Here is a 57,219-nt window from a genome sequence, read left to right as displayed (position 1 = left end):
TGGGCGGTGTGCCGTGCATAGGTGGCCACGGCCCTCCAGTATGCGGCCATCGGCCCTTTGCGGCGACGCCAAGCATTTTCTGCTTCTGCGTTCGCCTGGTCGCGCAGCTCGCGCAACACCGCCTCCAACGCCGCGCGCTGTTCGGCGGGAAGATTCAACAGCGCCTTTCCTGCCGGCAGCTTCAGAAGAGGATTCAGGTAGCCCATCCGTCGTTTTCCTATGATCGGATCTTGAGGTTATTTGGTCGCGCCCACCGACTTCGCGGGTATCACCTGGAACGGCACACCGTGAGAAGCAGCCTCCTTGATGACCGTCGCGATCATCGCGTCGGTCATTCCCGGCTGCAAGCTCACCACACCTCGCCCGGCCGCAAACTGCTCCCCAACCACTTGAAGCATGTCAACCTCCGGCCACTCGTCAACACGATCGGCCTGCAACGAGACGATCTCCGCTTCGACCTCGCGCACCAACTCTTCGAGGAAGACCTGTGGCGTCGCACGATTGCCAAGCAAAACGATGACGCCATTGCCACAAGGGATCGATTCAAATGTGAGCACGACATCCGAGCCATCCACCGCTCGATGGAGCACTGACGATTGGCGGACAGATGGGTCAAACATTGCGTGCGACGACATGCCATTCATCGACAGCATGTTGTACGCGTAACGCCACATCGACTTCGCATCTACCGCAGAGAGGGATATCGACGGCCGCCCGTCGTCCATGCGCTCGCGTCCGAAAACCACCTTCGTCATCACGATACCGTCACGCATATCGCATCGGGCGAGATTCGCACCGTCAAGGAACGCACGGGCGACCGCCCCGAATGCGCTGCTGTCGTCCACCGCTGTCTGTTTCATGATTGCTTCACATATTGAGGTTATTTGGTCGCGCCCCTGCCTGCCAAGCGAGTCGCGCTTCTAGCTGAGCACCGTCTCAGTCCCACCCACCGGAACCACACCGATGCGTTGCCATGAGAACTGGTCTTCCGAGGCAAGTTCGCGCACACGCTCTTCGAAATCCTGGCCGGATTCGAACTCCTCACTCGCCGCGATAATCCGCACGACCTGGCGGGAGTCGTCCAGCGGCGTCTCCGTTACGAACTCGTGCCCTTCGACCTCAAAGTCGCCATTCAATGCTTCTTGCAACCGGTCGAGCGCGGCTCGCTTGTCCGCGCTCGGTTGATGAAAAAACAGCACTTCCAGAATGTCGTACATACGGTAACTCGCACGGTTAGTTATCAATCAGGGCTTTCGGGCACTTCGGCAAGCCGCGGAGCGCGTCGTCGTCGCGACGCTTGCGATCAACGTTGTTGATCGTGCGGCTGATGTACTCCTCCGAGAACCCCCACCACAACGCAAGGGCCTTGTTCGACCACCCCTTGCGTCGCAAAAGCTCTTTCGCCTCTTCAGGCGTCAGAACTGGATACGTCGTTGCCTGTTTCATTGGCTCCTATCGAATCGTCAATCAGTGAGTGGAGCGCGATGACGCTCTGGCTATAGTCCCGCAATCCCTCGCCCGCTGCGCCGAAGAGAACGGGCAACCTCGCGCCCGTCAACGTGTACACAACGGTCTCATCTCCCGGAAAGCGATGCCGAACGACTCCGACCAACTCGTCGCCCGAAAAGATGCCGACCGTCGTCCGCTTCGTCAGCATCCGCATCGTGCGGTCGTCAAAGCCTTCGAGTCCCGCCACATTTACCGCGCCCACGCGATAGCGCATAACGATGGCTCGCTCCGCTTCAGAAAGCTCGCGAGGGACCGGCCAGTAAATCGGCTCGTTTCGACCGAACATCGTCACGTGGTGTCGATTTCCCATCGCAATCAAGCGTCACCATCTGCACCGCAGTACGCGCAGTAACAGCGGCCTTCGCCCATATAGCTCGAATCATCGCCTCCGTATGCCGTGCCCGTGAAGCTCCACGAATGGCCGCGCTCCGTCTCACACTCGAACTGTTCGAGCGTGAGACCTTGGTCGTCGCGCAACCACCGGAAGATCGTCAGCGCACGCATGCAAGGATGCGCAGCGCGCTCGCGCGCATACATGCCAGCGATCATGCCAAACTCGGCAGCTTGGAGGAGCGTCCGCATGTCAGCACCCCATGCGACGTTCAGCAGCAACTTCCGCTGCGATTTCGCGGGCAGCGCGTGCGTCCGCAGCGCGCTCGCGCAGATACAGCACATACTCGCGCTTTTCTCCGAACGCCATGCGCGACACGTCGGCCATCTGCACCTTGCCCGTGCCGGCGCACTGCGCACACGCCACGTCGTAGCCGCCGCTCATGTACGTGCCCTGCTCATCAGGCGACATTTCCGCCCACTCGCTCGACGTAATGCCGTTCGAAAATGCCGGATGCTCGACACGACCGTTGCCGGCGCAGCATCCGCAGATTTCCCACTTCAGGTGACGCGTGCGAAACATGATTGGCTCCAAACGTAGATGATCAATGATGGCCCGCCTACGCGGGCGCCCTTGTTCAGTCAGCCGCGCAGTTCCGGCGGCACCTCGTTGAACTTGTAGTGCGACCGTGCCGCAGCGGCCTTGTGAGCTTCGCGCGGGGCATCCAGCGGGCAGATGGCGAGGGGGCCGGCTGCATACTTGCGCTCGACCGCGCGCATGGCCGCGACATGGCCCGCGCCTTGTACGTGGTCAATCAACTGGCCCATGCTGTACACGCTGAAGTCTTTCATCGTCCTTCTCCAGTAGTGGGAGCGGTTGTTATTCAACTTCGTGTGCTTTGAACCACACCCGGCGCGCGCAGGTGTGACCGTCATCGTCGGCCAAGCTGCGCGCCCGCTTGTTTGCTTCCGACTTGGAGCGGGCGACAACGTCGTCGTACCAGTAGCCGTTGACTTCATCCCATGCCGGGAATTCGAACGTCATGTGAACGTTGTACCGCTTGAACGGCTGCACCTTGCGGATCGGTGCAGCGCAGCGCAGCCCGAGCGCCGTCTCGACCTCCTCAAGCGTGCCGATGGTTTCCGGCTTGTCGTAGCCGTTGACGAATGCATAGAACTTCCCGCTATTCAGCATCCCGATGCGCGGGTCGAGCTTCGCTGCGTTCATCGCCGTTCCCCTCTTGTTCAAATTTCGATGATTCAATTATTGATCTATAGATCAATTTCAGTCAAGCATTTTATTGATCTATATATCAACCACACCAACATGAATCAAACCATCAAGTCGGGCGCCCCCGCTATTGCAAGCGATAGGTCCGACTCTCGCTGACGCGGACGTTAAACGCAGACCACTCCGTCTCGGCAAGAAGGGTGCGCAGCTCGGCTTCGGTACCGTCGAAGTACACACTGACGATCGCCGACGCAGCGCGATCAAGCTGCACACCGGGCAGTAAGCACAACTGACAAAGCAAATTGTCGGGAAGAGCGGTCCGGAGACCGGGGCACAGCAGGCAGAACTTTTTCATCGTCATCTCCAGTGAGCACCATGCCCACCATCAGAGATAGCGATGAGATCGGAAAACCGGCAACGTCGTTACAAATTTCTTTGTGCCAGGCACAAAAAGAAAAGCCCCGCACATCGATCGATGCCGGGGCTTGTTGAAGCACTGCCGCGCTGCTCTACGCGACGACTTCGATATCCGGGTGAAAACGCGCGGACGCCTGTTCGATGTGGTCGTAGCCCACTCGGAATGACGTTGCAGTCAGCGGCCGGTCACTGAATGCGGTTAGCACAGGGTGCGTTACCACATTGATGTGCGAGAACTGTTTCAGCTTCAACAGCCGCGGCAACAAATCGGGCCGCCGAGCAACGAAGTCCGTAGGACGAGACCAGTCGTACTGATTCTCGGCAGACGCCCCCTCTTCGTCCTTGACCCACTTCTTCCAGTGTTCAGCGATCTCGGCGATCAGGCTCTTGGAAACCCGGAACAGATTGAGCACGTCGTGTTCTGCCACAAGCTCGGGCGGAAGCACTTTGGTATAAATCGGTTGCGTGAAGCCAACCAGAAGATCGATGACGATCATTTCAAGCCGTTTGGCATCCGCGTGCTGGCGAGCGTACATCAAGCCATCGAGGCGTTGATGCCCAGACAGGCCAGTCGTATAGCCCCGTATCGACCGGGACAGCGGCAATGTGATGTCCTTAACGCTGATGCGTGCAGGAACACTGCCGGACTTGTAGAAGAGCACCACCGTCACATCGATACCAGGGCGCTTCGTTTTTATCATCACCCTTCCCCTAACCTTCTTTAGCTCTCACGACGCCATGACCCCCGCGACAGCGGATCGCGAATACCTGCTCGTTCCGCGACCTCCATCGCCACGCTTTCAAGCACGTTTCGCTTCTTCTTGCCCGACTCGGTAGGCAGGCGATCCAGCGCCTCCAAAAGGCGCTCCACCGGCTTGCTCACGTTACCTTGCCCATTCACCCACCGGTACACCGCTGCCGCCTCACGGCCAGTGGCTCCGGCAAAGCTCTTTTTGTCCTTTGGGTTATCCGGATCGTAGCCAAGATTGACCATGCGCTCCCGAATATTGATAACGCGCGTGATGGGCATCGTTTCCTTGGGATACCGCTCGTAGAGAGTGAGAAGCGCACACACGGTCGCATCTTCAACTTCTTTGTCCGGTCGCTTCTGAAGCTCAGCCCATGTTGCACGCTGCAAACCGAGCAGTTCGCATGCTGCGCTGATGGTGAGGCCATACTTTGTCCGCCACTTTTCCAGATCAAGTGACCGGATCGGTCCTTCCTTCAATTTTTGACTCATAGTTTCGGCGCAGGCTTGGAAGCACTGTCTTTCTTGAAGAAGTCGCCCAGGTCATCCCCATGCGCATCCGCTTCTAACTCGAACTCCGCCTCGTCACTCAACACAGCGTCAACGACGACAGACTGCGCGATCTCCTGCGCCTGCTCCGGTTCGATCACGCCCTGCTCAACGAGCAAATCCACTGCCCCGATAACGGCTGGTGACAAAGGTTCGCCTTCAATCGGAGTGTAGTCCGCAGGCACCTTCGCATCCGTCGACTGACGGTAGTCGGCCATCGAAACGACGTTTGCCGACGCGTCCGGCGACACGCGTTCAGGCATTGCATCGGCCGGCTGCGCCGCCACCGCTTCCGCCTTGAACAGGAATTCCGTGTCGAGACCTTGCGCTGCAACCACAGCAGCAAGTTCCTCGCGGGTATAAGCCCCGGACTCGATTGCATGAGCGCAGATCGTGCCACGCGCTTTCGCGAGCGCGGCAAGCGCCGATTCCAACCGCTTCAACTCGGCGACATGCCCACGGATTTCAGAGTTGGGATCTACGCGATCTGCGATTGCCCCACCACCGCTCTCGAGATCGGCGCGGAACAGCGTCAACGCCGTTTCCTTGTCGATGCCGTATTCATTGGCAAACGGCTCGATCATTTCCTCAATCTGTCTGCGAAGCTCGACGCGGACCTCTCGCATCTGGCGGGTGTCGCCAAAGTTCTGCTGCAAGAACACGCGAAATGCCTGGCGACGACCAAGCTCGGGCATTGCGAGAGCCGACTTCAGAGAGTTCGGAAGCGTATCGCCGACCGCCACATTGACCATCTCATCGATGGTCTGCCGGACACGTTCCAGACTGGATTCTGGCAATCCGTCGATCACGAGTTCCTGTTCGGTCTCGGACATGGCCGGCAACGGGCCGCCCTGGGACGGCACTGAGAAGCCATCCTGACGACTATTGTCTTCAACCGAGGAAGCGAAAAACTTGGAGGGGAGGATGGCCCGGCAGAGGCGGGCAAAGAACTGCCTGATTGCGGCAATCAGGCGCAGAAACAGACCATCATCGTCAGATGCCACACCAGGCGCGGCTTGCGCCCGTGCTGACAGTGCCGCCTTGTTGACATGAAGCGCCCCGCCAACTAGGGTTGCGATCGGTTTCTGGCTGAAAAATGACGGTGCCGAGGTTGCGCCGCCAGGAATTGGACCTTGTCCCGCAACACTGGAAACCATGCGGTACTCCGTTGTGGATTATGTATCGCATTGATTATACGCATCTAAGAGTGCATTGCACACAACCAGTAGACCATCCGTAAGTGGGTAATTTCCCGCAACATTTTGTATGACCTGAGTGTGCGTTACCGCACCGACCGGTCGGAAACCGTTTGCGCACCCCCGCTGCCTTACTTCGTGCGCCAGAAGACGACCCGTCCCCGCACGTCGGTATGGGTGAAATTTCGCGTGTAAAAGCCGACGCCGCCTTGCTGAGACAGGTAGGCGAGCCGCCCCATGTACTCGCTTGAAACGGAAGGTGAACTGAAGTCGCCCGCGCGGAACACCATGTTGGCGTCAGGAAGGTGATAGGAGGCAAGCGCCCCTTCATAGTGGTCGTTTGTCGCCTTGGTCCTGAGTCCGGAGTGGATATCGAAACGGGCATGCGTCCCATAGGCCGCAAGCCACGCCTGCATCCACGACCACTGTTGCAGAAGCGACCAAGCGGGCGTCCCAACCACACCCGCCCTCACATCGCGAAGCATCCAGCAGATGGTCCGGAATCCTTCATCGGTCGAGTAGTCGATCTTCGCCTCGTCTGCGCCTCGGCGAACCCACAGCAGCGTAGGCACGGCCTGGCCGGCCTGGTTACTCGCCTGCACGGGCTTGACCAAAGGTGCCAGTGCCGCGGAGGCAACGAACGCCTTGCAAAACTCTCTTCGCGTGATCATCAATTCACCCTGCTTGCCGACCGGCTGATCGTTGCCTCGATGTTGCTGAACATGCTGTCCAGATCCGCTTCCGACATCTCGTCCACCGGCTTCGTCCATTTCAGTTGAGCGGAGATCTCGGCCTCCGTGGTCTTCATGGATTCAACCGGGTTTTCGCTACCGAGCGCCTCTTCGATCTTCACCAAGGTTTCGGCCGTCTTCTCCGTGAAGCCGATCACAACCTCTTTCGCTTGCCGTTCGCCGATGTTCGCCGCGAGCACTGCGTCAAGATCTTCAACCACCTCCTCTGCAAATGCAGCGGTTGGCGGCTGCTCGACCTTGTTCGTCACTGGATCGTCCTCCGCCTTAGCGACAGCGGCAACACCATCCACTACACCCTCGGCGTCAGGCGCCTGGAACCGCCGCAGGAAAGCATCCAGATCATCGTCCGCAGCCGGCACGCCATCCATCGGATCGGGAACCGGTTCAGCCCTCTTCGAAGCAGCCGACGCGCCAGCGCTCGCCGGCGGGCCGGCCTCGGCCGCATCGTAGTCGGACGGCACGAACGCGGCAGGATCAGCCTTCGTCGCGTCGGATGGTGCCTCGGTAAATTGACGAACCAAATCCTCGAAGGATTCGCCTCCCTTCGCTTTCTCCTGCAACGGCGGATCGTGATAGACCGGATTCCGCGTCCCATCCTGCACAGCGGGATCTCCGCTCGCTGGACGTGCGAAAGCCATTGGTGCATCTTCCTCGCCCGGTGCTTCCATGGGCGGCGCATCATCAAGCGTCGACGGATCGACCTCAATTGGCTCCCAATACCGGCCGGCCTCATCGGCCTTGTGCTTACGCATCGCCGCGACGGCCGCGACGTAATATGCAATGCCGCGGTTGATCGCCGTCTCGTTCGGATTGTGAGTTTCGATCGCGCGGTAGGTGTCGAGCAAAGCATCCGCAATCGGATCGATCGTTCCAATGTAGGTCGGCGCGCGACCGAGCCGGATCTTCTTCATGATCCGATCGATCGTGGTGAATCGGGCGTCCGCCTGGTCGATCGGCTTCAGCTTTTCGTTCAGATCTTCCCGCTTGGGCCGATCGACCTGCAGGAAGCGGTTGAGCCTGAACGGCAGATCGGAAAATTTGGTCGAGAAGAACCACGTGAAGCTGCGCGCGCGCGTCACCTGATCCTTGAAGACCAGGACGCCCTGCATTTCCTTGAGCGCCTTCAACTCCTGCAATTCGATGCGATCACGCCGCTGGATAGAACCGGTAAGGTTCTGCCTGTAATTCGTGGAGGTGAAGTTGTTCACCGACCCCTCATAGGAGCCAGTTTCAACGGTAATCGCCTGACCCGCGACCTTCTTGAAGACATCGAGTGTCTTGTCGGGATCTTCGAGTGCCAACGTGTACTTGATCTTCGTGTTGGCGATCATCGAATCGACTTCTTCCTTGTTCTCTCCTTTTGCCATTGCGGCAATGTCCTGCCCCGCTGCGATCATCATGAAGCCCAGGCTTCGAGCCTGCGCGAACATGAGCGCGATACCTTCGGCAAAGTAGTAGCCGAGTTCGTCCATCGTGATGATGTACGGTGCCGGAGACTTCGTGGCCTTCGTATCGATGATGTCCTTGTACGTCCCTTCGAGCTTATGCCCGAGGTTCATCGCCATCATCAATCGAATGCTCGACACAACGAGCTTACCGAGGTTCGCCGCCTCCTGAGACGACTTCTCCAGCGTCGGAATCATGACCACGAGAATGCGCCGGTTCAGCAGCACATCCATCATGTCCACTTCGGAATACTTGTCCTTGAAAATGTACCCGTAGGTGTCCATCAGCATGGACAGCGTGCGGGCATACTGGCCGGTCAAGTAACCGTGCTGATCCCATACGGTTTGATCCCACTTGTCCGGCTTGTCCGCCTGATCCGGCTTGAAGCCCGGCAGACCAGTTTCCAGGTATGCCTTGATCGGTAGGAACGCGAACTCAGGAATCTCTCCTTTCTTGCCCTTCAGGTACAGCTTCACGAGGTTCGGCAGCGCCAGGTATTCCCGGATCACCCCGATCGAAAGCGTGATGTTGCCAACCGCGCGCTCGTAGCAAAGCGTCCGAATGAGCGCGTCCATCATGTTGACGGCCTTCTGCTGCCACTGCGCGCCATCGCCGCTTGCCTTCGGTAGAAGGGACGACGAGAGTTGAGACAGGAAGTCCGGACCACCCTCGAACCATGGGTTCGTACCGTTTGAAGTCTTTTCGGTGGACTTCTTTTTCTTGTACGGGTCCGCTCCGCCCGTCATGAAGTTCAAGACGAGGTAATCGTCCTCGCGCCCGACGCGGCGGCACAACGACCACACTGCGGCGTGCAGGCTCGAATCGGCCTTGCCATCCGAATAGAAGAATCCAGAACCCCACGCAAGAGCGTTGAAACACAGACTCAGCAAGGTCACCGTCTTACCGGAGCCCGTGGTTCCCATCAAAAGCATATGGGTCCGGGCATCGGAATCGGTCACCCATAGCTCTTTGAGGTGCTCCGCTCTATCGATCGAGCGCTGGTTCCCGAGATACAGGATGCCGGCAGCCTCGTTCCGCTCGACAATTTCGCCCTTTCCCTTTGGATTCGGTTTCTCGACATCGAGTGAAGGATCGATACCACCCAAGTCCTTCGGATAGCGCATCGGCATTTCGTGCCGCTGCCACGAGAACCAGATTTGCAGCAACACCATGACAATGGTGATCGGCAACCAGACGAAGGCCAGAACGCACGCCAACACCGCCATCGAGATCTGGAAGCGCGCATAGGTGCGCGGGTGCGTCAACGATCCGCCGACACGTTCGAGGAACGTGCGCGGATCTAGCGTGATACGCCGTTGCGATAACTCCTGGCGTTGCGAGGTGCCGTATTGTTGTGCCATGCGCCGGTCGATTCGTGTCGGTTGCTCGCGCGGGTTTTACTTCTCGGCAGCTTGCAGCCGAATCATCTTGGCCGGGGCCCCTTCCGGGAAGATGAATCCCGTCCCGCTAACGACGCGCGGCGTCGAATTGAAGCCGAGACGCTCGAACTGCTGCATATTCGCCTTCACGCCCGTGTAGCCAGCAAGACAATCGCTGCCCGCCGGGAACATCACCCCACCGACTGCGCCGCCCCACGCTTCCTGTTGATCCTTGGCACAGAGTGCATTGGCCGCGGCCTTGCCGTGGTCGTCCCCCTGATAGGCAACCGGCAACACGTATACGGAAAAGTCCTTTGCCAGATCGTTGATGTGTGCTTCGAACTGCTTGCAGGCCGGACAGTTCGGGTCCGAGTACACATAAAGGGTCTTCTCGGGCGGCTGGTTGTCCAGCCCGAAGTGAATCGACGCCATCTGCGAGGCGGTTGACACTACGGCAGCATTCGCCGCATCAGAAATGGGCGCGGTAGCGCTCGCGGCCGGCTGCGCCCCTTGCTGTTGCGAAGTGTTCTGTCCGGCCTGCGGGCCGCCCATCGTCCCCGCTGCGCGCATGATTGCATTCAGTGCTTCGAGAGATCCGTTATGAGAGTCGAGATAGCGCACCATCGCCATCCCCACGGCCAGCACGATAAACGGCACACCGACATATCGCAGGAAGGTTCGCCAGGCACGCTTGCGCCGCTCATTGACCACGTACCGACGAAGCGATCGATGTACCATCGACCATGCCGCGTCGGCTTCGTCCTTCGTATGAAAGCGCTCCAGAATCACGATCTTCTCGTCACCGGCAACCTCGCTGACGAACGTCAGCGCATGCATCGCATCGCCCTCGTCCCCTTCCTTCTGTTGCGCCGACGACACCACGAACGCTCCCGTAGCCGCCGCGTCGCCACTCGCGTACTTGGTGCGTGAAATTGCCTTGATGAAGCCGGTCTGCATGAACGACATAAACACCGTTCCGTCCGGTTCTATCAGCACACAATCTTTCGGCATCGGGGCGTTTCTTTCAAGGCTGAGTCTCATTTGGATTCCTTAGCGTAAATTCGTTTTTCGTCGGTGCATCAAGGATGCCGGTCTCTTCAAGGTATTGCTGGATACCCCTGACCGCATCGTCAACGTGTGGATCAGTAAGCACGCAGTTGTTGTCCCACGCTACTTCCTCCGCTTGCATTTGGTTGAAGACGCCGGCCGACTCCATGAACGGCACCTTCCGACCTGCGGTATTCAGCGGATACCAAAGAGCGCGATCCAGTGGCTTGAGCCAAATGAAGTTTGACGACGGCAGCACCCCCATCTGCCTGGACTCTATAAGCAGCGCCATCAGAAGCGTCCTCGGATACGGATGCTTCATCAGCCACTTCTTCGCCGGCTTCGCGCTCGCGCACCGCTCGAACGCTTCGCGCGCCAACGAAAAATCTGGCCTCGATCTGACGTTGATCGCGCTGTAGTTAAGTGCGTCAATCAACGCCTGCGAAGCCTTCGTGTCCTTGAAGAACACGCGCAGTCCGAAAATCGCGAACAGAGCTTTCTCGTGTGCTTTCAGTTTCGATAGCGACTTAACTGGCTTGCCTAACTGCCCCACCAGCAGATCTCTCGTCCGCTCGACCTCCAGCCGCTCATTAACGATCAACCCATTCTCGGCAACCCACTCTTCGGGATGCATGGATGAGGCCCATTCAGGCGAAGGATCGTCAATAAGGTCGCGCTTAAGGATGGGCGCGACCGCAGAGAAGGACTTGCTCTGTACCTCAAGCAGCGATTGCACGGTATGGACGCGCGTTGCGAGAACGATCGGATGCCTCGAAGCTTTCCACGCGATCCAAACGCTCAATCCAATGGGGATCACGACATAGAACGCGCCGATTTGCCATCCAAGAATGAATACTTCCTTGAATGTCATCACTCGCGCGTAGCGAAAATAGAGAACCAGCCGCCCCTTTAGCTCGTCGGCCGTGTCCGAAAGGTACGAAATCGGCAAGACTTCATAAGCCTTCCAGATCAGCAGCTTTTGAGTGATCACCTCGTGCTTGAGGTGCCACATCAGCACCATCGCGACACCGATAATGATGAACGACAGGATGATGAGCGGAGCCGAGCTACGATTGCTTACCTGATCTGGCATCCGAACCTCTCTGCTTCAGTGGCAACCTTTCTGACGTACCTGTCATGTTCTCCGGGGGTCCGGCTGTGGTAACGCCCAACGCCAGTCCAGAAGTCACCGGACGCGTTGATCTCGTATCGGATGATGTAGGCCGCACCATTCACCGCTAAACATGCGTTGTTGGAAAACTGCGTCGCAGAAATGCCGAAGTTCCGCTGGAAATAGTTGATCCACACCGTGTTGATCTGCGTGACGCCATAGTCTTTCGTGCCGTTACGGTTGGCGCGCACGAGGCCGGGGTTCAGATTTCCCGACGACTCGACTTCGTGGACCGCACGCAGGATGCAGGACGGAACCGAGTATTTCTGTTCGGCCTGTACTACGCACGCCTGAAATGACTGCTCCTGAACAGGGAACGGCATATATGGCATCGCTATTGCCTCGCTTCGATTTCGGCGATGCAAGCGAGCACGTTTTCGATCTTCTCAGGACTGAAAATCATGGCGTACTCCCCGCCCTTGCGAATCAGATCGAGCCGTTGATTTGCTTCCGGCAACGTCTCGATGTGATGCGGCCACTTCAGTTCGATCTCTATTGCTACCGGAATCGCTTCGCTGAACGGGACCAGCCGGAAAAACGCGTTCAGTTCTGCGTGACACGCCTCCATCTGGTCGCGATCCATCGCCCTGACGATCTCGACCATACGAACGGCCGCCGACCGTACAGCCTTGCTCGGCTTTGCCGTGTCGTATCCATGTGCATCATCAATTCGGCGCGCAACCATTCGACCGACTTCGGAAGTGATCAGATCGATCAGGTCGCTGCGCGGGTTTCCAAGGCCACGGACCATTGTGCTAGGATCGGTTTACGGATTGCGTATGGTATCGATGATACGCAATTCAGTCAATTTTTTGCCTACCAGTCAAGGAGGTGCCAGTGAATGCCCCGATCAAACCCAAGCTGAAGCCTCGTCCCGAGCGGCCCGCCAATACCCAATCGACGCCGATCATCAAGCCGTCCGCGATTGCCCGCGTGGCCGTTTCTGAACTGGAACGCGGCGAGACCGAAGGACTGAATCACCTGGCCACGCTTGGCGGTCTCGGACTCCTCGCCGAGATTGCCCACGTCGGCGAGCACATCGCCGGCTCGTCCCAAACCGTCGTGTCTGACAACACCGCCAAAGCGATCGACCCGCGAGACCAGATCGACCCCCGCAAGCGCTTCATCCCCCGATAAGTCGCGAAACTCTGCCTCGCTCCCTCGTTCCCGGAAAAACAACACGCAATAAAATGGCTGCGCTCCATGGCGCGGCCCCATCACCGCGGGCATTCGCGCCGTCGTCTAGCGCGGCCTCCTAGACTCGGGCCCGCGACTCGCCCCTTCGCCACTTGGCGATTCACAATCGTTTGACGTATGATCTACCTTGACATAATGAATCGGATTTTGTAGATTACGTATCGTTGTATCTATACAGAATCTTTTGAGCCGCCTCGGGAGCATTGCTCATGTCCGAAACCACTTCACTAGCACGTAAAAGCGTCCATCGCAGCGCCAAGATCATCGACACGTCCACGGAGATCCTCTCCGCAGAACCGCGGGACGACGAAAAGGCTTTCGGCGCAAAGTGCCTGGTCTCGGCTTCGCTCCCGTACCGCAATCCCAAGCCCGAGCAGCTCACAAATGGTGCCTGGGTTCGGAAGAACGGCGACTACACCCTGTGGATTCAGGGCGATCCGCTCAAGGGCATTCCCTTCGGCACATACCCACGCCTGTTCGTTATCTGGCTGACGTCGGAAGCCGTTCGAACGGGCAGCCGGCGTATCAGCACCGGTGGCAACTTCGCCGAGTTCTGCCGCAAACTGAATATCGACCGCAGTAGGGGAAAGAACGGCGCCGGCCGCCGCCTCATCGATCAGGCAGATCGTCTTCTCAACGCGCGGGCAGCCTTCATCACCGGCGACCTGGACACGGCGAAGATGAAGAGGACAGACCTCTTGCAATTCGCCGAAGATTTCACGCTGTTTTTTGATCAAAACGAAAACGAGCGTCAGGATTCGCTGTTCCAAAGCGAGATCACCCTGACTGAGAAGTTTTTCAACGAGATCACCGCGCATTGCATACCGCTGGACCTCCGGGCAGTCCTCGCACTACAGCAATCGCCGCTTGAACTGGACATCTACCAGTGGCTCGCCTACCGGATGTTCTCGCTGAAAACCTCCTCGCGCCCGACATGGCAGCAGCTTTATAACCAGTTCGGCTCGAGCTACGGGCGTCTGCGCGACTTCCGCGCTGACTTCCTCAAGGCCCTGAACTCGGTCAAGGCTGTCTACCCACGGCTCAACGTGGACTACAGCGACAGTGGCCTCGTTCTCCTGCCCTCTCCCACCCCGGTCGCCCCCCGCCTCGAAGTCGTCAACCGCTGACTCACTGAGTTCCTGAGGTTATTTAGTCGCGCCCCCCGCGCGACTCGTTCCCTATTGTGCGCCCGCTCCGCAGCGTCCCTGCGCGAGAGTGGGCGCTCACCCTCCGTCCTTCCAGTCGAAAGCAAGCACTCACGCAGTTTCGGTGAGGTTATTTGGTCGCGCCTACCCTTCCGAAGACGGGTGACGCAGAATCGACGCACTTTCGACGCACCCAAGCTTACGGTCCGTGCCGACAATTTGAGGTTATTTGGTCGCGCCTTTCCACGAAAGGCGAGGTTATTTGGTCGCGCTTGGCCCCTTGGGGTTATTTGGTCGCGCCCTGCTTGAGGTTATTTGGTCGCGCAACGGGGACTTGAGGTTACTTGGTCGCGCCGGGGTTATCTGGTCGCGCCCTTGCCTGAGGCTGGTTGAGGTTATCTGGTCGCGCCTCCCTCTGTGGATAAACCCTGTGGACAGGCCGATTTATTCAGGGTTAATTGGTCGCGCCGTTACGAGTTATCCGAGGTGAATTGGTCGCACTCTTGAGGTGAATTGGTCGCGGGCATGGGGTGAATTGGTCGCGCTCTTGAGGTGAATTGGTCGCGCCGATCACCCGCAAACCCTTGCCAGTATTGGGTTTGCAGCGGCCTCAAGTAGTTTACGCCTATAGGTTTACCCTATTGGTTTACAAGTATTTATCTCTATGCAACTAGTAAGGCCAAGTTTTCAGTGCATAAGTCGGTGGTCTGCTGGCCTATGGATATGTGGACAGCCCTGCTTCGCAGGGTTCCCGCCTAACCGCTTCGCGGTTCCCTGTTGACAAGGCTGGACAACCCTCCGGGTTGCCCATCCCTTGCCAACAGGTCGGCGGCTGTCGCACAGATCCACAGGCTTCGACCACGAATGAGATAGAAAACCTTGACCCCGATCGCAAAGTGACACGAGGGCGCGACTTGAGAGAGCCTCCAAAATGGCCGGCAGGCCGATCCTAGCGGTGTCTGAAGGGGAAGGGATGGATGAAGCGCTCCGAAGCCCGCCTAGAACGTTCTACGCAGCGTATGGACGATACAGAACTACGCGAATTGCTGTGATTTGCTAAATTGGATGTTGCGAGGTCCGAAAACCTTGCGCTATAGTTCAAACAAAGCCGATCGTTCGGCACATCGCAGGAGCGAAAAATGGACGCAGTGATCTTCGGTCGGGCGCAAGCGGCAGCACAGACAGCGCAGCAATGGAAGGCATACGCCGAGGATCTCGAGCGGCAGCTTCAGAACGCCTTGGCTAACAAGGCGGGCATGGAAGCCGTCAAGGACGCGGCAATCAAGGAACTGGCGCGCGTTGACTCGCGAAACTACCTGCTCGTGCAGCAAAACCGCCAGCGGATCTTCAGCACAGCGTTCAACTCGGCCGCGAGCGGCCGGCGCGCTGCCTAAGCAATTCGGCACGAAATGAAAAAGCCCGGCGAGCCGGGCTTTTGTTTTTTGGACGGACGAATTTAGGCTTGGTCTTGGCCGAGCGCACTCGGTGCGCGAGGCGTGGGACCGTTCGGTGTCCCGAGGCTCGTTCCCAGGCCGCGGGCATTGCTGCCACCGTGATTCACGCCGGTGCCGAAGAGACGGTTCACTCGATCTTCCAGTTCCGGCATCCTCGATGCCATCTGACCGCCCACCCAGGAGAACACCTGGTCAGGAACAATGTGGATCAGGCTGAACGTGCTGTTGCACAGCGTCTGGCACATACCGACATAGAGCACGATGTAGCCGATGATGCTCACGAGGCCCGTGACGGAATCGTACTGCGCATTTTGCATGGCGACGCCGAACATCGTGTTCAGCAGTGTTCCAAGTACCACGATGCCGGCTCCCGCGAGGACGAAGCCGATCTCCATGAATACCGGCCGGAACATGACGTTGAGCAAAAAGACGTAGCCATGTGTCGGCCGCTGGCCCATACCCTCCCCTTCGCCGTCGAGGTGCGTCATCGCCCATAGGGGCGACGCAACCATCGACTCGCCAACGACGGCGTACCACGACAAGACGCCGCTGAACCAGATGATGAACGGAAGCATCGGAATGTAGATCGACAGCATCGCGCCAAAGAAGAACAGCGTGATGCACATGATCACGATAAACGGTGCCAATGCATTAAGGACTCCTTTTGCCGCGCCCTTGGCTGCCCCGAGCATGCCACCAGTCGCCACGTCACCGACAACGCCAAGAACAGTGCCTACATTGGACTCCGAAGCACCCTCCAATCCCTTCACTACGGCATACGCACCAAGCGCGAACCAGCCAGCATCAAGAATGTAGTCGCCGAGATTCTTCATGCCTATGAGCGGATTGGTCGCCCCCCCCGGCCCTTGGCCCGTGTTCAGATTGATAGCCATCTTTACAAGCTGCTGGCCTGGAAAGATTTTCGTGATCAAATTCTTCGGGTCCGTTGTACCTGTGGTCAGGTCACTGACCATGCTTTGCGTGGTCGATGTCGATGCGCCCTGTTGGTTTTGCTGCTCGTATGCTGCGCTTACCTTGCGGTATAGCTGCGGGTACGGCATGTTGTGGGGATCAGTGCCGGGTACGGCTGCGGCCGTCGCGTTTGCAAGTGCAGTTACTTGCGAGTTCGCCTGGGCGAAAGTTTGATACCAAGCGCCCATCATGATCCAGCCGTCGCGTTTCAGGTTCGACTGGATTACGCTCGACAATCCGCTGATCGCATTCGAGGAATTCGATATCGCATCCGAAATCGTCTTCTCGTACTGGAGCGCGGCTTGGTTGATCGTGTTCTGAGGATCGGCCGGCTGGCTTTGCCCATTCACGGCCGACACGTAAGCTTGCGCCGCGGATGATAACGTGGACTGGAGCGTGGTCAGCGCGCTCTGATGAGCGCTCAGCATCTGCGAGTTGATCGAGCCGGGGTCGAGCGAATAGACGGCCATACCATCTGACGACGGTAGCGTGGACGGCTTCGCAATTCTGATCTCAGCACCGCCGCACGAGAGTCCTCGCTGGTTCATGAGCACGACCTTGTTGCTCGTCGTGATCGCGTTGAAATTTTCAGCCGCATCGACAGACACACCGCTGTCGTTCGGCATGTTGGCGATTGCCGTGTTCGCAGCTTGCGCGCAAAGGTTCGCTTCAAAGAGAGCCTTCGCGAGTGTGGTCGCCTGCGGCGAAGCTGGCGCTGCGATCATCGATCCGCCACTGTTGAGCACGGAGACCGCGGCGTCGAGCGACAGATTCGCGATCCCAACGCCAATCATGGTCCCCCACAACATCACCATCTGCGCGCCGCAATAACCACCGAAGATCGGCACCAGGCCCGTGAACCCGACGCCCATGCGGATGATGAACCAAGGGGACGATTTCTTCTGCCCCATGAACTCGCCATCCTGTCCGGTCGCGATCATTGCGGAGCCGAAGTGATACATGGCCCAAACCGCGCCGACCGCGAGCATGCATGCGTTCAGCACGAGGAACAGTTGAGCAATCATGCCGCCCGATCCACCGCCGGCCGCAAGCGGGTTGTGTACCACCGACCCGTAGACCAGTTCCAGCAGCGACATGGACTTGTCGCCGCCACGGTTCGCCGCGTTCTGAATGTCGCCCATGGAAACGGACGATTGAGCAGACGCGGCCATGGAGACCGCGAACAAGCTGAACGCTGTCGCTCTTGCTCCCCACCTTCTTCGTAATGGCTTCATTGGTCTTCCTCTTGTGTATCGATATAACGATACGAATATATCAGGGCATGAGATCGCCTAGAAAAGGCGGGGATTCAGAATCTGCTTCAGCACGCCGCGCGTGGCGAAGAACTTGCGGAAACCGCCAAGCGGTTCGTCGGGTGCCGCCTTTCCGGTTTCCAACTGCCACAGACGGTGCTCGTACTTGACGGCGAGCATCAGGCAAAACAGTACGAACAGCCCGCCGAGGAATGTGCCGAAGTAGTTCCCCCCCAACGTGCTGCCGAACAGGAATGCCGCCGAAACGGTGGCGATAGCAAGGAAGAAGCGTTTGTGTCTCACGCAGGACAGTTCGATCGCCTCGAGCGGCAGGGACTCGGGCGTCCGTTTCGCAAGGGCCTCCCTGTACGTGACGACGTGCGGGTCTTTGCGCTGCTCCGCTAGTTGCCGGTTCCGGTCCGCAAGGGTCTTGGCCCCCAACTGGATGGTCTGCTTCAGCGATGCTGCTGCCTTGTAGATTGGGTAACCAGGGACAAGCGAAAGCAGTCCGAAACGGACTACCTTTCCTGCCCGGCTACGTTGCTTTCGATCGCTCATGCCGCGCGCTCCGTTTGCGTGTCGAGGTGGTACTTCACGATGAGTTCGTTGGCAACCGTATCAATGATGTTGTCATCATCCTTCGCGCCCTGTTCAGCCTGGCGCGCTTCCATGTACCCCGCTGCGCTTCCACTCGGAAATTCCTTGGCGAGGATCTTTCGTGCTAGCGCGGGCGGCATGCGCTTATAGAGCCGTCGCCGCAGGCCAACGTCCTTCGCAGTGGTCGAGAAGGCCCACAACTCGATTGCACCTGGTGCATTGTGAAGCACCTGCGTAACCACTCCGGTCTTCGTTTGATGCCACACGAGGAACTTGCCAGCGCCGCGGACATCACGCTGCAAAGCTGCGATCGCCGAATCCGATAGACCAAACATCTCCTTCGCCTCTTTGCGCGATTTCTGGCTGCCGGCGTTCATGATGTAGACCGAGAAAGCCGATTCGGTAATCGATTCACCGTCCGTCTCGAAGTCGGTCATGAACTGAGACGCGAGCGACACTCGGATGCCGTGCTTGCGGCCTTCGCGGCGATCGAGCGAGAGCAGACGCCGAATGGATTTCTTCCCCGCTGTCCGGTGAAGTTCGTCCATGCACATCGCTTTCATCTCGTCCTTGATGTCCTCGTACTTTTGCTTGTGCGTCTCGTGGTAGATCGAGGGGGCAAGCTCGGAAATGTCTTCCGGCAGGTAGTATTGCCGTGCCGCGATCTGACGCGCGAAGACGAACATGATCTCTGCCCGCCGCTCGCCCGTCTCGCCGGAACCCCGTGTGACCTCTTCCAGGTCGAGCGCCACCACACGCGACTGATCGCTCAATTCGAAACGCGTGTGCGAGGCGATGATCGGGAAGTCGCGGAGCGCAGACGTAATGACCATGCCCATGGCGTCCAGCAGATCCATCCCGTTCTCAACCTTTGCCTTCGAGTCTTCCTTCGGCGAAAAGATCGAGCGAACGCTCTCCGCGCCGAGCGCTTCGATAACGTCCGAGAGGACCGGGACGGCGAACCGTTGGGCCAGTCGCGCCTCACGCGTTTTGCCTGCGACGGTCAGTGCGTCGGTCACGTTCCACCAGGAGGTGTATTCGTCGTGGTGGAAGCCGATCGCGTCCAGCGCAACATCGACCTCTGCATCGATCGTCGGCTCGTAACGCTTCTCCGAGCCGGGCGAGGCATACTTCTGATACACCTCGTCCACGAGCATGCCGGACAGTTCCGGTGCATTTGCGTAGGGTTCCTTCTTACCGACCGGAGTCGCGAGCGCGGTCAACAACGACACCAGATACTCGCGATCCATTTCGGTCGGATGCCGGCAACCAGGCAACGTATCAAACGGATTGATCGCGAATTCAGCATTGTTCTTGAGTCGAATGTAGATGGCTTCATGCTTCCGGTCGTCCGGCAACGCATTTTGCAGAAGCTCGATGAGACCACTCGAACTCACACCCACGTCGATGATGGTGATCAGCGGCAGGCGGCGAAGGCCGGGAGAAAGGATCGCGCCCAGATTGAGCGTGTTGAGCCACACTGACTTGCCCGACCCCATGATTGCCCAAATCAGGTCAATCCAGGCGGTCTGCAACGAAGAGTTCGGCTGGAAGGGATACACCTTTCCGTCCAGGGTCCGAAGCAGAATCGAGCCACCGGCATACCACGGTGACGCCGCGCGTTGAATTGGCAACAGGCGAACGATATCCGACAAAGGGGGAATCAGCTTAGGCGCGATTGACCTGTCGGAAAACCCCGGAATGGTCGATGCAAGACCTTCGATAGGATCGCCAGTGTCGGTGCTGATCTGTGCGACACCCCAACCCTGCATGGCGCTCACCAGTGCCGATAGCCGGTCCTCGCACGTCTTCTTGTCCGGTCCCCAGGTCGAAGCAGTGATTCGAACCGTGACGATGCATTCATTGTTTTGTCGAGCCTGCTCGATCGCGTCGAATGAGCGCTTGATGGCCTTGTTCGTGCTGCCCAAGAACCCGATAACGCTGACCATCACGTTCTTGAATTTGTTCGCTTCGAGCCCGCCCGGCTCGATCGAGAATTTGATCCGCCAGGGAATGTCTTTCCCAACGCGGTTGAACAGCATCATGAAATCGTGGATCTCCTGCGGACCGACCTCCATGTATGCCGAGCCGTGATACTCGCCGTTGACGTATACGAAGTCGCCATCGGTGTGAATCTTCCCGGAGCACATCTGTTCCTGAAGCTTCGGCAGGTAGTAGCTACTTGGGGAACCGTTGCGGATATCGCGAGGAGTGAACTTGTCGCCAGGCAGTACAGGCTTCCACTTGTGATCCGTGCGGCGGCGATCGAATGACTGACGGATCGCTCTCGCCGCTTGATGCGTTGAGAGTCTTTCCACGTGAAGCTTCGCGTGCAAGAAGTCACGTTCCATCGCGTCGAGAAACGTCTCGTGCCGATGCAACAGCCCCTTCAAAATAGCGGTAACGGACTGTGCCTCAAGCATCGGCTGCACCTTGTTTTCCTTGATGCGCAGCTTGTGTGTCTCCATCTCCCGGTTAAGCTCATCGGGAGCCATCGAAGACAAGTGTGTGTAAAGCATCACATAGCACGATTCATGCGAGCACAGATCGGCCACGCGATCGCACCGATCATCGAGCATGTCCTTCAGGTCGAGTCCGATGCGATCGCACGTGTCGTAGGCCGGCTGCATCAGATTCTTGACCTTCGACCGGATCATGTCCGGATCGCGCTCAAACGAGATCTCCACCGAATGGCCGGCTTTCTGGAAGTATGAGGTCATTGCACGACGCAGATCGTCAGTGATCTGCTCGAACTCGGCGTCACCTACTACGTCCATCGAACCCGTCAGTTCGAAGACCGTCAGCATCGCGCATTGCCGTGTGATGAGGATGTACGGTCGCGCTCCTTTCGGGTCCATCGCTGCCATCTGCTTCGCACGCGGATCGTCGGGATCAAGGCCAATGGCCGTCTCAAGCTGGCAGTACGACGGAAGATCTGCACCGAGGGCGTGGCTCGATACCCACGCAATAAGCGACTCAACGTTGTCCAGAATGGTTGATACGATGGTCATGTATTCGATCTCCGACGCATGATTTCGTGACGCATGGTTTGAACTGCTTTCGTTTCTGTTAGGACTCTTGCTATATCGGGATCGGCGGTTGCTGACTTGCTGATCACCATCGTCGCGTGCATCGCTCGGTCGGACATAGGCAATTCTGCGATCTTGTCCAACCTGAGCAAATCTCCCGAGCGAATCGCCGCGGCGCACATCACCTCGGCCAGCATGGCGAAGTCGAGAGGTTCGTTATCCGGTGGCTGCATGGACGTCGTCCTCCTGGATGATGCGGTTGAAGTTCGGACAGACCAATTGGTTTTCGACTGCGAACTCAAGCGCGTGCAAAAGCTCCGAGCGAAGCAAACGAACCCGCACTGCGCCGGCAGAGTAACCAGTGACGGTAAAGCCCTGATCGAGGGCCTTCCTCGCGAGCGAAAAGCACAACGCGCGATCAGCCGCTCGAAGCCACACGGCCCGCGGAGTCAGCGACTTCTTCTTCGTGAGGTTGTTGTATTGATCGGTCGCCAGGGAGACCCAATGGTTTTCCGCGAGCAGACCAGCCGAGTAAGACAATTCCATCAGCGGGTCTTCCACCAACGTCTTCGGAAGCTGCATCCGCTCGTGGAGTGCCTTGTACTCAGCAGAGCGGAATACAGACTTGATCTCGATCGGCGCGAAGCGAGACAGCCAGATAAGTTCGGGATGCGACACCCATTCGCGAAGAACCATCCGAGACGCGACCTTCTGCCCGAATGCAGCCAATGCCGCGTATTCGGAATCCGCGCGTGTCATGTCCATCACGACTTCGGCAAGAATAGGCGTGTCATGCTTCAGGCAGAAGGCTAGGCGTTCACGCTGACTGACCGGCAGCTTCACCTCCGGTATGTGTTCCCACGCATCGTCCGGTATCGGACAGGAAAGCACCTTTTTGGCGTGAGCCAACCGGTTCATTCGCAGCGTCAGGAAGACCGAATTGGGTACGAAGTCTGCACGTGTGATTGCCGAGTCGGTTTGATACGCCGCGCGCAGCGCGCGTTCGAGCGCAGGATTGTTCGACGGATACACGTCGCGCGGAAAACGCGACTTGATGTTCTCATGCAGAGAATCAGCGTTCGCAATCTCGCCGGCCTTCCATTCGTAGCATGCTGCCGTGAGTTTGAACACGCGTGAGGCGACCTCAGACAGAACGGGAGCCGCATCGACGGCGTGCGCTCCTATCAGTTCGTACCCAAGGTCGGCCGCAATCTGATGGACCTGCGTGCGAAGAAAGGTGTTTCCGCGCAGATTGTGGACGTTCCGATGCCCGAGCGTTATGAATTGCCCGTAGTCGGCGTTCGTAATCCAGATGACGTTGTTCGCAAGGTCGGACGGTTGCCGCACGTGCGTGGGCGTCGAACCATTGACTGATGCATGCCCCGAGGTGCATTCCTTCGGGTTGTCGTACAGCATGATGCCGATTTCAGGGCAGGCGACAGCATTGTCTTTTGGGTCCGAAGTCGCGAGAGCACTACCTTGTTGCTCGTGCGCGCTCATAAATTTGACCCCACATCTTTAGAGGAAGCGACTTGTAGCTCTCTTCGATCCACTGACCGATGTACTCCATAAAACGGACAGGGCGATACAGCAATGCCATTCCACTGAAGGCGCTCACACGCTTGTCGAAATCCTCGTCGTGGAGACGCAGCAGCGCGTTCGCGAAGTCTGAAGGATTCGCGCTTCCCCACTCCGAGGCGATCAGTTCGGCGCGGCTGGCCAGGTGTTGCAACAGCGCGCGAGCGTCGGACTTCTCTTGCTCGCTTCCCATCTCCAGCACGACGGCGATCGTGCGCTGGAGGTGGTTGACCTCAGATTGAGGCATGCCTTCAAGGTTGATGAAGACCCCCTGTCGCTGGCTTCCCACTTGGCCGATGTGCTGTGTGCCGTGGCAAAGCGGATCGGCGATCGCGAGGTTCTCGTCGCGGTTGTCTGCGTGGTTGTCGTTGCAGTGGTGGACTTCGGTGTGTTTCGAGCGAAAGCCACAGAAGACGCATTTGTTGCCGCCTTTCACCAGAACGGTGGGGCGCTTTTTCTTGTACTCGGCATTTGCCGACTCCATGCCTTCGTCGTCCTGTCGCCAGATCTTCCGCTTGACGGAAAATACGATGTCCCTGTAGCGACGGGCGACGAAGTTTGCCCCGAGATTCGGATCGGGAGCGGCCATGCCCTGCGTGGCTTCCTCCCACGAGACCCCGGCATTGCGCACCGCATCCTCGTCAAGCGTGACGTACTTGCGCGAGTCGATCGGTGTGTTCATGGCGTGGGTCTCGTGCTCGAATTGCGCTATTACAGGCCGCCCGGCAGCTTGTTCATGCTGCTTGCGCCACCGCCCATGGATTCGCCTGCCGAATCCATGATGTAGCCAACCATGCCGAGCGCAGGGCCACCGAGACCGTAACCGAAGATGGAACCAGTAGTGACCTGCTGATCGCCCTTGCTCTTTTTGATGCCGTTGTTGATCCCGACGCCGGTCGCGGTAATGCCGCAGCCGTAGCATGCATAGATGAGCGCGTCGAAGGCCGAACCCATATCGTTCTTCAGCGACTTCGCGATGCCGCCGAGGCTGATTGCTTCGGCAGGAGCCGCGAACAGCAGACTCGTACCGATCAACGATCCGAAGACCGTTACGGCAAGCCGGAAATTCGAGAGCCGAAGGTTCGCCGGAAGGAAAGCGTGCCAGGTAGCCGCGATAGCCAGAACGATGATCGAAATACCGAGCGCGGGATTCGTGAAGGCGAGTCGGCCGAAGAAGGCGATTGCGAAGACTGCCGAGAGAACGACGTTTCGATGCGTCAGTGCATACAGGTGAAGCCGGGCGATGTGGTGTTTCATTGGTGTTGCTCCATAGCGGTTAAGAGGTTAAGCCGATCGTTGCTTTAAAAGCATCCAGTGTGGCGGTGATGTTCACGAGAGCCGCACCACCTAGGATGTGAATGAAACCCTTCCATGCGTAGTCTTCGTACCCTCCTCCTCCACCGCCGTTGGATGCCTTTCGCAACATCGTCCATCCCTTCAGTCCATACCACCAACCAAAGGTAGAGATAATTGTCAGCACGGCGTTGATGGCTGGCGCGAATGCTCCGGCCGCGGAAGCGCCCGAGTAGGCGACGAGACCATAGGTCGCTTCACTCTCGCCCATCGATGCAAGCGTGCTATTTACGGCGCCCGAAAAATGGACGATCAGCGCACCGATAAAGAACGCAGCGAAAATGCTTTGGCCCGATATGTCGGCACCGGGCGATGCCGACTTGCGCATCGCGTCCGAGATAGCCTTGCTGCAATAGAAGATGCCGATGCCGACAGCGACCGTCTGCGCAAGAGCCTGGAACGCAATGATGTCCTGAGCAATGTTGACGACGATCGTTGTCAGGTCCATTACTGAATTACTCCCGCGGTCGTATAGATCTTGTAGTTGTCCGCATCGATTCGGGTGACTTCCGATGTTCCGATCTTGTCGCCGACCGCTACGACGATCTGTTTGCCGCTATCCTCGTCAACAATCCAGCCTTGGCCGGGGATCACCTGTTTGATGTGATAGCCAAGCTGGACTTCGACGCCGCGGCGCTTGTGCTTGCTCGTATGACGTGCATGCGCCGTTGCCTTCTTCGCCGGGGTTTCGGTGGCCGAGTCGGCATCGTCAGTTGCGCTCGAGTCGGATTGCGCGACGGTCGCGGCGGCCGTGCCTTTGGTGCCGTGCGAGCCGCGATGTGCCAATGCGCTACGTGCGGTCTTCAGTTCTCGTTTGAGCTTGCGGATCTCGGCATCCTTCGCATCCGTTGCTTGTGCATCGGGTGCTGCGGCGACAGCCGGTGCCGTGGTCGTAGCGGAACTTGCACCGGTGAGAATGCCGCCAGCGGCTCCGGTCAATGTGCCAGACGCGGGAGTCGCCGCGGCCGGCACCGTCGATGCGGCCGCTGCCGTGGCCGTAGCATTCGCGCCTGCCGCCGGCGAAGACGCGCCCAAATCGAGCGGCAAGCCGTTGACCTTGGGGCCTGCCGCGTCGGTTGCCATGGAACTGGACGCGACGGTCGGAACGGGGCCGGTGGGCATGCCCGGATTTGCTTGTGCCGGCAGCGTGGTTACGCCCCCTTGCGTCGCATCCGTCGCGCCGGCTTGCGGCGGCAAGGGCGAGGGTGTTGCCGTATTGGGAATCATCCCGCCGGTGTCGGACGGCAGTGCACTGACCGGCGCATTCGTGAACTGTGCGTTCGGTTTCGACTTGAACTGCTTGTAGCCGAACATGGCCGCTATCACGAGCACTGTGCCGCCTGCCAGCAAGACGGGCGTCGGGATCGAGCGCTTTTTCTTCGGCTCGGTGTCAAAGGTCGCGATGTCGGCAGCGTCGTCAGCAGGGTGGCCCGTGGCATTCGGATGCTCATCGACCAAATGCGCATCCAGGTTCGCCGTGAAGTGATCGTGTTGGCTCATATGGTCGCTCGTTGTGAAATACGTATCGAGGTAATTATACGTAAATTATCAGGCATGGAAATGACGACTATTGGATGATTACGTCCTGCTTAAATAGGATCAGGACCGGCGTGTTCATTTCCACGCGGCCGGTGATCGCCGGGATGGCGGAAACCTCTTGTTGAATGACGCCTTGCATCCCTTGAATGCCGCCCGAAACACCCGCGCCGATCAGTTGCTTGCCGCTCGGGTTGGGGTTGTTGACTTGGGTGACACCGCCGATCGCGTTTTGAGTCACGGTTGATCCGGCGTTGCTGTACACGCTCCCGGCTGCGCCGAGTGCGCCAAGAATGCCCGGAATTAGCACGCGCTCCGGTATGTGATGGTCAATGTCCGCGGGAAGCGCATTGCTGAGCGTTTGGTCATTCAAAGCGACTGCATTAATCGCTACGGTCCTGCCTTGGCACGTCATCGTTGTGAACGATGCACTGACGCTCTGGTTTGTGAGCTTGCCAGTGCCGCGTAGTTCAGAACCCTTGCAAGGGCCTTGGTCGAGCACTGCGAGAACGTCTGAAGGCACGCTCGTGTCAATACCGTTTTCGAGGTGCGCGTAATACTTCGCGCTGTCTTTGATGATTGCCGGTCGCGCTTGTGCCGCTGCCGTGGGCGCGCCAGTCACGTCGCGTTGTGCCACTGCCGCTGCCGCAGCCTGCTCGCCCTGCCGCTGCAAGCCGAGCACTTCTTGTGACTGCGGGGGGTTGTCCCATTGGGTCGCGAGACTCTGGATTTGCTGACCCACACCCGGAGACGGCGCGGGCAACGGGGGTAGCTGCTGCGTTTGCGCTTGCTGCGACTGCGGCGACCCGCCCGGATGCTGATAGTCGATCCGCTCAGGAGTTGCGTTGTTGTCTCGCTGCTGAAGCTGTTTCTCCAGTTGGCTATTGTCGGAAAGCGCGGGTACGAAGGTGCTGCCTGTCTTTTGAGCCGTCGCCAACTCCTCCTGATTCTGGCGATTGAGCGCCTGCGTATAGTGCGGCGATTCCTGCGAGGGGGTGCCGCCCTGCGAATCAACGGTAGGAATGTCGAATTGCGCCGCCTGATCCTTGCGGTGTTTCATGGCGGCAATTGCCACGCCTGCGCAGACGACTGCCAGGACGACGACTCCACCAATGACCTTTGCATTGCGCATAAAGCCGGGGTGCAGCTTTCGAGAACCATTGCCGGCCATCGTTACTCCAGATCAAGAATGATGTTGCGGGTTGCGCCGTTGGCGCTGACTGTGACGACAGGCGTCTGCGGGATCTCGTAGACGTGGGTGCCGTCAGCCGCCGTCAGAATTCCGTAGTAGGCGGGGTTGTGCAGCGAAAGGCTGGTGCGCAGAACAATGCGATCTCCGATTGCCCAAGCCTTCATGTCCGAAGAGGCGTTTTCGATACGAATGGGCTTCGCGCCCGGCGTGTCCACTCCGTCCAGCAGGGACTGCATATAGTCCTTGGGGAGGTCGATCGCAGTCGTTCCGCGAACGGGTGCGATCGCGTTTGGGCCGCGGCGCGGGATGCGCACGTCGAGGCGGTAATCCGTTTCCTTTTGGCCTGCGATCATCTTGACGACTATCGGAAAAGGAAGCTCTTTCAGGAAAACCGCAACATCGCCTTCAACATAGTCGCCGTCCGCAGTGATCGTGATCGATGGAATCGACGGAACAGGTTTCAGCACATCGAACCGGCCCTTCGCCATGTTGTTCACTTCGATGATGTCCCACGGTGCGCCAGTGCTGTCGATGAAGTTGACCGTTGCCCCAAGGTGGCTCACGCGCACGATCGGCGGTGGTGCGCCCGGCGAGAGATCCACGGTAATCGATGACGAGACAGGCTTCGAAGGCGTTCTCGCGCTCGTGGATGCCGCGCGTTTTGCTTGATCGATACGCTTTCGCAGGGCTTTGATCTGGTCGCCGGTCAGCGGCGACATCGTGCTGACGGCCGCGTCGTAGTTGACAGTCGCCTGGTCCACCAACGGGGGGAGCGGTTTCGGAGCGTTGGGGGCCGAATATACGTTGCCAGCCGTGTTCGGCATCGAACCTGCTGCGCCTGCCGCATAGGATGTCTGACCGGCGGGGGGCTGCCCTGCTGCGCCGGAATTGTAGGGTGTCTGCCCTGCTGCGCCTGCCCCATTCGTCTGCGTCATTTGCGCGCTTGCAACTTGCGCTGCGCCGACAAGCGCGAGCAAGCACATCGACTTCGTGAATGCGCTCGTCATCGATTTCGCCTCAGAACGGATTGCCGGTCACCACCGCGTACATCTTGCGCGTGTCCATGATGCCGGTGAGCCAGTCCTGCGCACGGCGGTTTGGTGCCGTGCGCCACAGTTCCTCCAGTTCATCGCGGGTGGCAATGAACGGGTCGACCAGTTCGAACACTTGATGCCAGTCGGTGCCCTCAACGCTTGCCAGCGGGTGAGTGCCCTCCTTTTCCTGCGAATCCTGAGCAATGTCGATTGCCGTGGGAAGGGGTTTGAAGCCGTCAGTCATGCCGTCACCTAGTTGTTTACGCCGTTGCCGAGGAATCGGGTTGCACTCGTTGAGATGCCATCCGGGCTGTCGACAGTCGGGACTCTTTCAATATTGGTCTCGATAATGAACGAGTACGATCGCTTCTCCGTCTGGCTGACCAGCGTGATCGAAATGGGTTGCTGCACGGTCCATTTGAAAATTGGGTCACCGCGTTTTGACGTGGCTGTCACGACGCCAGCACCGGTTGCAACGACAGAGGAGATTTGATGGCGGTCGCGGATCTTCGCGATGAGATCGGAGTACCCCTGATCTGCCATTAGCGCCTGGTACCCCTGATCGGTGTAGCACCCTTTGGTGCCACGGAGCGAATTCAGATGCTCTCTGAGATCCTTGTCCACGAACGTCAGCGTGAACGATCGCGAGATGCAGTCTTGCGCGAACTGCACTACCTTTTCCTGCGAAACGAGCGGCTCATTCAGCGGGACCAGTCGGATAAGGCGGCCATCCGGCGTAACAGCAAAATAAACGGGCGGCACATCACGATTGATGAGCACCGCATTCAGGATGATCGAAACGAGCAGCGCGATCGCGAGGATCATGTTGCTGCCGAGCAGTTTCGGCCAACTGAACTTATAGAGAAAGGTCTCTGCGAGCAGTCGCACGGCCGGATGTACTCCCATCCAGCCTGGTGCAGGCGCGCGTGCCTTCTGATTCGGCGTGGCCATTAGAGCCCTCCTGCCTGGAAGCGAGCCGGGTACAGCAAATGTATTTCCCGGATGCCCTCGCGCTCAAATTCGGGGTGCCGAGCCACAACGGTCGTGATGAGCCGGCGAGCACATTCGAGCATCTCGATTTTGGCCGACTGCGCAGACGGCAGAGTGGCGCGTGCGCAGTCTTGATCCTTCAACACCTTCACGAGACGTTCGGCAATGTCCGGGCTCGGAATCGCGCCTTGCTCCAGCCGGGTCAGATACGGACGCGAAATATCTGCCTTCGTGCAGATCTTGTTCGTGTCGAGGTTGTTGACGATCCGATACGCCTTCAAAAGCGTAAGAGGCTTCGAGTCGGTGGCCATGTTGAAAGTGTGTGTATTCTATATCGTTATAACGGTACGCAAATTATTCTCGCCGCGTTTTTGCTTGTCAAGCAATTTTAGGTAACGTCAAGCGAGGTTGCACTTTGTTACGTATAACGCCAAGCGCGCCACGCATTCATTTATGCGTAGCGCGTGGCGAGGGTGGAGCGTTGTGGCGTCTTGCGGCGCTGAGATCGACGCAGGAGATTTGCCGCCGATCAGATGCGTCGAAATCGACGCATCTTTGCGTCAGTGGCGTGCGGCGAACGAGGCCAGCTTTCCCGAGCCGGCCTCGTTCTGCTCATCATCAGAAGTAGCGGACGCTGCGTTCTTGTTGGCGTCGGACATGCGCTGCACCGCACGAAGCAAACCGCGGATGCTTTCGTTGAGTTGAATCGCGCGCTCGGCGCGGGTGGCAGCAACGTACAGCAGATTCAGTTCCTCTTCAGGTACTTTATCGGCAGGCAGCAGGATTTCTTTATCGTCAGTTAACTCGAAATAGTCCTCGGTCAGCACAACCTGGTCAAATTCCAAACCTTTCGAACTGTGTGCTGTCGTGAATACGATGCCGCCCATAAGCGTCTTCGGGCTCGCAGTGGGGACGTGGCGGCTCTTGAGTTCCTCGATCAGTTCCGGGATGCGTTCGCCGTAGGTTTCCGCGATCTTGGCGAGGAATTTCAGTTCGCGATCGTCGGTGTCCTCCGCGGCCAACTTCAGGTGTGCCAGCGTGGTGAACTGCTTGATCGCTGCATCCTTGATGAGATGGTGTTCACCCGTCGTCAGGTAGTACGCGTCCATCATCATGTCGAACCGGTACTTTTCGGTGCCGCCAATGAAGTGGTACGGCTTGCCCGACTCCAAGCTGGAAACGGCCGCGTCGAACAGGGCGGCGTTCGTGCGCGCGATCGTGCAATAGGTTTGCGCGCGGTCGATCTCGAACTGCGTCGTTCGATGCTTGCCCAGGCCGGTGATCGGACGAGGGATCTTGCGGAAGGTGCCGAGAAGTGCAGTGGCGACAGCCGCGACGCCGGACCCAAATCGGAAGCTCGTCGTAAGGAAATGTCTCTCGTCAACCGGGATCTGCCGCATCGCGTTCGTGGCACCGCGAAACTGATAGATGGCCTGGTTTTCATCGCCGATGACGAGCAGACCTGTTTTCTGGTTCTTGAGGATATCCAGCACGGTCGGATTCAGATCCTGCGCTTCGTCGCAGATGATCGAGGTGTACTTGCGCGACAGATCCGGATTGGTGAGCTGCCAGAGCTTGAGGTAGCCATCGTGCGGAAGAGTGATATCCGCACACTTCGGGTCGCACATCTTCGCGAACAGATCCTTTGCGCTCTGGACGACGATTGCACGCTGGCCCGCCGGCACCTTCAGATCCTTGGGGATGCTCTGGTCGGTGACGGTTTTGTCGGCCGAGCAGAACCATGACTCGAGAGTGGACTTGACCAGTCGCGCCATGCGCGGATTCACCTGCATTGCCTTCGCGATCGCCATCGGCCGCATGTCGCCGAGCTTGGCCCCCCACCCTGCATTCCCGAGATCAGCGAAGAGCCGCGGCACGATTGCAGCGTAAGCCAGCGAATGCATGGTGCGGCACTCGACCCATGCAGGGAACTTCGTCTTCGCTTCCTTCGCGATGCTCGTGTTGTATGCCATGTACAGGAACTTCTCCTGCGGGCGAGCTTCCGCGAACTTCACTGCGGTTGTCGTCTTCCCTGTGCCTGCATAAGCATTTACGCCGACGCGCCGGGCCGTCGTACCAATCACCTTCGCCTGCTCGGGAGTCGGCGGTGACGCCGGCTTGGTTTCAACGCTCATGGATGCCTCCTGTTACGTATCGTATCAATGATACGTGCGAAGTCGGGCGCGGGCAATCCGGATGGGAACGTGTTCGGTCAGTTGGGCTTCGGCGTTGGATCGTTGGAGACCACCGGCTTCGCACTCTGCTTGAATTGGAGCCAGGCGGACCGGCGCGGCGCATAGTGACGGCGTGCGGTTCTTGTTGAGCGGTGGCCGAGAAGTGCGGCGACCTCCTCCGGCGACGCGACCGCTTTGGTGTTGGCGGCGAACTGGTGCCGTGCCGAGTACAGCGCATACCGCTTTGACGAGTCCCTGCCCCAGATGGACTTGCACGCGCGATTCAATGCCTCACCGCAGCGGTTGTGTATCTGATTGAACGTCATGCCCTTGCCGCGTAGCTCGCGCAATGCATCGAGGTGCGCGCGAATGACCGGCAGGTCATCCGCGCGCACGGGAACGGTACGGCTTACGCCTGTCGCACGCCCGTTGGTGGCCTTGGCGTTCTGGACGACGAGCGCTGACTCGTCCTCAGACAGTTGTGCATTCTGCCATTCGCACGGACGCAGGCCCGTGGCGAGCGCGGCCATCAGCCAGAGGGCGGTCCGTTTCGCGTAGTCCCCTCCCTGTTTCGGATTCGCCAGGTTGGCTACGAGCACATCGTAGTCGCGCTTCGGGATGCCCTTCCTTTTTCGCGATGACGTTTGGCCTGGTTCGCGTTCCGGTTTGCAATCCGAATAAGGCAGGGCCCGGATCTCGTTCGCGGTGGTCTCGAATATCTGGTCGCCACTGCGTTCGAATTCGATCTGGTAGCGGCATACGAGGCTTGCTTGGTACTGCCTGAAGGTGGACCACTTCCACTCTTGCGCGTGCCTCTTCATGTAGGCGACTACATCGCTCGGGGCCGGATACGCGTCCTCGGGCAACTGCATCTCGTCCGCGATCCTGCTTAGCAGGCTGTCCGCCCGCTTCAGGTAGCGGGCCACTGTGTCGTCGGTCCTGGTTTGATACCGGGCGCGGTTGGTATTCATTCTTGTTCGCTTCCTTCTTGGTGCGGTCCCGCTTGTGGTTGTCGGCTGCGATGGTATCCCGTCCGCTCGATTTCGCCCTGCCCGCCTGCTGCTCTGTCCGCTTCCCGATTGTGGTGGTGTCCTGCCTTGCAGACCGGTGACGGTCGATCGTGTGCAGGCGGTTCGGTCTCTGCTCGTGCGGTGTCCTGGCGATGTCGTGTCCTATCGTGGTGAGTTTTCGTTACACGGTGAGGTATCACGTAGCGGCTATATTACATATAGCCGCGTTACACACGCATCTTCGCTGCGGTGTAACCGCCACATAGGGTTCTGTTTCACGCATGATACCTGCACCGGATCGAAAACGGGCGGCATTAGTGACCGGGTGTTGTTGGGACACGTGCGAAGAAGTTCGCGCGGTCAGCCGAAGGCGAATGTGCGGTGTGTGCCTGGCGAAGCGGCGACCTTGTTGGATTGGGCGCGACTGGTGGTCTGAGTGACCGGGCGGGGTTTGGAAGCGGACTGAGTGGGGAGTGCCGGGAGCGGACAGTGAGGTGAATTGGTCGCGGGTGGCGGTGAGTGGTGACGCTACAGGAGGGTCGGTTGTTACCACGCATACTGCGATGCGTGGTAACAACCGACAGGTTACCTCATGATGTTGAGATTCATTTTGTCCATCAAGGACAGATCCACCTTGCGTGCGGGCGTCTTCGTGTCGTGAACAAGTTCCGGCGTGTTGCGCTTTTCGGCTGTTACCACGCGTGAAATCTCGTCGGTGGTCGTGGCCTTTGCGGGGGCCGGAGGGGGATCTTTCGGCGCGGGAACTGGTGCTTGCGGAGGCTCGGCGGCGACGACCGGGCGCTGCGTGGTAACAGGCAGCGCGCCCTGCTCCAACATCAGCCCGAGTGCTGCAAGCTGCCGCAGCCTGGCCATGCGCTTGTACAGGCTGACTTCCGACAGAGCGTTGTACAGCGCTCTGTCGGTGGCGTCGTTCACCGTGCCGTTGATCCTCAGCGGCTTGCGTTCGACTTCAGCCATTGTTCACCCAGCATTTGGAAGCCGCGGACGTTGGCGAAAACGGGATCGGTGCCCACGTGCACCTCCAGATTCGCGAATCGGGCCTTCACGGCGTCAAGGTACAGATGCGTCGCCCCGCCCACGAGGATCACGTTCTCAATATCGACCACGCCCTTTGCGCCGCTGATGAGCTTGTTGACCGCGCCATCGGCCTGCTGACGGATCAGAGGACGGTACTTTTCGAGGTCGACCTGTTTGCCGTAGACCCGCAGCGGGCGGCCCGTGCGCAGCGATTCGTCAATGCGCATGATGTCGCCCGGATCGCACTTGAGATCGGCCTCGATGGCTTCTCGCACCGAGGCAAGGATCGTGGACGCGCCGGCGTCGTTGACCGCCGCCGAACGCGAATCGATCGGGCGATCACCCTCCGACGTTACCCAATCCAGCGTGTAGAAGCCGGGATCGATGATGAGGTTTCGTTCATCGAAAGCGTGGCTCATGCCGTTCTGGACGACATAATCGTAGAAGCCGCCCATCGGTTGGGGAACCACCGTAACCTTTTGAATCGTTACGGTTTTGTCTCCGAACGTGTGCTCGCCGCACACGAACTCTTCGAGTTGTCGGCGCTTTGCTTCGTAGGTGGTCAGGGGCAGGCCGAGAACGAGGCACGCGATATCGGCCACCTTCATGTAGGCCAGCGACGCGCGGACCAAAGCCAGGTAGCGGTTCGAGAGGCAGAAGTTCTCATCGAGCACGCGGTCATGGCTGCCGCCGCCGAGCGCCAAGCGCACCTCCTTGCCCACCTCGTAGGTCTCGCCGTCGAGCGAAATCTTCACGGTGTCCCGTTCCTGGCCGATCGCGTGCGAGAAGTTGTTCTGCAACGCGGTCGGCGTCAACGACGGAAACATATCGCAGATCTCGTTGAGACCTTGGTCCAGCGAGCCAACCGTGAATTTCGTGTTGCCGTAACCGACATCGACTGCACGAACTGCCAATTCCTTACTCATTGTCATAGCCCTCTCAAAGGAAACGACGCACCGCTGCGTCATTGCTAGCCATATTACGTATCGTTGCAATGATACGCAATAAAAATTTGCGTCGTTTGCATGCGCGCGCCCTACCCGAGACGCAGAAACGACGCATGTATACGTCGTTGAATCGGGTGGTGCGTTGGGGTGGCCGGCGGCACGTGAAATGAAACGACGCATACATGCGTCGTTTCTGCGTCGATTCCTATCGGGGAGTCGAGGTGAGAGGCGAGTAGGGCGCGTTGGAAAAATGCGTATGATTTAACCGGTACGCAACAAATCGTTGATCGTGACTTTTACGTATGCTACGCTTGATACGTAATTTTTCGGCCGGCCGGCCGGCTACAGATAAGAGCAAATCTATGCAACTGACACGCGTAGCACTATTCATCGCAGTCAGCGGGGTCGCGGGCTGTGCGCAGCCGCCTGTTGCGGTTGACCCAACGGGTCGAATGCTGGACGCGCAATTGAATGAGTCCGCTAAGAAGATTGATCACCTCCTCGGTGATATCTCGCGCGCGGGAGGTTTGTCGTCTGTTGCGCCCAAGACCGGAACCGTGGTCGTGAACGGTGATCTCGTGACTGTCGATTGGCAGGGTGATGCGCCTGAAGTGCTGCGCAAGCTTGCTGAAGCGAAGGGGCTTAAGTTCTCGGCCCTCGGTCGAGCGGTGCCGGTGCCGGTCTCCATCGATACCACGAATGAAAGCTTCATCGACGTCCTGCAGAACATCGGCACGCAACTGGGCGGCCGAGCCGACGTGGTGCTGAAAACCGACGCTCTGGAGATCCACTACCGTGCGATTTAAGCGGACGGTCCTCATATCCGCGTGCGCAGCACTATGGTGTGGCCTGTCGGCCGAGCCTGCGTGCGCGGATATGTCTCTGGATGACCTCGCAAACCTCTCGGTGGATTCGCTTCCCGCTGTTGCTGCCATCTCGCCCGCACGGGCGAACATGCTGAACGAGGTGGCGTTGCCCCTTGGAAGTCACAAGGGCCTCGCGGACCGCTCCGCCGTTCTGATCGCGGAACTTGAGGCGCGGGCGACGCGGCTCGATACGCTGTACCGGTTCAGCGCGCTCGTGATGAAGAACGGGATGCTTCCGCCTGTCATCAGCGAGGCGCGAGATGCGGTTGAGGCGACGGCGGACCAGATTCGCGCAGCCGATCGTATGTACAAGATCGTCGCGCCTGCGAGGTTTGTGACGATCGCGCCATCGTGGCGGGACTATCTGTTTGTCGGTCTGCGCATCAAGCAAACGCAGGATCTCCCGTTTGCTGCTGTTTTGCCGAAGACCTCGGCCGAGCGCGCTTACTGGAAGGAACAAATCACGATCGGTTACGCGCAAGGCCAAAAGCTCGCGGACCAGATTCTAGAGACAAACCGGGCGCGGCTCGACCGCGACTATATGGGCATGCTGCGCTATTCCGAACTGCTCAACAAGGGCATGGTTTCCGAGCCGACAGTTGCCGTGGCACCGAGCATCGTTTCCGGCGACAGAAACCAAATCAATGTTGGCGACACCCTGTATCGGGTAACGGACCACGGTGGCTTCGTGATCGACCCTAACAAGTGGCAGGCGACCATCGCGCCAGGCGATGCAGCGGCAGCGAAGCGAGGGGCCAAGTGATTAGTCGCCCCGAGCCGTTCAACCTCCAGCCGAATTTCGGACTGGACAGCCTTCAGTCCTTTCTCTCCTACTGCAACGACGTGGGCTCTTCGGACATTCTGTTCCAGACGGGCGACGTGGTGTGGGGAGAAATCAAGGGTCGTCAGCTTCCGCTTACTACACGGACCATCAAGGACGGCGAGATCAAGACGCTGCTCTCTATCGCGTTCGGAAGCGAGGTGATCGGCGTCATCAAGGGCGGAAACGACGCAGACCGGCCTTACCGGTTTGTGGTCGAGCGTGACACGCGTCGCTATCGCGTCAACATTGCTGGCGCGCAGGTCGGGGATGCTGAAGATGGGTTGTCCATCACGATGCGAACGATTCCCGAAGTTCCGCCCACTTTGGACTCGCTCAAGCTCCCTTTGGGAATTCGCGAAAACCTGTTTCAGCCGCGCGGTCTCGTTCTCGTGTGCGGGCCTACCGGTTCGGGAAAGACGACGCTTCAGTCGTCGTTCTATGCCCACACCTCGGAGACGGATGGTGACGTGAAGATCCTGCTCTATGAAGACCCGATTGAATTTCTGTTCACGAAGGTAAAGAACGCGGGACCGAAGATCCGACAAATGCAGATCGGCCGTCATATCCCGAGCTTCGCGCGCGGCATCCGCAATGCAATGCGATGCAAGCCGACATTGATCGGAATCGGCGAGGCTCGCGACGCGGAAACAATCAGTGCGTTGGTCGAGGCGGCACTTACCGGCCATGGTGCTTACGGGACGATGCACACGGAAAGCGTGCCGGAGACAATCAGCCGCGCTATTCAAGTGTTCCCCGCTGATCAGCACTCCGCGATCGCTTCCAAGATTCTCGGTTCGCTGCGACTGATCGTCGTGCAGATTCTGGTGCCGACGCTTGACGGCAATCGTCATGCCGTCCGGGAGTATCTCTATTTCGATCGCGACATCAAGCGGGAAATGAGTGATATGCCCTACACGCAATGGGGCGCGTTTCTCCGAAAGGTCGTTGGAGAGAAGAAGCAGGACATGGCGACCGGCCTTCGAACACTGCTCGATGATGGTCTGATTGACCAGAAGGCGTTCCGGCGCTACGCGGGTGAGGCGATCGCATGAAGATGCGTCGTTCGTTCTGGAGGGACGCTGCCTTGATTCCGCGCGTCGGGCCGATCGATGCGCGCGCATTCTTCCCGCTCCTTGGCGCGTTGTTCTATCCGCGCAAGTGGTCGTTTGCGTTGGCGGTGCTCGCGATTGTCGGGTTTTTCATTATGGAGAAGCGGGGATACACCCTTCCGGTGCTCCTTCGCGCAATTCGCCACAAATTGCGCGGGGCCGTGGTCCATGCGCGTGCTTGGTGGCATCACCGGAGATATTAGGAATGAGAGGGTGCGAGATGCACAACACCAAGATCGTCATCGCCATGGCGGCATTCAGTGTCGGTATCGCCTGCGCGCCAGGCGCGCAGGCCGGTTTCGTGAACGAAGCTGCGCAGCAGCAACAACAGCTTGCCGCGGTCGGTCCGGCTCCTGAAGTCGCATCCAGTCCGCTGACTGATGTGCCTGCCGTGCCCTCGTCCGGACGGAAGGTCACCCAAGTTGGCATGCGCCCATCCAACGTCAGTGTTCCGCGTGGGAAAGGAGTCGACATCGCATTGGGCGACATGGCTCCGGTAGTCGTCCCGCGCGAGTTCCGTCTCGATTTCGGTAACGTGAACACGCAGCAATTTGTCGCGTGGAGTGGCGGGAAGCCTTGGGATGCTGTTTTGACCGACGCTATCACGCCGCTTGGAAACGTCGAGGCCACGATCGACTGGAAGCAACGTGTCGTCACGTTCCGACGCGTCGCATCGACGGTATCGATGATCGCCGCGAATGGCAATGCAAATGACGTTTCTGCAAAGTCAGCGGTCCCGCAGGCAGTCGCGATGCGGTGGGAAGTGAAGGCGAGCGACGTGACCTTGCGTCAGACGCTGATTCGTTGGGCGAAAGACGCCGGCTGGCAAGTCTCATGGGAGATCGGATACGACTACCCCGTGCAACTGGAGGGTTCGTTCACCGGCGGTTTCGAGAGTGCGGTGGATCAGTTCATGGGTTCGCTTCGATATAGCGACTATCCGGCGCTCGCGTGCATGTACGAGGCCAATCACGTGGTTCGTGTGCTTCACTACGGGGACAAAAAAGAATGCGACAAGTAAACCAACGCGCCATCGCGGCGGCCGTTCTCGTATTCGCGCTGTCGGCGTGCAACACCATGCAGCGCGATGTCGACCATCAATCTGCCCAGGTTGCGGATCAGGTGGGCGCCTACAATCGTATGGCAACCATTCAGAATGCGACTTCGAACGTTCGCGTAGTACAGCGTGTCAATGGCGCCTGGTTGGGTGGTCGAGCGGTGCCGATGACATCGGACGCGACGCTGCCCGAGATCTTCAAGCGGAACGATTTCCAGTTTCAGTTCAAGGACGGTCCCGGTGATCTTCAGCTTCTGGCTGAGCGACTGACGAAGCTGACGGGAATTCCAGTTCGAGTGCAGCCGGATGCGTTGATGCCGCTCTCGGCTTTTATGGACAGATCGGGGGGCGGCGGAGGTTCGGCATCTGCTACCGCGGGCGGTGTTGCATCGGCCCCCGCGACTGCATCGTTGCCACCGTTGCCGAGTCCTGCGGCCGGCGGTTCTCTTGCTGCGGGTCTTTCCTCGGCATCGTATGGCGGCCGATCGGACGAGACCAAGTACAACATGAACTACGTGGGAACCCTGCAAGGGTTCCTTGAGTTGACCTGTGCGAAAGGTGGGTTGTCTTGGGATTACCACGATGGCGTCATCACCATTCGCCGGTTCGTCACGAAAGTTCTGTCTCTGAAGGCGTTGCCCGGTTCGTCGGGCTTCGACGCTTCGCTCGGTCGCGAGGGGCAGACGCAGACAGGCACCCAAGGCGGAGCGCAGGGCGGCACATCGCAGAACAGCGGTGGCTATTCATCGAACACAAAGATCAAGATGGATTCCACCTATAGCGTCTGGACGTCGATGGAAGGGCAAATCAAGGCGGTTAAGACTCCGCCTGGCCGCTACTGGATCTCCGAAGCAACAGGGACAATCACCGTCACCGACACGAAGGCCGCCGTTGACGAGATTTCGCGAATCATCGACCACGAGAACGGGCTGCTGACGCGTCAGATCGTGATGCGCGTGGAAGTGCTCTCGGTGAAGCTGACGAGCGGTCAGCAATACGGCATCGACTGGAACGTCGTCTTCAACAAGGTCACCAATATGGTTCCTTGGGCGCTTTCCTTCACGTCGCCAACGTCGCTCGTTTCCACGGCAGCAGGTAGCTTGGGCGCGTCGGTCCTGACGCCGACGAGTGGGTCGCCGTCTGCGTGGTCGGGATCGAAAGCGATGTTCAATGCGCTGCAAGACTACGGTCGCGTCAAGGTCGTAACGACGGCTAATGCGATGACCGTGAACCGTCAGCCGGTCCCGGTGGCCATCACGCAACAAACCGGGTATCTGGCGGAGGTTACTCCTGCGCCGGCTGGCGCGACCGGTAATGTCGGCGGCACGCCTGGCCTCACACCGGGTACCGTGACGACCGGCTTCATGCTCAATCTTCTGCCGACTATCCTCGACAGCAACAGCATCCTGCTCCAGTTTTCGATGGGCATTTCGTCGCTCGATTCGCTGGACAAGCAAACGTCTGGCAGCGGTAGCAACCAGAATAGTATCCAGACGCCGACGATCTCGAGCACCGACTTTTTGCAGAAGGTTGCATTGCGACCAGGCGACACGCTGGTGCTCTCTGGCTACGAGCGCGAACAGGGGCAGTATGACAAACGGACGCTGACGGACAAGGCTCCGGTTGGTCTCGGCGGCTCGTTCAACGGCTCCACGAACCGCGAGGCAGTCGTGATCCTTGTGACGCCGGTTGTGGCCGAAGGCGCAATTTAAGGCAGGACGCTATGTCAGTGCGACTCGTTGCCGTTGACGGCCATCACGTTGTATTCGGTCTCGATTGGGTGCCGTTGACCGGGGAGACTTCCGAGAAGAAGGAAGTGCAGGCGCTCGTCTCAGACATGGACGCTGCGTTCGAGGTCCGTTACTCGAACGATCAGGCAATCATGTTCGGCTTCCTGGCCGATAGTGAGGTACCTGAAAGTCTTCCAAAAGCAGCCAGGTCGAAGATGCTCTCCGCATCCGTCTTGTTGGCGACCTTCCCGCAAGTCACGCCTAACGCGATCTGGATCGAGATTGAGGGGCAGACAGCTCGCATGGCCGTTCTCAAGGATGGCCTGCCGATGTCATCCGGTGACTTTTGCGGAGATATCGGTGACGCGGAAGAGCGCATCCGGCAAATCGAAGCGGACAGCGGGGGCGTGACGTTCACATTCTTCGGAAACTACGAAGCTGTCTACAGCAGTACGATCCCGATCACGCTGCATGAACTTGTCAGCGAAGGCGGCGTCGTGGCGGCGACGCTCAAAAAGGCGAGCAAGGGTGTCAATGTCAAGCAAATTGCCGTGCTCGCCGCACTTGTGGGGGTTGGGATCTATTTGGCATTGCCGAATTTCCAAACGAAGCCTCACAAGACTGCCGCGAAACAGGAAGATCCGAACGTCACGTATCAGAGGACTATTGCTGGAAAGCTTGCGTCGGCCGGCACACCCATCACAGCGGCAGCGCCTGCGCTCCTCGGGAGTTGGCAGATCGATCCGTTTCAAGGTGGGTGGGTTCTATCGAAGATCTCCTGTCAGGTGGCGGCATGCATTTACACGTGGACTATCCAAGGCGGGAACTTCGAGACGTTGGTTGCTGCACTTGGGCCGCACGATTATGACCTTTCCCTGGACGGGAAGACCGCCTCCTACACCGTTCCAAATGCACCGGTGAAGGCTGCGTATCTGGACAGAAGCACCTTCTCGACGTTTTCGCAGTTCAAGTTGCGAGTGGGCTCCTTGGCGCAGGATCTCGCGCTCGCTGGTGTAACGCTTACGTTAGATCAACCAACGGTCTTCGGGGCCGATCCGCAGTGGAATGCCGCGGCTCTTCACGACGTTGTGAGAGCGGGTTCAGTGACCGGAGCAGGTCCGGCCGCGCTCTTGAAGGAAACCATCGCGCGCCTGCCGGATTCCATGTCCATCGATGAGATCGACGTGAGTACCGGCGGAGCCGATCCGAAATTCACGTTTCAGGGGAAATACTATGTCAAAGACTAGCGGACTCGTGCTCGTTCTCACACTGGCTACGATCGCCCAAGGGGCCATGGCGGACACGCTCGATATGCTCGTGGACAAACAACGCCAGGCATTGGTGCATGAAATGGACAAGAAGTTGCAGGAAGACAGCGGCGCGAAACTGGCACAAGCGCCAGCGACTTCGCCGAGCCCGTTGCCACCCGCGACTGCATCTGCGGATACCGACGCGAAGAAGGAAGCTCGAAAGCCGGCAGACGATCTCCGTGTGAATGCAATTTATGGCGTGAACGGCATGACGACCGTTGACGTTTCGATCGGCGATGGCCCGTCATACCCAATCACGAAAGATCGCTCGATCAAGGGGTGGGCGATCGCAAAAGTCTCGCCGTCGTCGGTGACCTTCAGGAACGTGCGAACGAAGGCGCTCAAAACCATCTATCTGGCCGAGCCGACGACTTCGCAGGCATCTGCCTCGCAGACCACGATGGCCGCAGGGGTGATGCCTCCAGTCGGCCTGCCGGTCGGCATGCCGATGCCGAATTTCCCGCGTATGGGCGCTCAATAAACCCGCCGGCACGCCAAGGGCATCAGATATGTTGACGTCGTCACCCCTGGGGAAATGGTTTAGTCGCCTTTTTGTAGATGGCGCGAACAGCGCGCGTCCGCAGAAGGCGGTAACGCCGCGTGCTACGGCCGGGCGATCCGCGCCAGTCCGTATCGCGGCGCACGGCCAGGGAACGACGTTGCCGAATTGGGCTCGTGTTCAGTCAGTGGCAGAACTGCCGGTCATTCATCGTATCTACACTGCTGCAAAAGCAGACTTCGAGGTGCCAGAGTCACTGAGGGCAGTGCTCGTCGTGACCGGACATGAGGGCGGGACAGCCAGCATCCTGATTGATTCGAATTCGTACACGCTGGCTGCCAGGCATGTGGACAGCCTGCGTGAGCGGCTGCGCAAGGCGCAGGTGCGCGTCGTGAAGGCCGCGTTCGCAGACCGAGACCTGATCGCTGCTATCTACAAGACCGAGCACCACGAGGCGCTCGCAGATGACATCGCCACGAGTTCGTCCGAAGAAAGTCGCTTGTTCGACTCATTTATTCGGTACGGGATCGAAAACGGTGCAACTGACCTTCACGTCATCGTCAAGGGTCAGCACGGTGTAGTTAAGTACCGCATCGACGGCGAGATGGAAGTCATGAAGGGGCCGACGAAGGGCGTCTACACGCGTGAGCAGTTGCATGGTGCGTTCGGCTATGCGTACAACAAGCTGATGGCAGATCGCACTGGTTCGCATTCTTCGTTCACGAGCGAGGATTTCCAGTCGTGCATGATCCCTTATCGCGTCGGCGAGAAGGCGATGAACCTCCGCTGGCAATCGTCGCGAGGCTTCGAGGGCTTCACGGTCTATATCCGCTTTCTGATGAAGGACAAGACCTTCAAAGCGGACAGCTTCCAAGACTTCGGATACGAAGACGACCAGGCGGAGATGTTTGCCCGCGTCGCCCGCACGCGCAAGGGAATGATCCTGATCGTCGGCGAGACCAACTCGGGAAAGTCGACGGCGCTCACGCACTACATCGAGACGCTCCCCGAGCGCGACAAACTCAACATCATCATGGTCGAAGATCCGACCGAAAAATCTGTTGACGGAACGTCGCTGCAGATTTCGTTGCAACGTACCCTATCGGTCGAGTCGGACAAGACGCCGTTCAGGGAAGTGCAGGGCGTGTTGATGCGTAGCGACCCCTGCATCATCGCGCAGGGCGAGATCCGCGATATCGACTCGGGAACGTGCGCGAAGACGCTGCTGGAATCCGGCCACCAAGTGCTTGCGACCTCACACGCGCCCGGCGTGATGGACGCTTTTGTACGGCTCACGAGCAGCGAAATCGGCTTCTCAATGGAGACGCTGACTCGCCCGCGTTTCTGGTCCCTTGTCGTTGCTCAGTCGCTCGCGCCCAAGCTCTGCTCTTGTTCGAGCGACCAGTACGCGGACGACACGATACCGCATATCACCGCGTTCATCCGTGAGCGATTCCAGATCGATACGTCCAACATGCGCACGAAAAAGGAAGGCGGTTGCCCCTTGTGTGGTGGGCGTGGCACGAAGGGGCTGACGGTTGTCGCGGAGATGTATCAGCCGACTCGAAACTTCCTTCAGGCCATGCGGCGCAACGACGATTACGAGGCTGAGCGCATCTGGAGGTCCGAGGGCGACAAGCGGTTCGACTCCCCTAACATGCGCGGCAAAACTATGTTCGAACACGCGCTATACAAGGCATACACAGGTTTGATCGATCCACGCCAAGTCGAGACGTTCGAACTCTTCGACCAATACGAAATCATGTTTGAGGCCGCCTAATGAGCACCGCTCAGAAACGTAAAGCACGCGAACATCTCGATAGCGTGACACTCGCTTTCACAATACGTCGCTTCCGCGGCGGGCGGGAGAAGTTTTACATCGATCTGGCGGAGGCCATCAAGGATAAGGAGCCGACCGCGAGGTTTCTGTCCATTCGACTCGCCCGTGCCATCAAACAGAAAGATCCGTACAGACGTCTGTACCAGATCTTCCTCGAGCGGCTGGATCAGAAAGGGGGTTCGTTGTCGCACATGTTGGGCGGAATCGTGCCTGACAGTGACCTTCTGGTGATTGCGTCGATCGAGACGCGAGGCGATGTCGATGAGGGTCTCCGCTTCTTGGCAGCGACGATCAAGAGCCAACGTGCGATGACGGCAGAGATGGCCGCAGCCATGCTCGTGCCGGCTCTCGTGACGACCGTGTGCTTGGGATTTATCGCTATGCTGAGTTTTTTCGTGATCCCTGTATATGCGACGATCGTGCCGCCAGAAAGGTGGAATCCGATGGGAAAGTCGATCTATGCCGTCTCGTATGTCGCGCGGCATTACGGGCTTTTACTGCTTATCGCGGCCGCTTCGCTTATGTGGTGGTTCAAATGGTCGATACCGAACTGGCGCGGACGCAGGCGTACCAAGGTGGACAACTACATTCCTTATCGCGTCTTCCGTGACTACCACGGCTCAATTTTCATGGTTGCGCTGGCGTCCTTGTTGGTGTCAGGCGAAACGCTGGTTCGGTCTCTGGAGAAACTGAAGCGGCGCGGCCAACCGTGGCTGAAATGGCACATCAACGCGATCCTGAATCGACTGCTTACGAAGAACCTCAGCTATGGCGAGGCGTTCGCCACGGGGATCTTCGGACAGGAACTATCTAACCGGCTGATCGACCAGAGTCGCCGCAGTTCCGACTTCAATCTGGTCATCAAGAAGATGGGCGTCGAAGGGATCGAGGAGGCGCGCGAACAGGTCAGAAAGTCGGCGAAGAGCCTTAACATCACGTTAATTTTCATTCTTGGCGCTGTTGTCGCCTATCTCTTGCTCGGAACACTCTACACGGCGCAGGGCCTCAGTGCAGGTCTGCGCGACTCCATTCGTCATCAACAGGTGGCCAAAAAGTGACCGTCGTAAAACGCGATACTCGTGCCCGCAATGGTGCGTATAATTGCATCGATACGCAACTAATCAACCGCTGTACACTTCTAGGGGGTTCCATGTCCGTTCACTCGAATCGCAATTTCAATCGTCTGCACAAGCAGAAGGGTTACACGTTGATCGAACTCTCGATCGCCGGGGCGATTATCGCCCTGCTGATCTATGGGACCGTCAAGGTGGTCAACGGTGTCATCGCGGACAATCGCGCGAACGCGGAATTGAAGGAGTTGCCGACGGTCATTTCGAAGGTTCAGAAAGTCTACGGCAACCGGCCGAACTTCTCGGGGGCTACGCAAGCAATTCTCGTCAACAACGGGGCGTTCCCGACCGATTGGGTGGTTCCGGCATCTACCAACCTGGTCAATCGATGGAGCGGCACTGTGACCGCGGCAGTTACGACGATCGGTGGTGTCGCTAACAATGCAATTAGCCTTACTACGACAGGCGTGCCGAATTCGGAGTGTGAGTCCATCGTTCCCGGCATGGATAACTCCGTGCGCACGACGACAGTCAACGGCACGCTGGTCAAGCAGGATGGCCAAGCGAGCGATCCGGCGTTGACGGGGGCAAACTGCACGGCAAGCCAGAACACCATCGTTTACGTCTTCAGCAAGTGACCGGGACTCGTCATGCAAAGCGAACTTGACGAGATGCTTCTGTTGGAGGCCGCTTCGTACTCCGATTGGCACGTGGACATTGCGAAGCCGGAGACCTCGGTGGTGTTTCGCGAGTTGAACGACGACGGGGAGCGGCTGGCCGAGGCGAAGCCTTCGAAGGTGCCGGAGCGCATGCGCCCCGTGCTTTTCCATATGACGACGTGGCTCAAGGCGCATCGTGACAATGGAGACGCGGATGCGCTCGCGTTCGACATCGGCGATTTGCGCTTTCGCGGGCAGCGCATGCGCGTCAATCGCTACGCGCTGCGACGTAGCCGGAAGGAAGTGGCAGGGATCAAGGAATTGAACCTTGGGCGGGCGGCGGAAGATCTGTTGCTGGACCCGGAATTCCGTGCGGGCGGCTTGATCCTCGTGTGTGGTGAAACCGGTGCGGGCAAGTCCACGACGATCCGGTCTGCTGTCAAAGCACGACTGGAAGCTTACGGAGGGTATGCGCTTGGCGTAGAGTCGCCGGTTGAAGTCGAATTCGAGGGCTTTCACGGCGATGGTTACTTCGAGCAGGTGGATGCGACCTCGATGGGGTACAAGTACGAGGTCGAGACCGCAATGCGGAAGTTTCCCGCTGCCACGCGAAGCATGTTCATGTTCGGCGAGGTGCTTGGTCAGGACGCTGCTGCTGAGCTTGTGCGCCTCGCGCCTCGCGGACACCTTGTGCTCACGACCATCCACGCCGATTCGCCTGAGACAGGCATCAAGATGCTCTTGACGCTCGCGGAGCGAGGTGGCGAGTCTTACGCTCGGCAGTTGTTGGGCTCGTCGCTGCGTGCCGTCGTGCATCAGAAGTTGCAACGCGGCAAACCGGTTGTCCAGTGCTTGAAGGTTGATGAGCAGATCAGAAACATCCTTTCCAACCCCGAAGCTTCGCTTTCCAACCTTACCTCCGCGATTGACCAAGCCAAGCGTCAGATCGCAGCGCAAGCGCTTCGCACTGGAGCCGCGGCGCAGCCGCGCATGCAACTCTAAGGGACGTACTATGGCTTTCCGTCTTCGTCCGATTCTCGTTGGATCGCGCGCACGGCAGCGCGGCTTCTATGATCTGGTTTCGATCGGCATTGGTGCGACGATCGCGATTGCTTTCGCTACCGTTGGCCTATGGGTAAAGCGGCAGGAGATGTTGTCGGATCAGATGGCCGCGCAGGGTGGTGTCATGCTGGATATCGGGAACCTGATCAACAGCAAATACCTCGCGCTGAACTACTCGAATCTGGTGAACGGCACCGCGGTCCCAGGCGTAGCGAATGAGTATGCGCCGACGGTGGCGGAGCTTCAGGCGATCAACGTTATACCTGCAGGGTTCTCGACGACGAGCGCCTACGGTCTGCCGTACCAGGTTTCTCTCGCGAAGGTTCCGGCCGGCTGCGTTGCGCCTGCATGCGATATCGCTGGAAACGTGTACATCGGCGGGGCGATCACCGATCCTTCGACCGGTAAGCCGTTGATCCTCGCGGATGGGGCGGCTGCTATCGGCGGTGACGGCGGCTACTCTGACACCGTAACGCCCGGCACGCTTACTGGCATGAATGGCTCCTGGACGGATGCCAATCCGGTGGGCAGCGTGGCCGGCGTGCTTGCGATGCGGGTGGGATACGGATCGAGCGGATGGTCAGCATTTGTCCGCCGTGATGGTTCGCTTCCCATGGAAGGTGACCTGAATTTCAAGGGCACGACCGGAACGCTGCACAACATCATCAACGGGAACGCGATTACATCGCAAAGCTTGCAGACTCTTGCGAACGGTTCGCTCGGTGCGCCCTCCGTGACCTTGGCCAATGGCAAGGTAGTCGCCTTCAACCAGGTGCCGGAGGGCGGGGTGCTCGGCCTGGTCGGTGCCAATGGTCAAGCTGTCTACCTTGAGAGCTTGAACGGCACTTTCCGTCTGGTCAACAGCGCTTGGAACGCGCAGCTATTTTCCGTTGACCAGGGAGGCAACGTCGTTGCCGGCGGAAACATGCAGGTCAACGGCAACATGCAGATCAACGGCAACACCACGATGGGTGCCAACACCCAAATCTACAACCCTGGCACTCAGTACATCGAGACGGGTGGCGGAAACCTGTACCTGAAGCCGTGGAACGGCTCGGGAGTGACGATCGTTGGCGGCGGTGGTGGTAGCGGCCAACTGATCACGACGGGGCGTCTTACCTCAAACGAATATATTCAACCGAACGGTTGGGCGGCACAGGGTGCAGGATGTGGGCCGAATGGTTTGATCGCCACTTCCGGCTCTGGCCCGTTGTTTTGCCAAAACGGCGTCTGGACGGCCCCCGGCGGCGGTGGGAGCGCGGTGGCGTATTGCAAGGCGAACTCCTGCGGAATCACGCTTCCAAGCGCTGGAACGTGGGATATTTTCGGGATCGCCTATTCGCAGCAAGCCGCTTGGTCGGGCGCGACGTTCTGGATCAACGGTGCAGTGGTCGATACCAATGCCAATTGGGGCGATCAAGACGGCACGGGCTATGGGGTGATGTCCGGTGCGTACCGAATTGCGGTGGGTGGCCCAACCTACATCCCCGCATCGACGTCTTGGGGTAGCGCATGGGGCGATTTCACGATCAACCTTCACGCCACCAAAGAGTGACGCCTTAGTGCTTATGCGCGGTCGATCATCGAGTTGCGGAAATTCGGTGACTCGGCCGCCATCAGCTAGAACTCTGGATATTCCGCCTCGTCTAGGCGAGCCATGGTTGGCGCGCAATGATTCTTTCGATTTCCGTGTCGCTCGGGGATAATTGCGGGCGCTTGCTCTGTCACGGGCGTCCCCACCGAACACACCGCAGTGAACATGGAAATTTTACGGAATGGCCCTGGCGCTCAGTCGCCAAATCTCGCATCGAGCGATGTAGCTGCTACCCACGATCGCATCCCTGGATACCGTCCTGACATCGACGGCCTACGTGCGATGTCGGTGCTGGCCGTGCTGATTTTCCATGGGTTTCCGGAACTCCTGACAGGTGGGTTCGTCGGTGTCGATGTGTTTTTCGTGATCTCCGGCTATGTCATCACGAAACACATGCTGCGCGAGATCAATGCCGATACCTTCAGTTTCTTCGCTTTCTACGGGCGACGTATTCGGCGGATATTTCCGGCGCTGCTGCCAGTCCTTGTTTGCATTTATGCGTTCGGCTGGTTCGAAATGCTACCCGAGGAATTCAAGCAATTAGGGCTCGACATCGCGGGTGGCGCTGGTTCCATTGCTAACCTGGTGCTATGGCACGAGGCGGGGTATTTCGACGTTTCCTCCGCGCTGAAGCCACTGCTTCACCTTTGGTCCCTCGGCGTCGAGGAGCAGTTCTATTTGGCATGGCCAATCTTGCTTCTTGCGACCGTGCGAGCGCGCAAGGACGCGTTCTGGCCTATCGTGCTTGTGGGGCTTGGCTCGTTTCTGCTGAATGTTTATGTGGTGCGCCACGATACGGTTGAGGCGTTCTACTCACCGTGGACGCGTGCTTGGGAGCCGATGCTCGGCGCGTTGCTGGCGTATCGACACGCCAATGACAGGAGCACCTCTGCGAGCCAGGCCAATATCAAGGGCAGCCTTGGACTATTGGCCCTGATTGTGTCGTTCGTGTTTCTCAAGGAGTCTTTGACGTTTCCGGGCTGGTGGGCGCTCATGCCAACCGTGGGGGCCTATCTCGTGATCGACGCCGGCGCGAGTCGGACGTTTGCTTCCCGCGTACTTGGCTGGCGACCGCTCGTCATGATCGGGCTGATCAGTTACCCACTCTATCTGTATCACTGGCCGCTTCTCTCTGCGCTGAAAATCTCGAGCGGCAGTGTCGTGCCGGCCGTATGGCGCGTCGTTGCTCTGTTGATTTGCTTCCCGCTGGCCCTGTTGACATACCGATATATCGAGACGCCCATCAGGAAGTCGCGGCATCCGAGATTGGTGGTGGGTATTCTCGCTCTTCTGATGGGCGGATGCGGCTTCGCGGGCTACAACGCGTACCAGCGCGGTGGATTGGAATTCCGAATGTCCCACATGGTCGGCGCATTCGCGGACGGTGTGAACTTCGACCGCGACAAGATTTGGCGTCGTGGCGAGTGCTATCTCGAAGGCTCCGACAAGTCTTTCCGTGATTCGTGCGTGGATGCTGGCACTGGCCCACTGGTTATGTTGTGGGGCGACTCTCGGTCCGCTGCTCTGTATCCCGGTCTGCGCAGTGTCAGCAGCGCGCGCGGTGTGCGACTGGCGCAATTCAGCACCTCCGGATGCCCGCCTGTCTTCGGTGGAGATCCGCGGTGCGCACAAGCGAATGCACGTGTGATCGAGATAGTGAAGACGACGAAACCGGCGATCGTCTTGCTGACCGCAAATTGGACAACCGATCGGCTTCAGGCACTTTCGGCAACCGTTGATGCGTTGCGTGCAGCCGGCGTCGGGCGCATTGTCCTGATTGGGCAGGTTGCCACCTGGCAAAGTTCGTTGCCCAAGCTCTACTGGCTTTTCTGGCGCGAGCACCACGAGAAGATGCCTGCGCGCTCCTTTTTCGGATTAGATCCCGCATCAAGGCAATATGACCGGGATGGGGCCGCGACCGCGAAGCAGCTAGGTATCGAGTACGTTTCTGCATTCGACGCGATGTGCAATACCGCGGGCTGCATCACCCGCACGGGCACGGGGCGGGGAAACATCGTCACGTTCGATGATTCGCACCTGACTCCGGCTGGCGCTGAAGCGGTGGCGGAGGGCATCGCGGCAAGGGTATTCGGCGACTAGCTGGTGAGCAGCGCTGTTTCCACCGCAGCCGCTATCTCAACGAGAGACACGTTCAAGCCCTTGGCGAGCGCAAGCATCGTGTCGAGGCTCGGCGAGCGCAGTCCACGTTCGAGAAGCGAGATATAGGTCCGATCGAGGTCTGTCACCTTCGCCAAGGTGTACTGCGACATGCCTCGTTCGTTCCGAAGCTTTCGCAATGTGGCGGCAAATGCGCTGTTGGCTTGACTGTTCAAATTCCCGGCCCGGTCGTCTGGGCCAGAATTGTGGGTTTGAGGACAATAGTCAGCAGCAGACTATTGTCAGAGTTTTGTAACGGAAGCGGCACGGCGACGAATTTTTAAGGGGCCAAAGCGCGTTTTCGTCACCGTGCGCCGATTCTTGAGGGTTTGGTGAGATCGGCGCAGGCGGGTATTGAACTCTGGCGCATGGTCGAATCCCGGCCGTATTGTTCCATATGACAAACCATTGCCGCATAGAACAACAATATGCGGCACTCTGGGAGGTTCCTTGCCTCGCTCAGTAATGTATGTATCATTACTACGATACGCAATTAGTCGCGTATCGCGCGCGAGGCCCTTCAGGGGCATTGCGTCCCCATCCGAGCCAGGCGTTGCGCCGGCTTCCCAATGAAGGAGTATGGAATGTCGAAACTGAGTGCAATTCAGGAGCGTATCGGCGGCTCGAAGGGCGATCTGCCGGCCACCGAAAACTTTGCCCTGCAAGTGTCGGGCTACGCGAAGGACTCGAAGGGTCGCGATGCGATCATGGGCATGCGTCTCGACACGGGCGAAGAGGTGACCGTGGTGCTGCGCCCGTACAAGAGTGACACGCCGCTCAAGGCCCCCCGCGCCGAGGTCAAGGACTTCGTCGCGAATGAAGGCGAGATCTCGACGCTGATGAAGGCACTTCCGAGCGAGGAAATGCGCAAGTCGGTGCTCAAGGGCATGAAGGCCAAGACCGAGCCGGGCGGCACCATTCTCGTTCAGCGTGCGTTCACCGAATCGGATTCTGGCGTGGTCAACGCCGGCTGGCTCCAGTCGGCAGCGAAGTACCCGGACCACTGCAAGGTCGTCAGCGACGTGTTGCTGCGGATCGATCCCGTGGGCTATGCCGAGCGCAGTGGCCGGCAGGTCGGCTATGCGAATGCGACGGCGCTGATGCCGTCCGCGTCCAAGCAGGTGACGTCCGCCGAACAACTGAAGGCCGCGTTGCTGGACGCTTTCGCTGGCGTCGGTGGTATCCAAGGTCGTCCGATCGCGCTCGTGCGTCTGTCGGACGGCGATGTCAGCAAGGCGGTCGAATTCGCGCGCCCGGTCAAGCGGAACAAGGAGACCAACGAGTTCAAGCACGCGACACCCGCCGAAGCCGTCGAAGCCTTTTTGGCGTCGCAGTCGGGTAAGCAAGTATCGCAACTCGTCGGCGATCCCGACCTGTCGATCGAAGTCGTTCCGGGCCAGCGTGTGAGTCTCGGCACGCAAGCGAAGGCATCGTTCGAAAAGAGCGCGTCCGGCCTGGAACAGGTCAACCGCGCGTACCGATTCACGAAGGCCGAGCAAGGCCAGACCGGCTACGCGCAGTCGTACATGGTGCTGCACGCAGTCGAGGGCGGCCAGATCTTCTCGTCGGCCGAGCCGCTGTCGAACAAGCCGTCGCTGTTCCATCCGCGTGACGTGCCCACGCCGTTCTTCAACGGCAAGCCGACCGCGATCGCGGAGAACAAGGAAATCACGCAGCACACCGACGCGGCCGTCGTGCCGGCTAGCGTTGCCGACGATGCGGACGAGGAAGAGCCGTTCGATCTCGACGATGTCGTGCAGAACGCCATCCCGGCCGAAGCAATGGCAGCAAGCGCGCCGCGCATGCGCGTGTAAGCCAATGCCACGGCAGTTTCCTGCAACCATGAAAAAGACCGCCTCGCGCGGTCTTTTTCAATGGTGGTGACTATAGTCTGCGGCCCCACGATCGAGGATAGAAGCGATGGCAGCGCCCGAAACAATGAAGTGGCTTGACCTGTCCGCACACGGCGTCAAGTTGCGTCTCTTCCAGCTTAACGACAAGACCGTCAACCTGGTCCTGACCGGTGTGAAACCGGCGTCAGCCGAGTGGACCGCCGTGCAAGCTCTCGGATTCGAGCCGTCACGATCTGGAAAGACGCTCATACGCAACGGTACTGATATCCAGACTGGAGCGCTGCGAAAGATCTTTCCTGCGAATGTCATTCGGGATCTGCCGCTGTCGGATGTCTGGATTCGAGTGACGGGGCAGGCCGCCGACACCTCTGAGCAGCGTCAGCAAGACCGCGCAGTCCTCGGGCGCAATGCCTTGGGGCATGTCGTGCGCCGGGATGATGACGGCACTCGTTATCTCACGTTTTCTGATGGATCTGTTTCGCGCGAGCGCGACTTGCAGCCGGACGCTATGTCGGGTGATGACGACGCGTCAGCGGCCCTTGCCTCAAGCTTTCTGCGGGCAACGTCGCCGCAGGCCCTTGCGTTGTGTGCAGATGCATTCGTTGACGAGATGCTGGCCGGCAAGAACATGGACTCCGCCGATCTGAGGCACTTCGGTGGCCTCGTCTATGGCGAGTCGCGTTCGCTCGAAATCGCCGACCCGCGGCTTCGGACCGTTCAGGAAGCCGTAGAGGCAGCGATGCATCGCTGTCTGTTTTCTCGGCATCAGAAGGCAAACGCCGAGGCATTCAAGCTCGCTGTCGCGCTCGCAGAGCATCAGCCAACGTTTGCCTACCGGACTTCTACTTCGGTCGAGAACCAGCAGTATTCGACGCCACTCCCGATGTCGATCGCGGTTCAACACATCCTCGGCGATACCGCGGGCGGAAAGCTGTTCGAACCCACTATCGGGAACGGAAGCCTCGTCACGGCGCTTCCGCGCGGCACGCAGATTACGGGCGTTGAGATCGATCCGGCGAGATCTGCCCAGGTCGGCGTGCTGCGGAATGACATTCGTCTCGTGACGGGCGACGTGCTCGATATCGCGGGTACGCTCGATTCTGACTTCACATTCGTTGCAGCCAATCCGCCGTTCGGTGGTCTGGCGTCGCCGGTGGCGTTCGAAAATCTGCGTTGCAACCGCGTCGATCACCTTATCGTCCTCAAAGCGCTTCGCCAGCGCAAGGACGTTGGCCGTGGGGTTTTCATCATTGCGGCCGACCGGGAAAGCCTGATCGAGCAAGGTAAGGTCGCCGGCGGGAGCAAGAGCTTCTTCGCGTGGCTTGCGGACCACTACGAGATCGAGGACGCAATCGAACTTGACGGTGCGCTCTACAAGAAACAAGGCGCGGAGTATCCCGTTCGCATGGTGACTGTTGGCCGGCGACGTTCACAAGAAGAAGCGGCCGAGGCGCTGCAATCGAAACAGTTTAGGTTAGGCGAACGCCTGCCAGTAGTTCATACGTGGGAGTCCTTATGGACACACGTGCAGGCACTGGCCCGCAAGCTGTCGCCTGTCGTGTCTGTGGAACCGCAAGAGGCGGTTGAATCCGCCGACACGAGAGATGACGATGAAAAGGCGGCGGCTCGAGAGGCTGCGCTCGAATTCCTGCGGTGGCAGCGAGAGTCCGGTGCGGCAACCGCATCCGATGTGATGCCGTCGATATACCGCGGCCGGACCTTTCAGACTGGCGCTCCTCTGGTAAAGGCTGGCTATGTGATGGTTGATGCGCCCGGTGGACACCAGTTCAAGCTCTCTGAGCTATGGCGCGAACTGGATATGGCGAGCGAGGCCAAGCAAGAGCCTGTCGCAGGAAACCCGCAAGAACAGCAGGACCAAGGGAGCGGTCACGAAGCAGTGGGCGAGCAGCCCGTTCAGGCGGAGTTCAACGACTACCAGGCCCCGTACATTCCCGCGTCGAAGCTCAACGAGCCGAGCGCGATGATTCCCCGTAACCTCGAAGAGCCGGTGCGCCGTGCGCTGGCGAAGCTGGTCGAGGAAATCGGCATGGACGTGGACAGCTACGTCGCAGATAAGCTGCAACTAACTGTCGAGGAAATGGAACTTGCCTTTTCTGCCGAGCAGGTCGATGCGATCGGGCTTGCTATCAAGCGTGCGGAGGAAGGGCGAGGGTTCATCAACGGGGACCAGACCGGACAAGGAAAGGGGCGTGTGCTTGCAGCATTGGCTCGCTATGCCGCTCTCAACAATCAGCCGGTCGTGTTTAACACCGAGAAGGCGAACCTGTTCTCGGACTTCTGGAGGGATTTGAAGGACATCGACTCGCACACGCTGTTCCGCCCGCTGATCCTCAACGACGGCGAGCCGGTTCGCAATATGGACACCAACAAGATCGAGATCCCTGCGACCAAGCCCGCTGTCATCAAGAAACTCATGGACAACGATATCTCGTTGCACGACTCGGGCTACAACCTCATGTTCTCGACGTACTCGCAGTTCAACCGTGAGCGTTCTGCGAGCAAGAAGGCAGCATGGCTTCCTGCCGCTGCCAAGGGTGCGATGCTGCTGCTGGACGAGTCCCACGTTGCCGCCGGCGAGTCGAACACTTCGGACAACATCGGTCTCGCCGTGGAGCATGCGGGGTCGTGCATGTATTCGAGTGCCACGTTCGCGAAGAACGCGAAGAACATGCGCGCCTACGCAAAGGTGTTCCCATCGAGCGTTTCCGTCGAATCACTCGCAGACACGCTGCAAGCTGGTGGAGAACCGCTTCAGGAGATCCTGTCCGCGATGCTTGCCGAAGAAGGTGTGTTCATTCGGCGCGAGCATGACCTTTCGAAGCTGGAATTCGCGACGGTCATCACCGAAGAAACGAACGAGCGTGACGAGCAGTGGGCGGATGCTCTCAGCGCCGCGCTACGGGCCATGTCGTACCTCTCTGGCGACGTAGGCAGGGTGATGCGTCGTATGGACAAGGAGATCAAGAAGAAGATCGAAAACATGCCGGAGGCCGCGCGTGCTGGCAATCGCATGGGCGTGTCCTATCAGGGTTTCGGTTCTCGGCTGTACAACATCCTTCGTCAGTTCGCGCTCGCGCTAAAGATCGAAAAGGTCGCCGATGAGGCGATCAACGCTCTGAAGGAAAACCGGAAGCCGGTAATCGTTCTCGAACAGACCTTCGAGTCGCTGCTGAAAGAAACACTCGCGGAAACCCAGAAGACCGATGCTGAAGAGGGGGAACTGAGCGAAGAGGGTACAAGGAATCTCACTGCATCCCTGGACGGTCGCACGGTCGACGCGATGACGTTCCGAGACGTTATGCAACGCGTGGCGCGCAAGCTCGAATACATCTACGTGCGCGATGACTACGGCAACGGTCACTACGAGCACGTGACCGCTCAGGCAAAGAACAAGGAGGAAGCGGAGGCGATTGATGAGGCAATCAGCGACATCGCAGTGAAAATTTCTCAGCTTCCGGACATTCCCGTGTCTCCGCTCGACACGTTGCGCCAGAAGCTCAACGACGCTGGCTATTCGTGCGGTGAGATCTCCGGACGCTCGTTTCAGACGAGCCCTTCTCCTGACGATCCCGGCAAGATCATCGTCAGTATCAGGCCGGATCAGCGGCTCCAAACCCTTGCCGATTTCAACAATGGCCGTCTCGATTCGACCGCTTTGACGCGCGCCGGCTCTACTGGCCTGTCGGCGCACTCCAGCGCCAAGTTTGCCGATCGCCGGCAACGCGAGATGATCGAAGCGCAGATCGCCAACAACGTCGCCGAGCGAGTCCAGTTTTTTGGTCGCGTGAATCGCCGCGGACAAGTCAACTCGCCGCGCATCAAGTCGGTGATCACGTCACTTCCGTTCGAGAAGCGCACGCTTGCGATGCAGAACACAAAGCTCCGCAAGCTGTCTGCAAACACGCAGTCGAATCGGAATAACCAGGCTGAGATGAAGGAAGTTCCCGACATTCTCAACCCGGTCGGCAATGACATTTGCCGCCGCTACCTGGAAGAGAATCCGGATATTGCCGCGCTGCTCGATATCAATCCCGAGCAGGAGACACCGAGCGACGACGAAGCGTATTTCGCGAACAAACTCACGGGCCGTATCGCGCTGCTACCCGTTGCCAAGCAGAAGGAGGCATACGCGGACCTGTCGCGCGTTTTCAATGAAACCGTGAAGGAGATGGAATCGAAGGGCGTTAACCCGTTCCAGACTTCCGTATGGGACTGGCGTGGCAAGATCGTTGACCAGAAGGTCTTTCGCGCCGGCAAGCGCAATGGATCGGTGTTCGATTTGCCGGTCTACATTTCTCGTGTCGAATGGGAGGAGGAGGTTATTCCGTACTCATCCGAAGACATGTCGCGCATGATCGAGCGTGGTCGTCAATTCCTGACAGAGCAGGACAACCGGTTCAAGCTGGTCGAGCATCGCTATGCGATCGGGCAGCACGACAAGTGGCGGGTCAACTGTGATGGAATCCTGCAGGATGTTGATCGGTGCTTTGCAAACGTTCAGCAACAGGCGCTGAAATCGCTCCCGCAGTTCAAGTCGGTCGAGGAAGCGATCGCATCAGCAGAAGCAAATCCAGTGAAGAGTTCGTCCGTTCGGCACCAATGGATTCGGCGCGTGTTGCCGACTGTTGTGCCTGGCAGCATCATCAATTTCAGTGGCATGGAGGAGCAGGCCGAGAAGGGAATGATCGTGTCGCTGTTTCCGCCCGAGAAGCGCACTCAGTCGCACCTTCTTGGGCAGTACAGCGTTCGTGTGATCGTTCCTGGTAGCGATAAATGGCAGGAGTTCTCGCTGAACCAGCTTATCGGAGATCCGCTGTTTTCGACGGACCATCTGCTCGGCAGCGACTATACCAATCCGTTGAAAGCTTTTGATGCGGCGAAGCCGGGCACGATCCATTTCTCGCGGAACGTGCTGACTGGCAACATGTTTGCTGCCTCGCAGTTTGTCGCGGAGCATCGCCTCGGCAACGCGGCCATCTTCACCGATGAAGCCGGCGCGCGGCATCGAGCGGTTGTGCTGTATGCGAAGGTTACTCAAGAAGACGTGTTGAACATGCCGGTCGCGCTCACGCGGACTCTCGCCTCTACCGTGCTCGAAAAGGCATACACGGAAGGGTTTAGCGTCAGGCTGATCGCGTCACCGTCTCTGAATGACAAGCAATGCCAGGTCATCTTCGATCGCAGTCGGCCGGCGTCGTTGACGATCTCGACCAGCGGGACGAAAGCCGTAGGCGGCTTCGTTTTTGGCAACAAGGATCTCACGAAGATCACGGGAGATTTCGCGGGGAATCGGAG

At 58.8% G+C, this 57,219-nt stretch carries 57 protein-coding genes (2 of these 57 cut by a window edge); 19 read left to right on the top strand and 38 right to left on the bottom strand.

The window, feature by feature from the left end; genetic code table 11:
- From F3J14_RS04560 to F3J14_RS04470, 19 genes are all read right to left on the bottom strand, one after another.
- A protein-coding gene (locus tag F3J14_RS04560; protein ID WP_166721988.1) for a hypothetical protein crosses the window boundary here: on the bottom strand, window positions 1-206 show its 5' portion. 37 nt of this gene lie to the left of the window's left edge; the window shows 206 of its 243 coding nt (coding positions 1-206); its start codon is at window positions 204-206; the stop codon falls past the left edge of the window.
- Window positions 207-236: 30 nt separating this feature from the next.
- Window positions 237-860: a hypothetical protein gene (locus F3J14_RS04555; RefSeq protein ID WP_166721860.1), complete on the bottom strand. Its 624-nt coding sequence runs from the start codon at window positions 858-860 to the stop codon at window positions 237-239.
- 60 nt (window positions 861-920) lie between these two features.
- The gene (locus tag F3J14_RS04550; RefSeq protein WP_166721987.1) at window positions 921-1,217 is read right to left on the bottom strand and encodes a hypothetical protein; all 297 of its coding nucleotides are present in this window, start codon (window positions 1,215-1,217) and stop codon (window positions 921-923) included.
- Window positions 1,218-1,233: 16 nt separating this feature from the next.
- Window positions 1,234-1,446 (bottom strand): XRE family transcriptional regulator, encoded by a 213-nt coding sequence (locus tag F3J14_RS04545; RefSeq protein WP_166721986.1) that lies wholly within the window; start codon window positions 1,444-1,446, stop codon window positions 1,234-1,236.
- The gene (locus F3J14_RS04540) at window positions 1,409-1,801 is read right to left on the bottom strand and encodes a hypothetical protein (protein WP_166721985.1); all 393 of its coding nucleotides are present in this window, start codon (window positions 1,799-1,801) and stop codon (window positions 1,409-1,411) included. The genes F3J14_RS04545 and F3J14_RS04540 overlap by 38 nt, the downstream gene beginning before the upstream one ends.
- A 23-nt stretch (window positions 1,802-1,824) precedes the next feature.
- Window positions 1,825-2,091 (bottom strand): hypothetical protein, encoded by a 267-nt coding sequence (locus F3J14_RS04535; RefSeq protein ID WP_166721859.1) that lies wholly within the window; start codon window positions 2,089-2,091, stop codon window positions 1,825-1,827.
- A gap of 1 nt (window position 2,092) precedes the next feature.
- The gene (locus F3J14_RS04530; RefSeq protein ID WP_166721984.1) at window positions 2,093-2,422 is read right to left on the bottom strand and encodes a hypothetical protein; all 330 of its coding nucleotides are present in this window, start codon (window positions 2,420-2,422) and stop codon (window positions 2,093-2,095) included.
- 59 nt (window positions 2,423-2,481) lie between these two features.
- Window positions 2,482-2,691 (bottom strand): hypothetical protein, encoded by a 210-nt coding sequence (locus F3J14_RS04525; RefSeq protein WP_166721983.1) that lies wholly within the window; start codon window positions 2,689-2,691, stop codon window positions 2,482-2,484.
- A gap of 28 nt (window positions 2,692-2,719) precedes the next feature.
- A complete protein-coding gene (locus F3J14_RS04520) occupies window positions 2,720-3,067 on the bottom strand; it encodes a hypothetical protein (protein WP_166721982.1) in 348 nt (115 codons plus the stop codon).
- A gap of 130 nt (window positions 3,068-3,197) precedes the next feature.
- Window positions 3,198-3,425, bottom strand: coding sequence for a hypothetical protein (locus F3J14_RS04515; protein ID WP_166721981.1), 228 nt, complete (start codon window positions 3,423-3,425; stop codon window positions 3,198-3,200).
- A 154-nt stretch (window positions 3,426-3,579) separates the two neighbouring features.
- Window positions 3,580-4,188, bottom strand: coding sequence for a hypothetical protein (locus tag F3J14_RS04510; protein WP_166721980.1), 609 nt, complete (start codon window positions 4,186-4,188; stop codon window positions 3,580-3,582).
- Between the two features lie 20 nt (window positions 4,189-4,208).
- Window positions 4,209-4,727: a hypothetical protein gene (locus F3J14_RS04505; RefSeq protein ID WP_166721979.1), complete on the bottom strand. Its 519-nt coding sequence runs from the start codon at window positions 4,725-4,727 to the stop codon at window positions 4,209-4,211.
- Window positions 4,724-5,941 (bottom strand): hypothetical protein, encoded by a 1,218-nt coding sequence (locus tag F3J14_RS04500; protein ID WP_166721978.1) that lies wholly within the window; start codon window positions 5,939-5,941, stop codon window positions 4,724-4,726. Before F3J14_RS04500 ends, F3J14_RS04505 begins: the two co-directional genes overlap by 4 nt.
- A gap of 170 nt (window positions 5,942-6,111) precedes the next feature.
- Window positions 6,112-6,651, bottom strand: coding sequence for a D-Ala-D-Ala carboxypeptidase family metallohydrolase (locus F3J14_RS04495; RefSeq protein ID WP_247682127.1), 540 nt, complete (start codon window positions 6,649-6,651; stop codon window positions 6,112-6,114).
- Entirely contained in the window at window positions 6,651-9,539 is a 2,889-nt protein-coding gene (locus F3J14_RS04490) for a TraM recognition domain-containing protein (RefSeq protein WP_166721976.1), read from the bottom strand. The genes F3J14_RS04495 and F3J14_RS04490 overlap by 1 nt, the downstream gene beginning before the upstream one ends.
- A gap of 36 nt (window positions 9,540-9,575) precedes the next feature.
- Complete coding sequence (locus tag F3J14_RS04485) at window positions 9,576-10,598, bottom strand: thioredoxin fold domain-containing protein (protein ID WP_166721975.1); 1,023 nt, start codon at window positions 10,596-10,598, stop codon at window positions 9,576-9,578.
- Window positions 10,582-11,697, bottom strand: coding sequence for a conjugal transfer protein TrbA (locus tag F3J14_RS04480; RefSeq protein ID WP_166721974.1), 1,116 nt, complete (start codon window positions 11,695-11,697; stop codon window positions 10,582-10,584). The genes F3J14_RS04485 and F3J14_RS04480 overlap by 17 nt, the downstream gene beginning before the upstream one ends.
- Window positions 11,682-12,107, bottom strand: a complete 426-nt coding sequence (locus tag F3J14_RS04475) for a lytic transglycosylase domain-containing protein (protein WP_211080324.1) — start codon at window positions 12,105-12,107, stop codon at window positions 11,682-11,684. Before F3J14_RS04475 ends, F3J14_RS04480 begins: the two co-directional genes overlap by 16 nt.
- Window positions 12,108-12,109: 2 nt before the next feature.
- Window positions 12,110-12,526, bottom strand: a complete 417-nt coding sequence (locus tag F3J14_RS04470) for a hypothetical protein (RefSeq protein ID WP_166721973.1) — start codon at window positions 12,524-12,526, stop codon at window positions 12,110-12,112.
- An 86-nt stretch (window positions 12,527-12,612) separates the two neighbouring features.
- On the opposite strand from F3J14_RS04470, the gene F3J14_RS04465 reads away from it, so the two are divergent.
- From F3J14_RS04465 to F3J14_RS04455, 3 genes are all read left to right on the top strand, one after another.
- Complete coding sequence (locus F3J14_RS04465) at window positions 12,613-12,912, top strand: hypothetical protein (RefSeq protein WP_166721972.1); 300 nt, start codon at window positions 12,613-12,615, stop codon at window positions 12,910-12,912.
- Window positions 12,913-13,181: 269 nt separating this feature from the next.
- Window positions 13,182-14,099 (top strand): replication protein RepA, encoded by a 918-nt coding sequence (locus tag F3J14_RS04460; protein WP_166721971.1) that lies wholly within the window; start codon window positions 13,182-13,184, stop codon window positions 14,097-14,099.
- 1,157 nt (window positions 14,100-15,256) lie between these two features.
- Window positions 15,257-15,511: a hypothetical protein gene (locus F3J14_RS04455; RefSeq protein ID WP_166721970.1), complete on the top strand. Its 255-nt coding sequence runs from the start codon at window positions 15,257-15,259 to the stop codon at window positions 15,509-15,511.
- Between the two features lie 62 nt (window positions 15,512-15,573).
- On the opposite strand, the gene F3J14_RS04450 is transcribed toward F3J14_RS04455, so the two are convergent.
- The 18 genes from F3J14_RS04450 to F3J14_RS04365 form a co-directional block, all read right to left on the bottom strand.
- A complete protein-coding gene (locus F3J14_RS04450) occupies window positions 15,574-17,685 on the bottom strand; it encodes a DotA/TraY family protein (RefSeq protein ID WP_247682123.1) in 2,112 nt (703 codons plus the stop codon).
- Between the two features lie 150 nt (window positions 17,686-17,835).
- Window positions 17,836-18,354: a hypothetical protein gene (locus F3J14_RS04445; RefSeq protein ID WP_166721968.1), complete on the bottom strand. Its 519-nt coding sequence runs from the start codon at window positions 18,352-18,354 to the stop codon at window positions 17,836-17,838.
- Window positions 18,351-21,404, bottom strand: a complete 3,054-nt coding sequence (locus F3J14_RS04440; protein ID WP_166721967.1) for a hypothetical protein — start codon at window positions 21,402-21,404, stop codon at window positions 18,351-18,353. The genes F3J14_RS04445 and F3J14_RS04440 overlap by 4 nt, the downstream gene beginning before the upstream one ends.
- Window positions 21,401-21,655: a hypothetical protein gene (locus F3J14_RS04435; protein WP_166721966.1), complete on the bottom strand. Its 255-nt coding sequence runs from the start codon at window positions 21,653-21,655 to the stop codon at window positions 21,401-21,403. The genes F3J14_RS04440 and F3J14_RS04435 overlap by 4 nt, the downstream gene beginning before the upstream one ends.
- Window positions 21,639-22,922, bottom strand: a complete 1,284-nt coding sequence (locus F3J14_RS04430; protein WP_166721965.1) for a hypothetical protein — start codon at window positions 22,920-22,922, stop codon at window positions 21,639-21,641. The genes F3J14_RS04435 and F3J14_RS04430 overlap by 17 nt, the downstream gene beginning before the upstream one ends.
- On the bottom strand, window positions 22,897-23,682 hold the full coding sequence (locus F3J14_RS04425) for a hypothetical protein (protein ID WP_166721964.1): 786 nt from the start codon (window positions 23,680-23,682) through the stop codon (window positions 22,897-22,899). The genes F3J14_RS04430 and F3J14_RS04425 overlap by 26 nt, the downstream gene beginning before the upstream one ends.
- A gap of 29 nt (window positions 23,683-23,711) precedes the next feature.
- Window positions 23,712-24,257, bottom strand: coding sequence for a hypothetical protein (locus F3J14_RS04420; protein WP_166721963.1), 546 nt, complete (start codon window positions 24,255-24,257; stop codon window positions 23,712-23,714).
- Between the two features lie 19 nt (window positions 24,258-24,276).
- Window positions 24,277-24,801, bottom strand: a complete 525-nt coding sequence (gene traQ, locus F3J14_RS04415) for a conjugal transfer protein TraQ (protein WP_166721962.1) — start codon at window positions 24,799-24,801, stop codon at window positions 24,277-24,279.
- Window positions 24,801-25,853, bottom strand: a complete 1,053-nt coding sequence (locus tag F3J14_RS04410; protein ID WP_166721961.1) for a hypothetical protein — start codon at window positions 25,851-25,853, stop codon at window positions 24,801-24,803. The genes traQ and F3J14_RS04410 overlap by 1 nt, the downstream gene beginning before the upstream one ends.
- Before the next feature lie 67 nt (window positions 25,854-25,920).
- Window positions 25,921-27,060, bottom strand: coding sequence for a DotG/IcmE/VirB10 family protein (locus F3J14_RS04405; RefSeq protein WP_166721960.1), 1,140 nt, complete (start codon window positions 27,058-27,060; stop codon window positions 25,921-25,923).
- Window positions 27,061-27,062: 2 nt separating this feature from the next.
- Window positions 27,063-28,088, bottom strand: coding sequence for a DotH/IcmK family type IV secretion protein (locus F3J14_RS04400; protein ID WP_166721959.1), 1,026 nt, complete (start codon window positions 28,086-28,088; stop codon window positions 27,063-27,065).
- Between the two features lie 10 nt (window positions 28,089-28,098).
- Window positions 28,099-28,359 carry a hypothetical protein gene (locus F3J14_RS04395; protein ID WP_166721958.1) on the bottom strand — a complete coding sequence of 87 codons (261 nt, stop codon included), beginning with the start codon at window positions 28,357-28,359 and terminating at the stop codon, window positions 28,099-28,101.
- Window positions 28,360-28,367: 8 nt separating this feature from the next.
- A complete protein-coding gene (locus F3J14_RS04390; protein ID WP_166721957.1) occupies window positions 28,368-29,066 on the bottom strand; it encodes a DotI/IcmL family type IV secretion protein in 699 nt (232 codons plus the stop codon).
- Complete coding sequence (locus F3J14_RS04385; protein WP_166721956.1) at window positions 29,066-29,416, bottom strand: helix-turn-helix transcriptional regulator; 351 nt, start codon at window positions 29,414-29,416, stop codon at window positions 29,066-29,068. Before F3J14_RS04385 ends, F3J14_RS04390 begins: the two co-directional genes overlap by 1 nt.
- Window positions 29,417-29,665: 249 nt before the next feature.
- Window positions 29,666-31,240: a UvrD-helicase domain-containing protein gene (locus tag F3J14_RS04380; RefSeq protein ID WP_166721955.1), complete on the bottom strand. Its 1,575-nt coding sequence runs from the start codon at window positions 31,238-31,240 to the stop codon at window positions 29,666-29,668.
- Between the two features lie 77 nt (window positions 31,241-31,317).
- Entirely contained in the window at window positions 31,318-32,250 is a 933-nt protein-coding gene (locus F3J14_RS04375; protein WP_247682122.1) for a site-specific integrase, read from the bottom strand.
- Window positions 32,251-32,874: 624 nt separating this feature from the next.
- Window positions 32,875-33,267 carry a hypothetical protein gene (locus tag F3J14_RS04370; RefSeq protein WP_166721954.1) on the bottom strand — a complete coding sequence of 131 codons (393 nt, stop codon included), beginning with the start codon at window positions 33,265-33,267 and terminating at the stop codon, window positions 32,875-32,877.
- Window positions 33,240-34,253 carry a PRTRC system protein D gene (locus F3J14_RS04365; protein WP_166721953.1) on the bottom strand — a complete coding sequence of 338 codons (1,014 nt, stop codon included), beginning with the start codon at window positions 34,251-34,253 and terminating at the stop codon, window positions 33,240-33,242. The genes F3J14_RS04370 and F3J14_RS04365 overlap by 28 nt, the downstream gene beginning before the upstream one ends.
- 383 nt (window positions 34,254-34,636) lie before the next feature.
- Here F3J14_RS04365 and F3J14_RS04360 point away from each other — a divergent pair, with 383 nt between their 5' ends.
- From F3J14_RS04360 to F3J14_RS04295, 14 genes are all read left to right on the top strand, one after another.
- Complete coding sequence (locus F3J14_RS04360; protein WP_166721952.1) at window positions 34,637-35,080, top strand: DotD/TraH family lipoprotein; 444 nt, start codon at window positions 34,637-34,639, stop codon at window positions 35,078-35,080.
- A gap of 70 nt (window positions 35,081-35,150) precedes the next feature.
- Window positions 35,151-35,903: a type IV secretory system conjugative DNA transfer family protein gene (locus F3J14_RS04355; protein WP_166721951.1), complete on the top strand. Its 753-nt coding sequence runs from the start codon at window positions 35,151-35,153 to the stop codon at window positions 35,901-35,903.
- Window positions 35,900-37,015, top strand: coding sequence for an ATPase, T2SS/T4P/T4SS family (locus tag F3J14_RS04350; protein ID WP_166721950.1), 1,116 nt, complete (start codon window positions 35,900-35,902; stop codon window positions 37,013-37,015). Before F3J14_RS04355 ends, F3J14_RS04350 begins: the two co-directional genes overlap by 4 nt.
- A complete protein-coding gene (icmT, locus tag F3J14_RS04345) occupies window positions 37,012-37,275 on the top strand; it encodes an IcmT/TraK family protein (protein WP_166721949.1) in 264 nt (87 codons plus the stop codon). Before F3J14_RS04350 ends, icmT begins: the two co-directional genes overlap by 4 nt.
- 17 nt (window positions 37,276-37,292) lie before the next feature.
- Window positions 37,293-38,093, top strand: coding sequence for a toxin co-regulated pilus biosynthesis Q family protein (locus F3J14_RS04340; protein ID WP_166721948.1), 801 nt, complete (start codon window positions 37,293-37,295; stop codon window positions 38,091-38,093).
- Window positions 38,081-39,841, top strand: a complete 1,761-nt coding sequence (locus tag F3J14_RS04335) for a PilN family type IVB pilus formation outer membrane protein (RefSeq protein ID WP_166721947.1) — start codon at window positions 38,081-38,083, stop codon at window positions 39,839-39,841. The genes F3J14_RS04340 and F3J14_RS04335 overlap by 13 nt, the downstream gene beginning before the upstream one ends.
- An 11-nt stretch (window positions 39,842-39,852) precedes the next feature.
- Window positions 39,853-41,106 carry a type 4b pilus protein PilO2 gene (gene pilO2 / locus F3J14_RS04330; RefSeq protein WP_166721946.1) on the top strand — a complete coding sequence of 418 codons (1,254 nt, stop codon included), beginning with the start codon at window positions 39,853-39,855 and terminating at the stop codon, window positions 41,104-41,106.
- A 46-nt stretch (window positions 41,107-41,152) separates the two neighbouring features.
- Window positions 41,153-41,650 (top strand): hypothetical protein, encoded by a 498-nt coding sequence (locus F3J14_RS04325; protein WP_166721945.1) that lies wholly within the window; start codon window positions 41,153-41,155, stop codon window positions 41,648-41,650.
- 205 nt (window positions 41,651-41,855) lie between these two features.
- A complete protein-coding gene (locus tag F3J14_RS04320; RefSeq protein ID WP_166721944.1) occupies window positions 41,856-43,448 on the top strand; it encodes an ATPase, T2SS/T4P/T4SS family in 1,593 nt (530 codons plus the stop codon).
- A complete protein-coding gene (locus F3J14_RS04315; RefSeq protein WP_166721943.1) occupies window positions 43,448-44,566 on the top strand; it encodes a type II secretion system F family protein in 1,119 nt (372 codons plus the stop codon). The genes F3J14_RS04320 and F3J14_RS04315 overlap by 1 nt, the downstream gene beginning before the upstream one ends.
- A 92-nt stretch (window positions 44,567-44,658) precedes the next feature.
- Window positions 44,659-45,216, top strand: a complete 558-nt coding sequence (locus F3J14_RS04310) for a type 4 pilus major pilin (protein WP_166722003.1) — start codon at window positions 44,659-44,661, stop codon at window positions 45,214-45,216.
- 12 nt (window positions 45,217-45,228) lie between these two features.
- Entirely contained in the window at window positions 45,229-46,239 is a 1,011-nt protein-coding gene (locus F3J14_RS04305) for an ATPase, T2SS/T4P/T4SS family (protein WP_166721942.1), read from the top strand.
- A 10-nt stretch (window positions 46,240-46,249) separates the two neighbouring features.
- The gene (locus F3J14_RS04300; protein WP_166721941.1) at window positions 46,250-47,854 is read left to right on the top strand and encodes a shufflon system plasmid conjugative transfer pilus tip adhesin PilV; all 1,605 of its coding nucleotides are present in this window, start codon (window positions 46,250-46,252) and stop codon (window positions 47,852-47,854) included.
- Between the two features lie 204 nt (window positions 47,855-48,058).
- Complete coding sequence (locus tag F3J14_RS04295) at window positions 48,059-49,993, top strand: acyltransferase family protein (protein WP_166722002.1); 1,935 nt, start codon at window positions 48,059-48,061, stop codon at window positions 49,991-49,993.
- On the opposite strand, the gene F3J14_RS04290 is transcribed toward F3J14_RS04295, so the two are convergent.
- Window positions 49,990-50,226, bottom strand: coding sequence for a helix-turn-helix transcriptional regulator (locus F3J14_RS04290; RefSeq protein ID WP_166721940.1), 237 nt, complete (start codon window positions 50,224-50,226; stop codon window positions 49,990-49,992). The genes F3J14_RS04295 and F3J14_RS04290 overlap by 4 nt on opposite strands.
- Window positions 50,227-50,634: 408 nt before the next feature.
- Here F3J14_RS04290 and F3J14_RS04285 point away from each other — a divergent pair, with 408 nt between their 5' ends.
- Both F3J14_RS04285 and F3J14_RS04280 read left to right on the top strand, forming a co-directional pair.
- The gene (locus F3J14_RS04285; protein WP_166721939.1) at window positions 50,635-51,864 is read left to right on the top strand and encodes a hypothetical protein; all 1,230 of its coding nucleotides are present in this window, start codon (window positions 50,635-50,637) and stop codon (window positions 51,862-51,864) included.
- A 106-nt stretch (window positions 51,865-51,970) separates the two neighbouring features.
- Window positions 51,971-57,219: the 5' portion of a strawberry notch C-terminal domain-containing protein gene (locus tag F3J14_RS04280; protein ID WP_166721938.1), read on the top strand. Its footprint extends 214 nt past the window's final position; 5,249 of the gene's 5,463 nt are visible here — the first part of the coding sequence; it begins with the start codon at window positions 51,971-51,973; its stop codon lies beyond the right edge, outside the window.

Source organism: Burkholderia sp. Tr-862, assembly GCF_011753085.1.
In the GTDB taxonomy this organism is placed as follows: Bacteria; Pseudomonadota; Gammaproteobacteria; order Burkholderiales; family Burkholderiaceae; genus Burkholderia; species Burkholderia ambifaria.
The sequence above is the reverse complement of the archived record's forward strand: the minus strand, read 5'-3'. Positions and strand labels throughout refer to the sequence as shown.

Coding starts and splice junctions, on each gene's coding strand:
- F3J14_RS04555 (WP_166721860.1), bottom strand. CDS start 860: ATGAAACAGACAGCGGTGGACGACAGCAGCGCATTCGGGGCGGTCGCC.
- F3J14_RS04525 (WP_166721983.1), bottom strand. CDS start 2,691: ATGAAAGACTTCAGCGTGTACAGCATGGGCCAGTTGATTGACCACGTA.
- F3J14_RS04340 (WP_166721948.1), top strand. CDS start 37,293: ATGCACAACACCAAGATCGTCATCGCCATGGCGGCATTCAGTGTCGGT.
- F3J14_RS04310 (WP_166722003.1), top strand. CDS start 44,659: ATGTCCGTTCACTCGAATCGCAATTTCAATCGTCTGCACAAGCAGAAG.
- F3J14_RS04405 (WP_166721960.1), bottom strand. CDS start 27,060: ATGGCCGGCAATGGTTCTCGAAAGCTGCACCCCGGCTTTATGCGCAAT.
- F3J14_RS04520 (WP_166721982.1), bottom strand. CDS start 3,067: ATGAACGCAGCGAAGCTCGACCCGCGCATCGGGATGCTGAATAGCGGG.
- F3J14_RS04485 (WP_166721975.1), bottom strand. CDS start 10,598: ATGAGACTCAGCCTTGAAAGAAACGCCCCGATGCCGAAAGATTGTGTG.
- F3J14_RS04315 (WP_166721943.1), top strand. CDS start 43,448: ATGAGCACCGCTCAGAAACGTAAAGCACGCGAACATCTCGATAGCGTG.
- F3J14_RS04400 (WP_166721959.1), bottom strand. CDS start 28,088: ATGACGAGCGCATTCACGAAGTCGATGTGCTTGCTCGCGCTTGTCGGC.
- F3J14_RS04445 (WP_166721968.1), bottom strand. CDS start 18,354: ATGAGCGATCGAAAGCAACGTAGCCGGGCAGGAAAGGTAGTCCGTTTC.
- icmT (WP_166721949.1), top strand. CDS start 37,012: ATGAAGATGCGTCGTTCGTTCTGGAGGGACGCTGCCTTGATTCCGCGC.
- F3J14_RS04295 (WP_166722002.1), top strand. CDS start 48,059: ATGGAAATTTTACGGAATGGCCCTGGCGCTCAGTCGCCAAATCTCGCA.
- traQ (WP_166721962.1), bottom strand. CDS start 24,801: ATGGACCTGACAACGATCGTCGTCAACATTGCTCAGGACATCATTGCG.
- F3J14_RS04515 (WP_166721981.1), bottom strand. CDS start 3,425: ATGAAAAAGTTCTGCCTGCTGTGCCCCGGTCTCCGGACCGCTCTTCCC.
- pilO2 (WP_166721946.1), top strand. CDS start 39,853: ATGTCAGTGCGACTCGTTGCCGTTGACGGCCATCACGTTGTATTCGGT.
- F3J14_RS04425 (WP_166721964.1), bottom strand. CDS start 23,682: ATGAACACACCGATCGACTCGCGCAAGTACGTCACGCTTGACGAGGAT.
- F3J14_RS04370 (WP_166721954.1), bottom strand. CDS start 33,267: ATGGCTGAAGTCGAACGCAAGCCGCTGAGGATCAACGGCACGGTGAAC.
- F3J14_RS04505 (WP_166721979.1), bottom strand. CDS start 4,727: ATGAGTCAAAAATTGAAGGAAGGACCGATCCGGTCACTTGATCTGGAA.
- F3J14_RS04475 (WP_211080324.1), bottom strand. CDS start 12,107: ATGCCATATATGCCGTTCCCTGTTCAGGAGCAGTCATTTCAGGCGTGC.
- F3J14_RS04495 (WP_247682127.1), bottom strand. CDS start 6,651: ATGATCACGCGAAGAGAGTTTTGCAAGGCGTTCGTTGCCTCCGCGGCA.
- F3J14_RS04500 (WP_166721978.1), bottom strand. CDS start 5,941: ATGGTTTCCAGTGTTGCGGGACAAGGTCCAATTCCTGGCGGCGCAACC.
- F3J14_RS04510 (WP_166721980.1), bottom strand. CDS start 4,188: ATGATAAAAACGAAGCGCCCTGGTATCGATGTGACGGTGGTGCTCTTC.
- F3J14_RS04535 (WP_166721859.1), bottom strand. CDS start 2,091: ATGCGGACGCTCCTCCAAGCTGCCGAGTTTGGCATGATCGCTGGCATG.
- F3J14_RS04440 (WP_166721967.1), bottom strand. CDS start 21,404: ATGACCATCGTATCAACCATTCTGGACAACGTTGAGTCGCTTATTGCG.
- F3J14_RS04430 (WP_166721965.1), bottom strand. CDS start 22,922: ATGAGCGCGCACGAGCAACAAGGTAGTGCTCTCGCGACTTCGGACCCA.
- F3J14_RS04365 (WP_166721953.1), bottom strand. CDS start 34,253: ATGAGTAAGGAATTGGCAGTTCGTGCAGTCGATGTCGGTTACGGCAAC.
- F3J14_RS04410 (WP_166721961.1), bottom strand. CDS start 25,853: ATGAGCCAACACGATCACTTCACGGCGAACCTGGATGCGCATTTGGTC.
- F3J14_RS04470 (WP_166721973.1), bottom strand. CDS start 12,526: ATGGTCCGTGGCCTTGGAAACCCGCGCAGCGACCTGATCGATCTGATC.
- F3J14_RS04355 (WP_166721951.1), top strand. CDS start 35,151: ATGTCTCTGGATGACCTCGCAAACCTCTCGGTGGATTCGCTTCCCGCT.
- F3J14_RS04285 (WP_166721939.1), top strand. CDS start 50,635: ATGTCGAAACTGAGTGCAATTCAGGAGCGTATCGGCGGCTCGAAGGGC.
- F3J14_RS04435 (WP_166721966.1), bottom strand. CDS start 21,655: ATGCAGCCACCGGATAACGAACCTCTCGACTTCGCCATGCTGGCCGAG.
- F3J14_RS04420 (WP_166721963.1), bottom strand. CDS start 24,257: ATGAAACACCACATCGCCCGGCTTCACCTGTATGCACTGACGCATCGA.
- F3J14_RS04460 (WP_166721971.1), top strand. CDS start 13,182: ATGTCCGAAACCACTTCACTAGCACGTAAAAGCGTCCATCGCAGCGCC.
- F3J14_RS04490 (WP_166721976.1), bottom strand. CDS start 9,539: ATGGCACAACAATACGGCACCTCGCAACGCCAGGAGTTATCGCAACGG.
- F3J14_RS04530 (WP_166721984.1), bottom strand. CDS start 2,422: ATGTTTCGCACGCGTCACCTGAAGTGGGAAATCTGCGGATGCTGCGCC.
- F3J14_RS04380 (WP_166721955.1), bottom strand. CDS start 31,240: ATGAGCGTTGAAACCAAGCCGGCGTCACCGCCGACTCCCGAGCAGGCG.
- F3J14_RS04335 (WP_166721947.1), top strand. CDS start 38,081: ATGCGACAAGTAAACCAACGCGCCATCGCGGCGGCCGTTCTCGTATTC.
- F3J14_RS04545 (WP_166721986.1), bottom strand. CDS start 1,446: ATGAAACAGGCAACGACGTATCCAGTTCTGACGCCTGAAGAGGCGAAA.
- F3J14_RS04385 (WP_166721956.1), bottom strand. CDS start 29,416: ATGGCCACCGACTCGAAGCCTCTTACGCTTTTGAAGGCGTATCGGATC.
- F3J14_RS04375 (WP_247682122.1), bottom strand. CDS start 32,250: ATGAATACCAACCGCGCCCGGTATCAAACCAGGACCGACGACACAGTG.
- F3J14_RS04455 (WP_166721970.1), top strand. CDS start 15,257: ATGGACGCAGTGATCTTCGGTCGGGCGCAAGCGGCAGCACAGACAGCG.
- F3J14_RS04450 (WP_247682123.1), bottom strand. CDS start 17,685: ATGGGCGACATTCAGAACGCGGCGAACCGTGGCGGCGACAAGTCCATG.
- F3J14_RS04325 (WP_166721945.1), top strand. CDS start 41,153: ATGGCGGACACGCTCGATATGCTCGTGGACAAACAACGCCAGGCATTG.
- F3J14_RS04480 (WP_166721974.1), bottom strand. CDS start 11,697: ATGCCAGATCAGGTAAGCAATCGTAGCTCGGCTCCGCTCATCATCCTG.
- F3J14_RS04300 (WP_166721941.1), top strand. CDS start 46,250: ATGGCTTTCCGTCTTCGTCCGATTCTCGTTGGATCGCGCGCACGGCAG.
- F3J14_RS04395 (WP_166721958.1), bottom strand. CDS start 28,359: ATGACTGACGGCTTCAAACCCCTTCCCACGGCAATCGACATTGCTCAG.
- F3J14_RS04550 (WP_166721987.1), bottom strand. CDS start 1,217: ATGTACGACATTCTGGAAGTGCTGTTTTTTCATCAACCGAGCGCGGAC.
- F3J14_RS04360 (WP_166721952.1), top strand. CDS start 34,637: ATGCAACTGACACGCGTAGCACTATTCATCGCAGTCAGCGGGGTCGCG.
- F3J14_RS04305 (WP_166721942.1), top strand. CDS start 45,229: ATGCAAAGCGAACTTGACGAGATGCTTCTGTTGGAGGCCGCTTCGTAC.
- F3J14_RS04390 (WP_166721957.1), bottom strand. CDS start 29,066: ATGGCCACGCCGAATCAGAAGGCACGCGCGCCTGCACCAGGCTGGATG.